We start from the raw sequence: 57,671 nt of genomic DNA on the forward strand, positions 1-57,671 counted from the left end.
CCAGGCGCTTTGTCTTCTCGATGTTGTGAGAGACAAAGGAGCAGTAGCGGCACCGGCTGGGACAAAAGGGCATGGAGAGATAGAGGCTGTACGACTTCTCCCCCGATAGGGAGAGGATGCGCCGCTGGTTCTCGGCGATGCAGGCCGCCAGCGCACTTTTCTCCGGGGTGACCAGATATTGTTCTTCAAAATATTTCCGGGCCTCCTCCGGGCTCTTCCCCTCATCGAGAAGGCGGCGGAAGAGCTTAACCGGCCGGATGCCGGTGAGTACGCCCCATTGGGGGAAAACGCCGGTCAGCGCGGACAGCGCCCGGTAGAGGAGCACGCCGAAGGCGTACTCACAGTCATGGTCGTAGTCGCGGACGCCGTTGGGGACTTTGTCTTGCGCCTGCTCTTCCCGCCCGCGATACCGGGCGCGGACGGTGAGGGTTGTTCCCCCCTCCCCCCGCCGGAGAGACGTCAGAATATATGCCTCGTAATCACCGCTGTCCTCCGGTGTCCCCCGGAACACCGAGGTCACCGTCTCGCCGGTAAAGAAAAAGCGGCAGAGGCTTTCCAGCTCGTACCGGTAGGAATGTCCATCAAAAATAAGTGTCATAATCCTGTGTTCCTATATAAACGTTGTGAAGCCGTTCCTCTTCCAAGGTGCTCTCGGGGCCGTGTCCCGGCAGTACCCGGTAGTCCCCTTCCAGCGCCGCCAGCTTCTTAAGAGATGCCTTGATCTCGTCGTAGCTGCCGCCGTAGAGGTCGGTCCGGCCGCAGTCGCCCTGGAACAGGGTGTCCCCGGTAAAGAGGGTGTCCCCACACCGGTAGGTCACCGAGCCCTTGGAGTGGCCGGGCGTGGCGATGACGTCAAAGCGGAGTTTCCCCACCTCAATCACATCCCCGTCGACAAGAAAGCGGTCCACTTGGGCCTCCCCCGGCTTCCAGCGCTGGTTGAGGACCGCGCTTAAGTCAAGGTCCTCGATCATCTTCGCGTCCGCCTTGGCGATACAGAGCTTCGCGCCGTATTTGCGCTGGATGTCCGGCACCGCGCCGGTGTGGTCATAGTGGCCGTGGGTGAGCAGGATGGCTTCCACCTGCACCCCCAGCTTTTCCAGTGCCTGCAATAGCCTCCCGGCCTCGTCCCCCGGATCCACCACCGCGGCCCGTTTCTCTTCGTCATAGACGATATAGCAGTTTTCCTGCAAATATCCCACCGGGATTCTTACAATTTCCATGGGGTTCTCCTTTCTTTCGCCTTAAAATGGGCTGACGGCTTACATCAGCTCGTCGGTGTCCAGCACGATGGTCACCGGCCCGTCGTTTTCGATGGAGAGGAGCATGTCCGCGCCAAACTCCCCCGTCTGGACGTCCCGGACGCCCACCGCCCCCATCCGCGCGACAAAATAATCGTAGAGGCGCTGGGCGTGCCCCGGGTCCCCGGCCCTGACAAAGGAGGGGCGGCGGCCCTTCTTGCAATCGGCATAGAGGGTGAAGTTGGAAACCACGATCATGCCGCCGCCGATGTCGAGCAGGCTGCGGTTCATCTTGCCCCCGTCGTCCTCAAAGATGCGCAGGTTGGCGATTTTCTCGCACAGGTAATCGGCCTGTCGCTCCCCGTCTTCGCCGCACACGCCCACGAGCGCCATGAGTCCCTGGCCGATGGACGCCCGCTCTTCCCCGCCGATACGCACCCCGGCGCTTCTCACACGCTGTAATACGACTCTCATAAATGTCTCCTTTTACTGATAGGTTCTCTCAATGGATACCACGCCTTCGATTCGTTTGAGGGTGGCAATGATGCTGTTTAACTGTTCCACGCTCTTGGTACCGATGGTGACCTGGATCATGATGTGGTCGTCCTTCATCTCCCGCGCGTTGAGGGAGTGCAGCGGCACTTTCAGGTTTGTCAGCCCCACGCTGACGTCCACCAGCATGCCGTCCCGGTCCTCGGCGTAGATCTCGATGGTGGATTTAAAGGTGCCGCCGTCGGGCAGGCCCGCCCAGGTGGTCTTGACCCAGCGGTCCTGCTGGGTCTCGTCCTTCATGGCCGACTGGACGTTGATGCAGTCCCGCTTGTGGATGGAGACGCCGTAGCCGCGGGTGACAAATCCCACGATGTCGTCGCCGGGCAGCGGATTGCAGCACTTGGCAAACTTGACAAGACAGCTATCGAGTCCCTCCACGATAACCCCGCTCTGAGGCCTGCGCTCCCGTTTGGGCTTCATTGTCGGTTCAATCTTGGGCTGCTCCGGCACCCGGTATTTCTTCTGGAAGTCGTCCTTGATGCGGGGCATAATGCGGGAGAGGGAGATGCCGCCGTAACCGATGGCCGCGCAGAAGTCGTCGATGGAATTTAAGTGCTGCCGTTTGGCGATTTCCAACAAAAATTCCTTCATCTCCGCGTCGGGGAGGGAGATCAGGTTGCGTCTAAACTCCCGTTCCAGCTCGGCCCTGCCCTCTTCGATGTTCTCGTCCCGCTTTTCCCGCTTAAACCACTGTCGGATTTTGTTGCGGGCCTCGCTGGTCTTGACCATTTTGAGCCAGTCCCTGTTGGGGCCGTGGCCCTGGGCGTTGGAGGTGACGATCTCCACGATCATGCCGGTGCGCACCTGAAAGTCCAACGACACCTGGCGCCCGTCCACCTTGGCTCCGATCATCCGGTTGCCCACCGCGCTGTGGATGGCGTAGGCAAAGTCGATGACGGTGGAACCGGCGGGCAGGCTGATGACGTCGCCCTTGGGGGTAAAGACAAACACTTCCTCCGGGGCCAGGTCGTTTTTGATGGAGCGGACGATGTCCTCCACGTCGTCGGACTCCTTCTGCACCTCCAAAAGCTGGCGCACCCAGGCCAGACGCTCGTCCAGCTTGTCCGATCCGCTGACCCCGGCTTTATATTTCCAGTGGGCCGCGATGCCGAATTCCGCCGTGTGGTGCATATCCCAGGTGCGGATTTGCACCTCGAAGGGGATGGCCTCCTTGCCCACCACGGTGGTGTGCAGGGACTGGTACATGTTGGGTTTGGGAGTGGAGATATAGTCCTTGAACCGGTTGGGAATGGGGCGGAACATGTCGTGGATGATGCCGAGAATATTGTAGCATTCGATCACCGTGTCCACGATGATGCGGATGGCGTAGACGTCAAAGATCTCCTCAAACGAGCGCCCCTGCATGTACACCTTGCGGTAGATGCCGTAGATGCTCTTAACCCGCCCTTCCACATAGGGGTTGTGAAAATCACTGGAAAGGCGCTCGATAATCCGCTCCTTGATGGCGTTTAAAAACTGCTGGCGGTCGTCGTTGCGCATCATGAGGGCCTGCTCGATGCTCTCGTAGCCGATGGGGTCCAGATACTTTAAGGAGATGTCCTCCAGCTCCTCCTTGATGGCCCGGATGCCCAGGCGATGGGCCAGCGGCGCATAGACTTCCATGGTTTCTAAGGACTTGTCCCGCCGCTTCTGTTCGGGCAGGGCTTGGATGGTGCGCATGTTGTGGAGCCGGTCGGCCAGCTTGATGATGATGACCCGCACGTCCTGGGCCACCGCCAAAAGCATTTTGCGCACGTTTTCCGCCTGCTGCTGCTCCCTCGACGAGAAGGGAATCCGTCCCAATTTGGTCACCCCGTCGACGAGCAGCGCCACCTCGGAGCCAAACTGCTTTTCGATCACCGAGAGCTCCACGTCGGTGTCCTCCACCACGTCGTGTAAAAGCGCCGCGCACAGGGTGTCGGTGTCCATCCCTAAATCGATAAGCTCAATGGCCACGGCGATGGGATGGGAAATATAGGGCTCCCCCGATTTCCGGCACTGACCTTCGTGCGCCTCCACGGCGGTAGCATAGGCCTGGGTGATCTTTTCCAGATCATAGGACTTGGTGCTCTCACCCAGCTTCTTTTTTAAGTCTTCGACAGTATAAATCTTCGTTTTCATTCCCATCACCTCCCTGTGTTCTGCCGCAGCCGTTGTAAAATCCGGCTGTCGTCCAGATTAACTTTTGTCGGGTTCTTGACCGCACCCGTCAGTATTTTTCCGTTTTTCGCCACTTGGGCGGCCAGTCCCATTTCACACAGCACATCCAGCGCCACCCGCATCTTGGCGTAGTCCATTTTGTCCCCCACCGCGCGAACAAACAAAAGGTCCTCGCCGTAGGCGACAAACCTTTTTTCCCGCAGAAAGCGGTAAACGTAGGCAATTTCTTCCCGGGTGGGGGCGAGCTTCGCCCGCTCCTCTGCGGTCAGTTCCTTCCCACGCCGGTAGTCGTCATAGAGGGTGCGGGTCGCGAAGAGCCTCTCCTCCCGCACGCCGCTCGGGCGGATGTCCCGGATTTTGACCGAAAGCTGTTCTACGCCCCGATAGGAGCTTATTTCACAGCTGACCGCCACGTCCACCATATCCCCCGCCGCATATTCGAGCCGATCGGGGCTCATGCCGAAGTAGAGGGCGTAAAACGCCTCCTCGCCCTTCGTAAGCCGGATTTTACAGTGCTTGCCCTCGGACAGAGGATAAACCTTGTCCACCTTGACCCCCTGTACGCCGAAGAGGGGCGAAGGGTTGCCGGCGCCGTAGGGCTCCAGCACTTCCAGGGCTTTAATCTTCTGCACCGTCAATTCAGAAGGGGTGAGCAGGTGGTCGATCTGTATGCTCAGCGGCGGCATTTGAGGGAAATTCTCATCACAGTAGGAGACAAAGTCCCGCTCAAAAAGGGGGATGTCGTCGGTGTAGAGAGAAAACCCCGCCGCCAGGTCGTGCCCGCCGAAGCGGGTCAGATGGGCGCTGGTCTGCCCAAGCGCCTGGGCCATCGGAAAGCCCTCCACCGAGCGGCCGGATCCCCGGGCCACATCTCCCTCGGTGCTGATGAGAAAACAGGGTTTGCCGTAGCGCTCCACCACCTTGGACGCCACGATACCAATGATGCCGTGGTGCCACTCCTCCGACTCAAGCATGATGACCTTCTGATAGCGCTTTTGCGGGTCGCGCTCCAACTGCGTCCGGACTTGAACGGTGATCTCATTGCCCAAGGCTTGACGTTTCCGGTTGAGTTCGCTCATCTCCTCTGCCAGCCGCGCGGCCTCCTCCTCATCTTCACTCAACAATAGTTCCAGCGCCTTGGCCGTCTCCCCCAGCCGCCCGGCTGCGTTGATTCTCGGCACAATGCCAAAGGCCACCGATTCGCTGGTCAACTTTTCTCTATCGAGGCCCGCGCTCGACAAAAGGGCGCTCACCCCCATATTTTCGGTTGTTTTCAGTATTTTTAAACCCTCTTTTACAAGAAGTCTGTTTTCTCCGTCCAGGCTCACCACATCGCCCACCGTGCCGATGGCCACAATATCGCCGTAGTGCTCCATCATGCCCCAGCCGTCGTCCCCATCCAGAGCGCACAGGAGCTTAAAGGCTACGCCCACGCCCGCCAGATTCTTGTAGGGACTGCCGCAATCGGCCCGGTGGGGGTCCACCACGGCGCAGGCGTTGGGAAGGACCTCGGGGGGCTGGTGGTGGTCGGTGACCACCACGTCGATGCCAAGGGTCCCGGCGTAGGCGATTTCCTCCAAGGCGGAGATGCCGTTGTCCACCGTGACGATTAAGGACGCGCCCCGCTCCTTGATGCGGTCGACGGCCCCTTTGTTGAGGCCGTATCCTTCTCCATCCCGGTCGGGGATATAGCGGAAGACGTCCGCGCCCACATTTTCCAGATAGGTGTAAACCAGATAGGTGGCCGTCATGCCGTCGCAGTCATAGTCTCCATAGACGGCGATGACCTCGCCCTCCTCTACCGCGCGCTGAATCCGCTCCACCGCCTTGTCCATATCTTTAAGCAGAAACGGGTCGAAAAAGGTCGGGCTGCCCTCTAAAAACCCCCGGATTTCCTCCTGTGTCCCGTACCCTCGGCCCAGGAGCACGTCGCAGACGAGCTCGTCCACACCCAATGCTTCCCCCATCTGCCGGGCTCGGTTGGGATCGCTGCGGGCCACCTTCCATCGTTTTAATTCCAATCTATGTCCCTCCACAGCGCCCTTCTCGCGCGCTTCATTTCCCCCGCATACAAAACCTCTCGCGGTTGCGTTTATCTCTCTTTCAAAAGGCATAAGGATAGATATTAATTTTACCACAACATGTCAGAAACTTCAACAAAAGGGAGGCGGCATTCCCAGCCGCGCTCCCTCTTTTTAGAATAACACCGCGTCATAAAGCGACAAAAGCTCATCATCCACCGTGTCCCGTCCCAGCTTTTCCAGCTCCTGCATCCTCCGGGTCCTGTCTTTTTCCGGCGCGGGCTGACTAAAGCAAAGCTGGGCGTGGGAATCGTTTCGGATGATCTGGCGCATGGCGCCGCACATGATCTCGTTTTGCCTCTCCAGCTCATTTTTGGGGGCATAGGGAGTAAAACCAATGCAGAGCATCCGGTCCACCCCGTCAAATTTGAGGGGATAGGTGGGATAACCCACACGGTAGGTCGGGTCCCCATACCTGCTTTTTCCAAAGGCCGGGCAGAGCGCTTGCACCACCCGTCTGACATCCTGCTCCTGTTCCAGAAAGCACGCCCATTTTTCTTTCTCAATTTCCCTCTCCCCTTCCAGGGAGGAAAAGGCGGTCATATACTCCCGGGCCCGGTCTTCTGTCACAATGCTCACCGCCGTGGGACATTCCGCCAGGGTATGAATTCCCTGGCGGAAAATCAGATGCAGCAGTCTTCTTTTCCACCCGAAACGGAAAAGAAAGGGGAAAGCGCTCTCTTCCCCCATATATTTTTGCCGCAAAACCATGAGCGCCTGCTCTTCGGGGCATCCGCTGGCAAAGAGCAGCGCAGGCGCCACGAGCCCTTGGGAGGCGCTGACATGGGAAATGTCAATGCCGTTTTGTTTCATCTGGCTGAGCGCGCAGTAAATCGTCAAATCACCGATGCCGCATCCCGACAATGCAACACCTATTTTCATGAGGCAGTCCCTTCTCCGCGCAGGGTAAAAATGTCATGCGCCATCCGGCCTCCGTGCGTGGGACAGACAGCCGGACCAAATCCGCCGGAACTTCCCGCTTCCGGCTCCTATGCTATTGTACGAAAAACAAGGGCCGTCCCGTTCCTGCGCCGGCCCACTTTCCCACACATTTCTTCCGCAAAAAAGACAGCCGCAACAGCGGCTGTCTTTTCTATACAAAGGGGGCGTACCTGCCCATGATCTCCTGGGCCACCCGGATGCCGTCCACCGCGGCGCTCATGATGCCGCCCGCGTAGCCGGCGCCCTCTCCACAGGGATAGAGGCCGCTGACGCTGATGGATTCCAGCTGATCCCCCCGGGTTATCCGCACCGGGGAGGAGGTACGGGTCTCCACGCCGGTGAGCACCGCGTCGGAAGCGGCAAAGCCCCGCAGGCGGCGGTCCATCTGCAAAAGCCCCTCCCGCATCAGGGAGGTGACGGCCGGCGGAAGCAATTCGTCGAGGGAAGCGGGCGTGACGCCCAGGGCGTAGGAGGGCTCCACCCGGCCGAAGTCGGCGCCGGGCTTGTGTTCCAGAAAACGGCCCACCGTCTGCACCGGCGCCCGGTAATTCCCGCCGCCCAGCCGGAAAGCCGCTTTCTCCAAGCGCTCCTGGAATGCGATAGGGTCTTGGGGGCGGTACCCGAAGTCTTCTCGGTCCACCGAGACCACCAGGGCGGCGTTGGCGTTTTCCCGGTCACGGGCAAACTCGCTCATGCCGTTAGTAACCACCGTGTCCCGCTGGGAGGCGGCGGGGACCACCGTGCCCCCCGGACACATGCAAAAGGTGTAGACGCCCCGATCCCCTTTGCGGTAGGAAAGCTGGTATTCCCCCACCCCCACCATGGGACTCCCCGCGTAGTCGCCGAAGAGAGCCTTGTCGATCTCACTTTGCAGGTGCTCAATGCGCACGCCTACCGAAAACGCCTTGGGTTCAAAAAACACTCCGGCCTCCATGAGGGAAAAGAAGGTGTCTCGGGCGCTGTGGCCGATGGCCAGTACCGCCGCCTGGGCCTGTACCGGCTGGTTATCAATGAGGAGCGCATGCAGTCTGCCGCCCCGGCAGTCGATGCCGGTGAGGCTCTTTTCAAAGTGAATTTCCCCGCCGAGGGAGATGATCTCCTGACGAATCTGTTTGACCACGTCCCGCAGCTTGTCCGTGCCAATGTGGGGCTTTGCCTTTTTACTAATTTCCGCCGGCGCGCCGTGGCTCACTAGCTCTTCCAGCACAAAATGACACCGGGAGTCCGAGATGCGGGTGGTGAGCTTGCCGTCGGAAAAAGTGCCGGCGCCCCCCTCCCCGAACTGTACGTTGGTGTTTTCGCTCAGTTCGCCCGTCTTCCAAAAGCGTTCCACCGCTTCCACCCGGCGCTCCACCTCACAGCCCCGCTCGTAGATGACCGGCCGGTAGCCGTGGCGTGCCAGGAGGAGGGCGGCAAACATGCCCGCCGGCCCAAAGCCGATGATGACTGGGCGCTCCCGCAGCTTTCTATTGCCAAAGCGCACCTCCAGCCGCTCGCGAGGCTTATAGACCACCTGGCTGTTCCCCGCCCGGGCCGCGACCCTCTCTTCCAAGCCGGCGTCCCCGAGCTCCACTCCCACCGAGCAAACCAGCGTCATATGTTCCCGGCGCCGGGCGTCCAGGGAAGTCTTCATCACATAGGTTTCCCGCACCTGTCGCCGGGATACCGGCAGCAAAGACAAGGCCTTCTCCACCGCCGCGCCGGTGTCCTCCCCCGCGGGAATTCGCACGGAAGAAATGACAATGGGCATCTCTTCCCCTCCTTTCCAAGATAAAAACAGCTTGCCGTCTGAGGCGGCAAGCTGTTTTGGTTTGATCGTTTAGCCCTTGGCCGTCACAATGACCACCACCGAGTAATCGCCGTTGGCCCACACCAACTGCTTGCCCGGAATCACAATCTTGACCGGGACCTTGAACTGGCCCGCCGCGATTTCGCTGCCCGAGAGGTCCACCTCGGCCACAATGTCCGTCGCCGCCAGATTTTCCATGATGGAGGCGTCTCCCACAATCTTCACCTTGGTGATGGACTTGGTGCTCACCTTCACATCGAAGTTGGCCGGCGCGTTGACTACGTTGATGTTTTTGACCGTGAACTCCCTGGACGTCAGGTTCTCATTGGTGAAGTCCGCCGTCACCGTGTTGATGTTCTCAATATTGATAAAGCCGGACGGCAGCTGCACGTCATAGGAGAAGGTGCTGCTCACATCCAATTGGCTAAAGTCCACATAACCCAGATGGATTTCGCTCATGTTGTCCACCGTGTCGGTGGGGCCGGCCACCTGAATCGTTTCGTTCGATAAGGTATAGGCCAGCGAATCTATGGGGAATCCGTCGGGCATGTTGAGGAAGTCCAGCTTCACCGGCAGTTCCTTCTTCTTGAGGATGGGAATGGTCACTTCCACCGTGCCGTCGTCCACACTCATGGCGATGGAGGAGTTTTCGATCGGGTTTCCTTCCTTGTCCACCAGGGTTACTTTTCCCTGGATAACTTTGGATTCCCGCAGCGTTTCATCCAGCTCCGCCTTCACCACACATTTGGCCACCTTGGACACGTCGTTTTCCGGGCCGGTGATGGTAATTTCCGACGGATTGGCGTAGGGCTGCTCCATCATATACCCATCGGGCACCGTAACGCCGGACATGTCCACATCCAGCTTGATGGTCTTGTTGGAGAGCCGGTCAAACCGCACCCGGACCGTCTCAGGCTTATTGGAAATGATCTCGAACTCCTTGCTGGCGTCCTTTTTGGCCACCTGGATTTTGAGGTCGTAGCTGCCCGGTCCAGTAACGCCGGCCAAGGAGGCGGTGGCGACGATGTCGTCCGCCGTCAGGCTACCCACCACGTACCGCTTGCCGGTGACCCAGACGTCCACCGTGTTATCGCTGCCGGACACCACATCCAAGCCCAGCTTTCCAATGGAAGTGGACTGGATGTCGATATTCACCGGTACCTGGGTAATTTTCCCGTTCTTTTCGGGGCTGACGGTGAAGGCCACCACAAACCAGGTGACGATGGCCACCACAAACGCGAATACCCAGACGAATTTTATGTTATCAAAGAGCCTTCCCAGGCTGAATTTTTTCAGTTTCATTATTTTTTCACCCTCCAAAACGCCAGCTTTCTCTCACCGTTGGCACCGTTTTGGTCCGGCAACAGCTCTTTTTCCAGCAGCTGGCTGAGCGTGTGGGCGTCAAAGCCACGCTGGAGGTTGCCGTTCATGGCCACCGAAATGACCCCGGTCTCCTCCGAAACCACGATAACCACCGCGTCGGAGTTTTCACTCATGCCGATGGCGGCCCGGTGGCGGGTTCCCAGCTGCTTGCTGATTTCATTGGTGGTGGAAAGGGGCAGGAAACAGCCCGCGGCATAGAGCTTTCCTCCCCGGATGATCATGGCGCCGTCATGCAGCGGCGAATTGGGAAAAAAGATATTGCCGATGAGCTCGGCGCTCGGGTCGGAGTTGATGACCGTGCCGGTTTTGATGATTTCGCCCAGCTTAGTCTGCCGCTCGATAACCATGAGCGCGCCGATTTTTTGGCGCGACAACGACGCCGACGCATTACAGATCATGGAAATCGCGGTCCGCCATTTCCAGACCGATTCTTCCTCGTCCATATTGCCGGCGCCGAATACGTTAAAATTGGAGAGCTTGGTGCGGCCCATCTGCTCCAGGGCCCGCCTGAGCTCGGGCTGAAACACCACCAACAGTGCGATCATACCGTATTCAAAGACATACCGGAGCACAAAGCTCACCGTTTTAAGACCCACCTGCTCGGCCAGTAAATAGGAAACCGCCAGCAGCACAATGCCCTTGACCAGCTGCTCGGCTCTCGTTTCCCGCACCAACTTTACCGCCTTGGAAATCAGGTACGCGACAATAACAATATCCAAAATGTCGACGATGGTCACCGTCTTCAAAATACTGATGACTGAACTCCAAAATAATCCCATAGCAATACTTCCCTTTATTTTAACGTCGCGGCCATGGGCCGCGTCAGATCATAGCACAAGCTGTAAACGGGAGAATGCCGCTCTCCCCTTCCGCCCCACCGGCAGGTAAAAACTTGCATTTGTATCATTCTAACACATTTGGTTTTTAAACGAAAGTACCCCGTCAGGTTTTTACATAAATTTCATGCAATTATCTTTCCCGCTTTTGCAGGACTTTTTTCACAGCGCCGAGCAGCGCCCCAATGTCGCCCGCGGTGGTGAAAGCGGAAAGGCTGGCCCGGATGGTCCCAATTTCCACCGTACCCAGCTTCTGGTGGGCCAGCGGCGCACAGTGGTAGCCCCCGCGCAGCGCGATGCCCTGCTGATCGAGCAGTTCCACCGCGGTGGAACTGTCAAGGCCCCTCAGGTTAAAGCAAAGAACCGGCACATAGTGCTCGTTGTCCGGGCGCTTTGTGTAGAGGATGACATCCTCCATCTGGCTGAGTCCATCATAGAGCATCCGGGTCAGCTGCATCTCCCGCTTGTGGATTTTTTCCACCGACTCCTTTTGCAGAAAGCGGATGCCCGCCCCCAGTCCGATGATGCCGGCTGTGTTGACAGTCCCGCTTTCAAACCGGTCCGGCATAAAGTCCGGCTGGTTATAGTCTAGGGAATTGCTGCCCGTTCCTCCCGCCATGAGGGGATTTAGCTCATCGCCCCGGTCGGTGATGAGCGCGCCGGTGCCCGACGGACCATAGAGGCATTTGTGTCCGGCCATACACAGAAAGTCGATCTGGCATCGCTGGATGTCGATGGGCAGCACCCCTGCCGTCTGGGCAGCGTCTACTAAAAATAAAATGCCGTAGCGCTTTGCCAAAGCCCCAATTTTTTCAATGGGCAGGCGTACGCCGCAGACGTTGGACGCATGGGTACAGGCAATGAGCCGGGTTCTGGAAGTGATTTTGGAGGCAAAGTTTTCCACCGTCTGGTCGTCATCCCCCTCCGCCACATCGGCAACGCTGTAAGTGATGAGCCCTTCCACCGCCAGCTGATGCACGGGACGCAGCACCGAGTTATGTTCAAAGGTGGAAATAACCACATGGTCCCCTCGCCGCAGGATTCCCTTGATGGCCGTATTGAGCGCCTGGGTGCAGTTTTGTGTGAAGACCACGTTGGTCACATCATAGGCATTAAAAAAATCGGCCAGCGCCTCACGGCAGTCGTAGACCTTTTCTGCCGTGTTGACGCTCATCTTGTGGCCGCTCCTCCCGGGGTTGGCTCCATAGGTGGTGAAAGCGGACTGGACCGCCCGGGCCACCGAGGGAGGCTTGGGAAAGGTGGTTGCCGCGTTATCTAAATATACCATATTAGTCAGCCCTTTCGTACAAACCGACGATGAGAATCCGGTTTGTCCTGAGTAATTCCATCGCCCTTTCCACGTCCCCGTTTAGGACTTTGAGCCCATAGGCACATCCTCCGTTTTGGTTATAGTTTTGTATTCTCTCTATATCACAGCGGATACCGTTTTTTTGCAGCAGCCGCTGGCCTTTCATCGCCAAGGTAACCGAGCTGAGCATGATCACCGGTTTTCCCATGGAAAAAGACCTCCCGGTAAAACAAATTGCCGCGGCGTGTCCTATCTTTCCGGCCCGCAGACTTTTCCCGCGTAGGCAGACAACACCGCGGCTTTTACATCATATGCGCGTCCGAGGGAAGGGTGTGTCCCATTTTCCACCGCCGAAGCGCCCACGCTGCCTGTTCATTTCCGATCGTCGGAGTTTGTAGGCCCCCCTCTTCCGCTTTCTGCATTGCGCCTCATACAAAAAAGAGCCGGCTGATTTCTCAGCCGGCTCTTTTTTGTTCATCAGTCGCGGGGAATAAGCAGGCAAACCGCGTGGGCCGCCATCCCCTCTCCCGCCCCGGTAAAACCGAGGCCCTCTTCGGTGGTGGCTTTGACGGAAACACGCCCTTCCTCCACCCCGCACAGGGCGGACAGACGCGCTCTCATGGCCGGGATAAAGGGGGCGAGCTTGGGGGCCTGGGCCACGATGGTGGCGTCCACATTGCCCAGACGATAGCCCTGTTTTTGTACCATGGCCATCACTTCCTCCAGGAGCCGGCAGCTGTCGGCTCCCCGGTAGCGTTCCTCGGTGTCGGGGAAATGCTGCCCAATGTCCCCCAGCGCCAGGGCGCCGAGCAGCGCGTCCATGACGGCGTGGGTCAGGACATCCGCGTCCGAATGTCCCAAAAGCCCCCGGCTGCTTGGCACCTCCACCCCGCCGAGAATGAGGGGACGGCCCTCTATGAACCGGTGTACATCGTAGCCGTGGCCAATTTTCATCATGGCGTCCTCCCTTTCTCCTCTTCCCGACACAATGGCCTGGGCTACCTGCAAATCTTCCGGAGTGGTGATTTTGATGTTTTCATAGCTTCCTTGGGCTAAATACACCCGTTCCCCCATCCGCTCGACGAGCTGGCAGTCGTCGGTAAAGGATCGCCCCTCCCGTGCCGCCTGGGCCAAGGCGCTCTGATAAAGCCCTGCGGAAAACACCTGGGGGGTCTGGGTGAGCCACAGGGTGTCCCTGTCGGGAGTGTAGGCGATGCTTCCGTCTTCGGCGGCCACCTTGATGGTATCCTTGACCTTCACCGCCGCGGTGCATCCGCCTTTCTCCGCCGCCAAAGTGAGACAGCGGGTGATGGTGTCCCCGTCCACTAGTGGGCGGGCCCCATCGTGAATGCAGTAATACGCCGCCGTCGGATCGGCCGCCCGGACGCCGTTTTGCACCGACGCCTGCCGGGTCGCCCCGCCCGCCGTCACAGCGGCCAGCTTTTGTATGTGATACTCCCGTGCCAGAGCCCGGGTCTTTTCGACATCGCTTTCCCGCACCACGGCCACAATTTCCGCAATACCCGGGTGCCGCTCAAAGGCCAGCATACTTCTCACGAGCACCGGAATTCCGCCTACGGATACCCACTGCTTGTCGATCCCCTCCATGCGGCTGGCAGAGCCTGCCGCCACTACAATTGCCGTCACTTTTTCTCCCATTTGCTCCCCAACCTCTGTCTTTATATTAACTCCAATATAGCATAACTGAGGAAAAATGAAAAGCGCCCCGGGAAAAGGCGCTTTCTTAGATCGCGTAGATGGCTCTTAGGGGACGAGCTGGAAGAGATCCTCGCCGTCGGGGACTTCATCGCCCCGCTCGATAATGCCGGCCCAGGTGTTACCGGCGCGGATATTGCCGATCAGCAGCATACCGACGAGCCGTTTTTCCCTGACGACGGCCCTCTGATAGCTGCCGTTCTTCTCTCTCGTCAGCACGTGTCCGTCCTCCATCGGGTCCATTTCCCCGATGGAGAGGGCCATCCTTCCAAAATAATGAAGGCCGTTGCGGCTGGGGGCCGCATTTTGATAGAAAGCGCTTCCCCCCGCCATATTGATTCCCGCTATTTTACCTTGTTCCACAGCGCAAAGCCAGGTACCGGTGAGTCCCGTCACATCCCCCGCTGCGAAGATATGGGGGTCGGAGGTGCACAAACGCGCGTCCACCCTGACGCCCCGGTCGATCTCCACCGCGCCCTCAGCGAAGGCGCAGTTGGGGCGCACACCGGCGGCCACCACAACCAGATCGCAGGGGATTTCCCTGCCGTCGCCAAGGGCGATGCCCACAGCGTTTTTCTCCTCGTCCATGAGGCACTTCTCTACCCGGGCCCCCAGGATAAAGGAGGCACCATGATCTTCAAACGCCTTTTGGAAAAGGGAGGCCCCATAGGCGTCGAGCTGCAAGGGGATGATACGTCCGGCCATTTCCACTACCGTTACCTGCCGCTTTTGGTGCAAAAGCGCCTCTGCGGCATCCATTCCCACCAGCCCTGAGCCGATAATCACCACCTGGGAGCCCTCTGCGGTCTGGGACAAAATTCGGTCCGCATCCGCCATATCCCGGAAGCCGCAAACCCGCCCCGCCTGGCGCAGATTCTCCACCGGCGGGATGGCGGGGTAAGCGCCGGACGCAATCAGCAGCTGATCATAACACTCCTGTGTCCCATCCGAGAGGAGGATCCTCCTCTCGGATGGCCGAATTTCCATCACTTTTGTATCCTTACGCCAGCGGATATCGTTATTTTCAAAGAATCCGGGCTCAACAAAGTTGATCTGCGCCGCCGTTTTTTCTCCCGAAAGATACTGCACCAGACGGTTGCGGGCGTGGACCTGCTCTTCTGGACAGATAACAAGAATTTCGTCCTTTTCCTTTTGGCCACGAATGGTTTTGGCTGCCGTCAGCCCCGCCGGCCCCGCGCCGATAATAATATGTTTCATCCTCTTTCCTCCTCGCCCTATTAGGCAAATCCTGCTACTTTCATGGTACGCTTTTTTCCTAAAAATATACGAAAGGGCCTTGGAAGAAAACGCTCGTTCCTCATAATGGATGTGAGATTGTCTCGGTCGTGAAAAGGCCGGCGGCTCTCTAGCGGTGCCTCATTCTAGGGATGGATGGTATCAAACATGGGCGGGAATCAGGCGGCTTTGTGCTGGCGGCCTTCGTGATCGAGAGTGTAGGGCTGCGGATAGATGAGATCGCTTACTTTGACAAACGTATAGCCCTCGCCCGAGAGCTTCTGCAAAATCTGCGGCAGGGCCGTAGGGGTATCGGGAGCGCCGCTGTGGAAAAGGACGATGGAACCGTTTCGCACCTTCCCCGTCACCCGTTCCACGATTTTGTCGGCGCCCGGCTTCTTCCAGTCGATGGAATCCACATCCCATTGGATACATTCGAGGCCCTTATTACGCACCGCCCGGACTGCTTCGCTATTGTAGGACCCCGATGGTACGCGGAACAGGGTGGGACGGACACCGGCCACCCGCTCAATTTTGGAGCAGGAATTGTCGATCTCCTGTGACCTTTTCTCTTCGGAAATTTTGGCCATGTCCGCGTGGGTGTCCGAGTGGCTCATGACTTCATGCCCGCTTTGCACCAGCTTTTTCACCGATTCTGGATAGGCGTCGCACCACTGGCCCACCACAAAAAAGGTGCATTGGGCGTTATATTTCTTGAGAATTCCTAAAAGGGTATCAATGTCCTTGTCGTCCCAGGCGCAGTTGAAGGTGAGGGCCACCTTTTTGTCCAGCGTGTCCACGCTGTAAATGGGGATATCCTTGTTCGTCTGGGCCACTCCCACCACCCGGGAGGCTCCATAGGCAATACAGATGGCTATGGCGATTCCCAACAAAATTACACATCCTGTGAGCATCATCTTTTTCTTCGTCACTACCGTAAAATTCAAAGCACTCGCATCCTTTCCATGGTGGCAACTTCATGCTGTTTTTAATATATGAAGGCGGCACTTAGAAAAAGACGGCGGTGGGCAAAGCTAGATGATCCGCATTGCTTTCCATCCAGAATTTATCCGTGTTCTTTTCCTACTCTTGCATTTTTTTACAAAAAGGTGCATAGTAAGAGCTGAGAAAAAAGAAGTTTTGAGGGTGAAGTATGTTTTCCAATCGAGATCTCCGCAAATTAATTATTCCGCTAATGATCGAGCAGATTCTGGCAGTTACCATCGGAATGGCGGATACCGTCATGGTGGCAAGCGTGGGAGAGGCCGCCGTTTCCGGCATTTCGCTGGTCGATTCCATCAATATCCTGCTCATCAATGTCTTCTCGGCACTCGCCACCGGCGGGGCTGTGGTTACCTCCCAGTATTTGGGCCGCCGGGACGAAAAAAATGCCCGCACCGCGGGCAAACAACTCATCTACACGGTGGGCGCACTCTCCATTGTCATTATGATTCTCTGTCTGGCCGCCCATACTCCCATTCTGCGCATGGCCTTCGGCCACATTGATTCCGACGTTATGAATAACGCCCAAACCTATTTCTTTCTTTCCGCCCTGTCATACCCCTTTATCGCCATCTATAACGCGGGGGCGGCGCTCTTCCGCTCCATGGGCAATTCCCGAGTCTCCATGTTCGCCTCTCTCATCATGAATGTAGTCAACATCTCCGGCAACGCTATCCTGATCTTTCAATTTCACATGGGTGTGGCGGGCGCCGGTATCGCGTCATTAGTCTCCCGTATCCTCGCCTGCCTCTTTATCATGATCTTGCTCCACCGCCCCCTCCTCCCCATCCATGTGGAAGAGCTGTGGAGGTTTGACCTTAAACCTAAGATGATTAAAAACATTTTGCAAATCGGCGTTCCCAACGGCTTGGAAAACGGCATGTTCCAGATCGGCAAGATTCTGGTGCAGAGCCTCATCGCCACCTTCGGCACCGCCGCCATCGCGGCCAATGCCGTGGCCAGCACGGTGGCTAACGTGGCCATTCTGCCCGGCGCGGCCATCGGGCTCGCCATGATCACTGTGGTGGGCCAGTGCGTGGGCGCCGGGGACTACGATCAAGCACAAAAATACACCGTCAAGTTGACCAAGCTCGCCTATCTGTGCATGGCAGTGCTCAATCTGGCCTGCCTACTGCTGACGCCTTTTCTGGTTGGCTTCTTCCATCTCTCCGACGAGGCCACCCGCAGCGGTATCCAAATTCTCATGTACCACAGTCTCTGTGCTATCTTCCTCTGGACCGCCTCCTTCACCCTGCCCAACGGGCTGCGGGCGGCGGGGGATGTCAAGTACACTATGACCATGTCCATCATCTCCATGTGGGTCTTCCGCATCGCCTTCAGCTACTTACTGGCAGATTTCTTCCACATGGGCGTCCTGGGTGTTTGGATCGCCATGACCATCGACTGGGCCTTCCGGGTCATCGTCTTTGTGGGTCGCTTTGTCCGAGGAAAATGGAAAAACATCAAGATGCTGCAAAATTAAAGAAGGGCCGCTTAAAAGCGGCCCTTCTTTTTTGCTCCTTTAATCGAGATGCTTAAATCCCCGGCCCAGCACGTCGCCCGCCTCGCAGCCGACGATGAAAGCGCCCTCGTCCACCTGCATGGTGATCTTCCTCACCTTATAAAACTGGGACTTGCTCACCACACAGAAGATGATATTCTTCTGGGAGTGACGGTAACCGCCCTCCCCCTTGAGGACCGTGACGCCCCGGCCCAGATCCTCCATAATCCGCTGTTCGATGGCGCTGCTCTTGTCGGAGATGATGAAGAGTAAGCGGTTGGTGTTCATGCCGTAAATCATCCGGTCCATCACAAGGCCGGAGAGATAGATACAGATGCCCGCAAAGATGGCGGAATCGATGTTTCCAAAGACGAAGATGGAGGCCACCACAATGACGAGGTTCGCCCCGGTGAGGAGCTTGCCCATGGAAAACTGGGGAAACCGCTTTTGAATCAGAGCCCCAATGATGGCGGTGCCGCCGGTGGTGGAGTTTCCCATATAGACAAGAGCATTGCCGATGCCCATGAGTACGCCGCCGAAAAGGCTCGCCAATAGCGGCGCCAAAGCGGAGGTGGAGGGATACTGGGGCATCCAGATGACCAAAAGGTCGGTGCAGACGCTGAGCATGACGGTGGAAATGGTAGTGCGGATGGTAAACTGCCGGGAGATGTGCCGCCAGGCCAGGATGAGCAGCGGGATATTGATGGCGAAGGTCATCACGCCGATGGGAAGGCCCCAGACAAAGTTAATCATGGTGGCAAGGCCCGTCACGCCGCCCGGCGCGATGTGGTAGGGCTTGGTAAAGATGTGGACCCCCATGGCGTAACAATAGGAGCCGAGCAGATTGATGATGAAAAAGCGGGCGAATTCCTGCCATTTTCTTTTCGTTAAATCCATTGGGCAATCCTCCTCATCGTTTTCTTCAGTATACCTGGTGTGCTCCCAATTCACAAACTATTTTTTCACCAAATTGTCCGGTTGATTTTGGTAAGATTGTCCCAAGGCCTTCCTCGACGGCAAGGGGAATTGCCTTCTTTGACGGAAAGTGGGGCAAACACCTTGACAAGTAAAGCGTTTTGGCCTATTATTTTAGCAATAATAGAAAAGCGACGACGGGGAAGGCTGACTGACAGACGCTTGCAGAGAGCTGCCGGGTGGTGAAAGGCAGCAGCTTCACAGATGAGCGATCACCCCTGAGCTGCGGGCTGAACCCCTTCCATCGAGGTCAAGTAGGCTGCGCCGGTCCCTGACCGTTATGTCAGGCTGCATTATTGTTTTGATGCGGTAGAGTGGGCATCCCTATGATCGGGGATGTCAATAAGAGTGGTACCACGGAAGTTTCGCGCCTTCGTCTCTTGGAGACGAAGGCGTTTTGTCATTGTATCCGGGCCGCCGGATGCCGCCGTCCGAGCGGCGGGAAGCCGGGAGAGAAGACAAGAACGAAAGGAGTGTAGGCTCTGTGAAGAAGATCGAGATATTTGATTCCACCCTCCGGGACGGGGCCCAGGGAGAAGGCATTTCCTTTTCGGTGGAGGACAAACTGAATATCGCCCGGGCGCTGGACCAATTGGGCGTCGACTACATCGAGGCCGGTAACCCCGGCTCCAATCCCAAGGACATGGAGTTTTTTGAGCGGTCCAAGCGCCAGGGGTTCCGCTACGCGCGCCTGGTGGCCTTCGGCTCCACCCGGCGGTGCGGCATAAAGGTGGAGGAGGACAAAAACGTCCGCGCGCTTGTAAGCGCCGGGACCTCCACCGTGGCTATCTTCGGCAAGTGCTGGGATATGCATGTCACCGACATCCTCAAGACCTCACTGGAAGAAAACATTGGGATGATCGAGGAGACCCTCTCCTATTTTAAAGCCCACGGCAAGGAGGTCATCTTCGACGCCGAGCACTTCTTCGACGGCTACAAGCACAACCCCGCCTACGCCATGCAGGCGCTGGAGGCCGCCGTCCGGGCGGGGGCGGACTGCCTCACCCTCTGCGACACCAACGGCGGCTGCTTCCCCGTCGAAATCTATGAGATCACCCAGACCGTCTGCGCCCGCTTTCCCCAAAAGGTGGGCATCCACTGCCACAACGACATGGGCTGCGCGGTGGCGGGCTCCCTGATGGCGGTCAAAGCGGGGGCCTCCCACGTGCAGGGGACCTACATCGGCTTTGGGGAGCGGTGCGGCAACACCAATCTTTCCAGCCTCATCCCCTCCCTCCAGCTCAAGGTCGGATACCGGTGCATCCCCGAGGAAAATGTCCGCCTGCTCACCAAAACCGCCAACTACATCGCCGAAATCGCCAACCTCACCGTAGACCACGGCATGCCCTATGTGGGCAAAAGCGCCTTCGCCCACAAGGGGGGGATGCACGTGGACGGCGTCAACAAAAATTCCGCCTCCTTCGAGCATATTGCCCCCGAAAGGGTGGGCAACAAGCGCAACATTCTCCTTTCCGAGGTGGCGGGACGGGGGGCCGTCATCAAAAAGCTGAGCCACCTCGACCGCACCATCACCAAGGATTCCCCGGCGGCCCAGGAGATCGTGGACCTGCTCAAAACCATGGAGTACGAGGGCTATGAGTTTGAATCCGCCTCCGCCTCCTTGGAGCTTCTAGTCCTCAAGCGGAGAGGCAAATTCACCCCCTTTTTCCACATCGAACACTTCAAGATCATCGGAGAGCGGGAGCAGGAAATGAGCGCCCCCTCCTCGGCCATGGTGAAGATCAAGGTGGGGGACCGGTATGAGATCACCGCCGACGAGGGGAACGGCCCGGTCCACGCCCTGGATAAGGCCATGAGAAAGGCGCTGGAGGTCTTCTACCCCGCCCTCTCCCACATGCGCCTAATTGACTACAAGGTCCGGGTCATGGAGACCCACCAGGCCACTGCCGCCAAGGTCCGGGTCCTCATCGAGTCCACTGACGGCCAGAATGTGTGGAGCACGGTGGGCGTCTCCACCGACGTCATCAACGCCAGCGCCACTGCCTTAACCGACTCCATCGAATATAAGCTCTACCGGGACGCAAACCCCGACCGGTAAACCCATCCACCCAGCGGTTGGCCTGTGCGCCCGCCGTGGATTTCCATACAGAAAGGAAGGAAAACTATGCCAATGACAATGACCCAGAAAATCCTGGCCGCCCATGCCGGCAAGGACCATGTCCAGCCGGGCGAGCTCATCAGCGCCCAGCTCGATATGGTTCTCGGCAACGACATCACCTCCCCGGTGGCCATCAACGAATTTGAAAAGCACGGCTTTTCCGAGGTCTTCGACCAGCATAAAATTTCCCTGGTCATGGACCATTTTACTCCCAACAAGGACATCAAAGCGGCGACCCTCGCAAAACAGTGCCGGGAATTTGCGGCGAAGATGGGCATTGTCAACTACTTTGATGTAGGCGACATGGGCATCGAGCACGCCCTTTTGCCCGAAAAGGGCCTGGTGGCTCCCGGCGAGCTCATCATCGGCGCCGACTCCCACACCTGCACCTACGGCGCCCTGGGCGCCTTCTCCACCGGTGTGGGCTCCACCGACATGGCCGCCGGTATGGCCCAGGGCGTGGCCTGGTTTAAGGTCCCCTCGGCCATCAAATTCAATCTGACCGGCTCCCTCGCCGGGTGGGCCAGCGGCAAGGACGTCATCCTGCACATCATCGGCATGATCGGCGTGGACGGGGCCCTCTACCGCTCCATGGAATTTTCCGGGCCGGGGCTTGCCTCCCTGTCCATGGACGACCGACTCTGCATGGCCAACATGGCCATCGAGGCGGGGGCCAAAAACGGCATCTTCGCCGTGGATGAAGTGACATATCAGTATGTAAACGGCCGGGTCAACCGCGATTACACCGTCTATGAGGCCGACCCGGACGCCGCATACGAAAAGGTCTACGACATTGATCTCAGCGCCATCGAACCCACCGTGGCCTTCCCCCACCTACCCGAAAACACCAAGACCGTGTCGGAGATTTCTTCGCCGGTTCCCATCGACCAGGTGGTCATCGGCTCGTGCACCAACGGCCGTCTCAGCGATCTCGTCACCGCGGCCAAGGTGCTGCAAGGACACAAGGTCCATCAAAACGTGCGGGCCATCATCATTCCCGCCACCCAGCAGATTTATCTGGACGCCCTGCGCATGGGCCTCATCGAGACCTTTATTGAATCGGGCTGTGTGGTCTCCACCCCCACCTGCGGGCCCTGCCTCGGCGGCCACATGGGAATTCTGGCCAAGGGAGAGCGGGCGGTGGCCACCACCAACCGCAACTTTGTCGGGCGGATGGGCCACCCGGAATCGGAAGTTTACTTAGCGAGCCCCGCCGTGGCGGCGGCCAGCGCCCTGGCCGGCTGCATCGCGGCCCCCGATGGGCAGTATTGCGGAAAAGGAGGAAATGCACAATGAACGCACAGGGAAAAGTTTGGAAATACGGCGACAATGTAGACACGGACGTGATTATACCGGCCCGGCACCTCAATTCGGCCGACCATCAGGAGCTTGCCTCCCACTGTATGGAGGACATCGACGCTTCCTTCGCGCAGAATGTCCGACCCGGGGACATCATGGTGGCGGGCTATAACTTCGGCTGCGGCTCCTCTAGGGAGCACGCCCCCATCGCCATCAAGGCAAGCGGCGTCTCCTGTGTCATTGCCCGCTCCTTTGCCCGCATTTTCTACCGCAATTCCATCAACATCGGCCTGGCCATCCTGGAATGTGCGGAGGCCTGCGACCATATTGAGGCGGGCGACGAGGTCCGCGTGGATTTCGACACCGGCGTCATCGAGAATCTGACGAAATCGGAGCGCTATACCGCCCAGCCCTTCCCCCCATTTATTCAGGGCATCATCCGTCTGGGCGGGCTGCTCCCCTTCCTCAAAGACCAGTCTTCCGAAGGAGGGGCCAACGCATGAATAAACAGATCGCACTCATCCGGGGCGACGGCATCGGCCCGGAAATTGTGGCCGAGGCCGTCAAGGTCCTCGACCGTGTGGCCGAGCGGTTCGGCCACACCTTCTCCTACACCGAGGTGCTGGCCGGCGGCTGCGCCATCGACGCCACCGGGCATCCCCTCCCCCAGGACTCCATCGAGAAATGCAAGATGAGCGACAGCGTCCTCCTGGGCGCGGTGGGCGGCCCAAAATGGGACCAACTCGACGGCAGCCTCCGCCCGGAAAAGGCGCTCCTCGGCATCCGCAGCGCTTTGGGGCTCTTTTCCAACATCCGTCCCGCCCGGCTCTTCGCCCCCCTCGCCCACGCCTGCCCGCTGCGCCCGGACATCGTGGCCGGCGGACTCGATCTGGTCATTGTGCGGGAGCTCATCGGCGGGGTCTACTTCGGCGAGCGGGACACGGTGCTGAAAAATGGCGAAAAGTACGCCTACGACACCATGGGCTATGCGGAACATGAAATCGAGCGCATCGGCCGGGTAGCCTTCGAGATGGCCAGAAAGCGCCGCAAAAAGGTGACCAGCGTGGACAAGGCCAACGTGCTCGATTCCTCCCGTCTCTGGCGGGAAGTCATGCACCGGCTGCGGGAAGAATATCCCGACGTGGAATACAGCGACATGCTGGTGGATAACACCGCCATGCAGCTGGTGCGCAATCCCGGCCAGTTCGACGTCATCGTCACCGAAAACATGTTCGGCGACATCCTCTCCGACGAAGCCAGCATGATCACCGGCTCCATCGGGATGATTCCTTCGTCCAGCTTGGGGGAAGGGACCCGGGGCATGTACGAGCCCATCCACGGCTCCGCCCCCGACATCGTCGGGAAGGACATCGCCAACCCTGTGGCCACCATCCTATCGGCGGCCATGATGCTGCGCTACTCCTTCAATCTGCCCGAGGAGAGCGACGCTGTGGAAAGCGCCGTCTCCCAAGTCCTGGAAGAAGGCTACCGGACGGCGGACATCATGAGCGAGGGTTGCACCCTCCTCTCCTGCTCCGAGATGGGGGAACGCATCGCGGCGCTTGTATAACATAACCAAAAGAGCCGCCGGAACATTCCGGCGGCTCTTTTTGATTGGTTTAAGTGGAAAACTGACATGCAGGACACGCGCCCTTTCGGCGCTTGGATCACGCGCGTCAACAGTATCGGCGCACGCCTCCTTCTGGGAGCGGCAGGGGCCTAGCGGCGAACAGCTCCGATATTTTCCCGCGCCATCCCGCAAACGCCTTTAGCGGGCAAATCCAGGCGTCTTTTCCCGGGCAAAGAGCGCCAGCAGGAAGGGCCAGAACGCGAAGCAGAACATGGGCACCATGACGGCCCCCGAGAGCTGAGCGATCAGAATGGCGGGCTGGACATTGCCCAACAGGATGCCGCCAAAGACATACTGGGAGACGACCATGCCAGCCCGGGTGAGCCCCGAGCCCAGGAGCATTTGCTGGGCCACCAGCATCAAGGCGTGCAAGCCGGTGACGATGCCCGCGGAAAAGACGGCCTCCCGCTGGGTCATCCCCTTCATGAAAAAGACGCCGGCCAGGATGGTAAGGGCCAGGTCGAGGAGGGTGAGAAGGACGTCGTAGACGATGAGCGTCCCCGAAAACGCCCAGTTTTGCATGAGCAGGATGAGAAACTTGGATGCGGCGGCAAGGAGTATCCCGGTGCCAAACGAGAGGGCCGGTATCCTCCAAAGTTTGCTAGCTCTGATCTTCATATGTAATTTTCCCCCATTTGCCGCCATCCAAATGCGGCGGCTCCTTTTACCGCCTCCTCTATCTGGATGCGGTTTTTCCTTATTATACCTCTCTTTTCTTTTTCTGCAAAGTCCCGCCCGGGCAAAAAAACCGCAAAGCGCCGCCAAAAGTTCGTGTTGAAAGTCCCTCAAACGCATAAAAATGCGGGAGCTGTCCATGCTAACCTTGTTACAAATCTCTTGAAAAAGCGGGTCCTCTGGCGGGCCTACATCGACTAAACGAGGAGATGACTGCATGGAAAAAAAGCGCAGCTGGTTGCGTCCGGTATTTACCATCGTCGTATTTTCCCTGCTCGGCGCCTTTCTTATCTATCTGATCTATGACATGCTGTTTGTACCAAAGATTGCGTTTTCTGAGCCCAACGTGCTGGAAAATTACGCTTATGATACCCCCTATTATGTGGGGAACGTGGTGAACAAAGAGGGATTTTTATCGCCCACGGTGGAAAAGGTCCGCTTTTACAGCGGCACCAGACTTTTAACTTCCCAGGACATCTCGCTCTATCTCTACAAAGACGCCACCGAACCCACCCTTACCAGCGACCCGGCCGTCTTCGGCGGCCAGCTTATCAGCGCTGAGTCAGAGAAGCTTCCCTCCACCCCCTTCCAGCTGATCTATCTCATTCACGTGACGCCGGACAATGAGTGGGCTCTGCGCTCGGTCCATATGCAGATTACCTTTTCCTATTTCGGCATCATCCAGAAGGACCAGCATTACACCATCTCTCTTCTCTCCTAAGTCTCGGCCATCCAAACGAAAAAAGGGAAAGTCCCCCTGGGACTTTCCCTTTTCTTTTTTCTTAACGCTTGGCTGAGACTTTTAAGCGGTTGATGGCCCGGCTGAGTTTTGCTTCCGCCAAACTCAGTTCCCTGGCGCTCAGCTTTTCTTTGAGCCTTTGTTCGGCCAGTTCCCGGGCCTTCTTGGCCCGCTCCTCGTCGATTTCGTCGGCCCATTCGCAGGTGGTGCAGATGATCTGGGTTTCTTTCCCGTCGGTGCTGACAAAGCCGCCGCTGACGGCCGCCGAGCGGAAGGCGCCGTCCCGCTTGACCCGCAGCTCCCCCACGGCAATGGGCGCCATATAGCTGATGTGGCCCGCCAGGATGCCCACGTCGCCGCTGACGGTGCGCACCACGATTTCCTCGCTGTCGCCGTCAAATTTGAGCCCGTCGGGCGTCACGATCTGAAGGTGGAAGGCTGCCATCCCTTATTCCCCCTTCTTCGCTTTCTCCACCGCTTCATCGATGGTTCCCACAAACAGGAAAGCGGATTCGGGAAGGTCGTCGTGCTTGCCCTCCAAAATTTCTTTGAAGCCGCGGACCGTCTCCTTGACGGGGACATATTTGCCCTGCATGCCGGTGAACTGCTCGGCCACCGAAAAGGGCTGGGAGAGGAAGCGCTGGATTTTTCTCGCGCGGGATACGGTGAGCTTATCCTCCTCAGACAGCTCGTCCATGCCCAGGATGGCGATGATGTCCTGCAGCTCCTGGTAGCGCTGCAAGGTGGACTGGACCGCGCGGGCCACCGCGTAGTGCTCCTTGCCCACCACGTCGGGGGAAAGGATGCGGGAGTTCGATTCCAGCGGGTCCACCGCTGGATAGATGCCTAAGGACGCGATGTTCCTCGAAAGCACCGTGGTGGCGTCCAGATGGGCGAAGGTGGTGGCTGGGGCCGGGTCGGTCAGGTCGTCGGCCGGCACATAAACCGCCTGAACCGAGGTGATGGACCCGTTCTTGGTGGAGGTGATCCTCTCCTGCAAAGCGCCCATCTCGGTGGCCAGGGTGGGCTGGTAGCCCACGGCGGAGGGCATCCGTCCCAAGAGGGCGGAAACCTCGCTCCCCGCCTGGGTGAAGCGGAAAATATTGTCGATAAAGAGGAGCACGTCCTGCTTTTGCACGTCTCTGAAGTATTCGGCCATGGTCAGCCCCGACAGGGCCACCCGCATTCTGGCCCCCGGCGGCTCGTTCATCTGTCCGTAGACCAGCGCCGTCTTGTTGATGACGCCGGACTCCTTCATCTCCAGATAGAGGTCGTTGCCCTCGCGGGTGCGCTCCCCCACGCCGGAGAAGACGGAGATACCGCCGTGCTCCTTGGCGATGTTGTTAATGAGCTCCATGATGAGCACCGTCTTGCCGACGCCGGCGCCCCCGAATAGCCCGATCTTGCCGCCCTTGAGGTAGGGGGCGATCAAATCCACCACCTTGATGCCGGTTTCCAGCATCTCACTGGCGGTCTGCTGTTCCTCAAAAGCCGGCGCCTTGCGGTGGATGGGCCACCGCTCTTTGGTCTGGGGGGCGGGCTCATTGTCCACCGGCTCCCCCAGGAGGTTAAAAATTCTGCCCAGGGTCTCGTTGCCCACGGGGATGGTGATGGGGCCGCCGGTATCCAGTGCCTTGGTGCCCCGTACCAAGCCGTCGGTGGAGCTCATGGCGATGCAGCGCACCACATCGTCGCCGATGTGCTGGGCCACCTCCGCCGTCAGCGTCTTCCCTCCCAGCTCGATTTCGATGGCGTTTAGGAGATTGGGCAGCTGGTGCGGCGCAAACTTGATGTCGAGCACCGGGCCGATCACCTGCACCACGGTTCCGATTGTTCTTTCACTCATGGGGGTTTTCTCCTTCATCACTAAAACTTACTTGAGGGCTTCGGCGCCGGCCACAATCTCGGTCAGCTCCTGGGTGATGGCGCCCTGTCTCGCCCGGTTGTATCTCAGCCCCAAATCGTCGAGCATCTGCTGGGCGTTGTCGTTGGCCGTCTCCATGGCCATCCGGCGGGCGCCTTGCTCGCAGGCGAAGGACTCGCACACGCCGCCATAGACGATACCGCCCAGATACTGCGGGATGATCATGTCGAAAGCGCCGGACACCGAGGGCTCATAGACCACGGTTCCCACGCCGTTTTTCGCATCGCTCCCCACCTCAAAATGCAGCGGGAGGGCTTTGAGCACCGCCGGCTCATGGGTGAGGACGGTGACAAAGTTGGTATAGATGACAAAGACCTCGTCGATCTCCCGACGGTCGTACATCTTGGCCAGCAGCCGACCAATGGCGAAAGAATCGCTGAGATGGATGTCCTCGGCCGCGGTCTTTTCATAGGGCACCAGCTCCACCTTCCGGTGGGCATAGTAGTCGGCCACCTTGCGCCCGATGGGCAAGACCTTCACGTCTTTGCCCTCCATATGGGCGTTGGCCACTCTCAACAAATTAGTGTTATAGCCGCCCGCCAGACCCCTGTCCCCGCCGATGATGACGTAACAGGAGGATTTGACCGGGCGGGGGCGCACATATGCGGACTCAAAATCCCGGGTTCCCGTGGCCATGCGGGCCATGGTGTCGTAGAGAATGTGGAAAAACGGCTTTGCCTGTTCCATCCTCTCCCGGGCTCTTTTCAGTTTGGAGGACGCCACCAGCTCCATGGCCTTGGTGATCTGCATGGTGCCTTCAATACTCTTCATACGGCGTTTGATGTCCTTCATGCCGGCTCCTGCCATCAGCGCGCCTCCTTTCCTCTTTTCTTATTTGGCGGCGAGAAAGCGCTCGGTAAACTCCTTGATGGCCGCGATGAGCGCGTCCTCGGTCTCCCGGTTGAGCTCTCCCGTGCGGGAGATTTCCAGTATGATCTGGGGGCAGTTGACGTCGATATAGTCAAAGAGCTCATATTGGAACTGCTCAATGTCCCCCACCGCGATATCCTTTAAGAAGTTGTGGATGACCGCGTAGATGATCACGACCTGGTGCTCCACCTTGATGGGCTGGTTTCTTCCCTGCTTGAGCACCTCCACAATCCGCTCGCCCTTGGCGAGCCTCGCTTTGGTATCGGCGTCCAGGTCGGAGCCAAACTGGGAGAAGGCCTGCAGCTCCCGGTACTGGGAGTAGTCGAGCTTCAGCGTTCCCGAGACCTTCTTCATGGCCTTGATCTGGGCGTTGCCGCCGACTCGGGACACCGAGATGCCCGGGTTGACGGCCGGGCGCACACCGGCGTGGAACAATTCCGACTCCAAGAAGATCTGGCCGTCGGTGATGGAGATGACGTTGGTGGGAATATAGGCGGAGACGTCGCCCGCCTGGGTTTCAATGAGGGGCAAGGCGGTCAAAGAACCGCCGCCGTACGCTTGGGAGAGCTTGGCCGCCCGCTCGAGAAGCCTCGAATGGAGGTAGAAGACGTCGCCGGGGTAGGCCTCCCGCCCGGGGGGGCGTTTGAGGAGGAGGGACAGGGCACGGTAAGCCACCGCGTGCTTGGACAGATCGTCGTAGACGCACAGCACGTCCTTGCCCTTGTACATGAAGTATTCGCCCATGGCGCATCCGGCATAGGGCGCGATATATTGCAGCGGCGCCAGCTCGCTGGCCGACGCGGAGACGACGATGGTGTATTCCATGGCGCCGTTGGAGGTCAGGGTGTCCACCAGCTGGGCCACCGTGGACTGCTTTTGTCCAATGGCCACATAGATGCAGATGACATCCTTGCCCTTCTGGTTGATGATGGTGTCCAGCGCGATGGTGGTTTTGCCGGTCTGGCGGTCGCCGATGATAAGCTCCCGCTGGCCCCGGCCGATGGGAATCATGGAGTCGATGGACTTGATGCCCGTTTGCAGCGGTACCTTGACCGGCTCCCGCTCGATGATGCCGGGGGCCGGGGACTCGATGGGACGGGTGCCCGCCGAGCGGATGGGACCACGACCGTCAATGGCCTGCCCCAGCGCGTTGACGACCCGGCCCAAAAGGCCTTCGCCTACCGGCACCGAGACGATCTGGCCGGTCCTCTTGACCGTGTCGCCCTCTTTTATATTTTCGTCGCTGCCGAGCATAACGGCGCCGACCGTATCCTCTTCCAAGTTGAGAGCCATGGCATATACGCCGCCGGGAAACTCGATGAGTTCTCCAGCCATGCAATTTTCCAGCCCGTGCACCCTGGCAATGCCGTCGCCGACCATGACAACCGTACCCACATCTTCCATGTGGGTCTTGCCGTCGTAGTCCTTGATCTGCTGTTTGATTAAACTGGTGATTTCGTCCGGGCGAAGCTGCATGATAACACCTGCCTTTCTATGCGATCACCGCCGAAATTTTCCTGCGGATGTCCTCCAGCTTGGATTTGACGCTGGCGTCGATCTGCTCGTTTTGAAACCGGAGCACCATGCCGCCCAAAAGCGCCGGGTCCACCTGGGTGTGGAGCACGATCTCCGCCCCTGTGGTCATCTTCAGCTTCCTGCGAAGGCGCTCCTTGAGTGTGTCGGAGAGCGCCACCGCCGTGACGGCGGTAAATTCCATCCGGTTGTGATCGCTGTTATAAATATCGTTGTAAGAAGCAAAAATCGCGTGGAAATGTTTGATTCGCCGCTTTTCCGTCAAGACCTTGAGAAAGTTCTCGGTGTAGGGATGCACCTTACCCCGGAAAATCCGGTCGATCAGGTCCATCTTTTCGCTGCGGTTAAGCTCCGGCGACTGCATCAGGATGAGGAAATCCCCGTCTTCCAAAAACGCTTCGTCCAGCACCCGCAACTCCTCTAGAATCTCTTCCTCGCACTGCGCGGCTTTCGCGGTTTCATACAGGGATGATGCATAGGTCTTTGCCACTACTTCTGCCATGATTCATCACCCACATTGTCAATAAACTGTTCCATTAGCTTCTCGTGATCTTCTTCGGACATCTCCTTTTCGATCACTTTGGAAGCAATTTGCAGGGCAATATCGGAAATTTCGTTCTTCGCTTCGTTGATTGCTTTCTTTTTCTCTCTTTCAGCATCCCGCTGCGCCCGCTCGATGAGATCGCCCGCCTGCTTCTTGGCCGCGTCCACAATGGCGTCGGCCTTCTTCTCCGCCTTTTGGCTGGCGTCCTTGACGATCTCGCCGGCTTCCAGCTTGGCCTGCCGCATCTGAGCGGTATACGTCTCCTTGATCTCGGCCGCCTCGTCCCGGTCCTTCTGCGCGTCGTCGATCAGGCTATCCGCCGCCGCCTTGCGCTGCTCCAAAATCTTGTTGACCGGTTTGAAGAGGAATTTCTTGACCAGCAAATAGAGGATAAACAGGTTGATCCAGGTGTTGATCATCTGCCAGACGCCCAAAGAGATAAAGCTTTCGTGTTCCATACTTGCCCTCCCTTCCTCATATAATGGGTGCGGCCTAATCCGCCGCAAACCAAAGAAAATGACCGGATTACAGCAGTCCGATCAGGGGGTTGGCAAACATCAGAATGAGGCCTACGACCAGGCCGTAAATACCAGTGGACTCTGCGATGGCGCAACCGAGAAGCATGGTTCTGGTGACAGCGCCTTGACACTCGGGCTGACGGCCGATGGCCTCGCAGGCCTTACCGACGGCGTAGCCTTCACCAATACCAGGGCCGATACCGGCAATCAGCGCAAGACCGGCGCCAATGGCGGATGCCGCTAAGATAATCGCTCTTTCCATTTGTGTTTCCTCCTATATTCGTCTAGAATAAATATTTTGAATGCGCGGCCTTTGGCGGCCGCGTCCCATTTCAAACAAAGCCTAGTCGTCGATGGCCGACGAAACATATGCCATGGTCAGCATGCAGAAGATGAACGCCTGTAGGGCGCTGGTGAACAGATCGAAATAGATGGACAAAAACGCGGGCAGGCCGATCTGCATAAACGGAATCTGGATGCCGCCTAGAATGACGCTGCTCAGGTACGCTAAAGCGCTATATAACAGGGACGTGATGACGGTGCCCGCCGCGATGTTGCCGAAATGACGGAAGCCCAAGGACAGCGGCGTCGCAAATTCGCTGATGATATTAAGCGGCGTCATGACAAAGATGGGCTCGGTGAAGCCCTTAAAGAACTGCTTGATGCCATGATATTTGATCTTGCTGTACTGAATCATCACGAAGGTAACGATGGCCCAGCCCAGCGTGGTGTTGATGTCGGAGGTAATGGGCTTCATGCCGAGCAGGCTCGACAAGCTCCCGAACAGGGAAAAGGCAAACAGAGCGCCGATATAGGGAGCGTAGGTTTTCACATGAGCCTTCCCCATGCTTTCCGTCACCAGGTCGTTGACCGCCTGGACCGCCCATTCCGCGATGGCCTGGCGCTTGGTGATCTCCTTTAGCTTTAAATGCCGGGTCAGGAAAACGCAAAGGAGCGTGATGCCCAGAATCAGAATCCAGGAGTTGACCATGGTTTCGGTGACGGGAAGTCCTCCAAAGATGGGGATACGGAAAAAGATTCTAGCTCCTTCCACCCTCTCGCCTCCTTTCCACAAAGTTCATGAGATAAATGGCAATGACCGGGAACAGTAAAGGGATGATGACGCCCAGCGGGTCCAGATGGGACGAGCTGAGGCCGATGTATACGACGACGCCTGTCAGAAGCAGCCGGGCCGCATAACTCAGCCGGATGGAGAGCTTGGCCGACTTTTCGCTCTTTTGTACCGCCCGGGTACAAGCGAGCCCCAGCAGTACAAAATTAAGGATGGCAAAGCAGCTGGAAAAGAGCACTCCCCAAAGCATCCGGTGGCTCATGCGCCCCAGGATGAGCATGATGACGAGCAGCACTCCATCCAACAGGATAACGCCTAAAGAGATTCTTTTAATTTCATCCACCACGATTTTGTCCACATTCACCCATCCTTATGGCGTTCATCCCGTTTGACCTGGCGCATAATAAAGCGGTAGAGGCATACGATGCCCGCCACCGTTCCCAACAGGATGCCGACAATCACCGTCCAATTGGGCCAGCCATAGAGCTGCCGCAGCCGGTAAGTAATCCAGGCGAGCACCAAAATGGGAAGCAGCAGTAGCAAGGTCAATTCAAGATAATAAACAAGTCCTCGAATCACAGAAGTCTTTTGCGGTGACCCATTATCCTTTGGCATAAAAAGGCCTCCTCTTTCATTCTGATCGCCATAGGGCCTTTCCCTATTTTTATCCAAAAATAGGGCTTTCAATCATTTCATCAGGTTTTGATACCCGTTTGGCCCAATCAACTATACATTATACTATTATTTTTTTGAATTTCAATGCATTAAAATTAGAAAACATACAAAATTTCTTGTACTAGTTGCACAGCTTCTGTTGTTAAAATTATAACATCTGTTTGTCCATTCTCACTTTTGAGCTAGTCAATATATCTAATTTTATCGGCAATTTTTTCTAAATACCTGAGAAAGAAAAGGGCTAATAACTTTTCGTAATTTATGCATATTTTCTCATTTTCTTAAATGAGCCTGTCAGGTCCTGAACGCACGCACTCCAGCCATCATTCGGCCGACTGGGTGTACAACGCAATAAGGTCTTCTTCTCTGACGAAATCCGTATCAATATCGGTACTTTTCTGCTCTATCTTCCAGTTTATGAGTGACCATAATCAGCCGCATCGGCACACCGATAAGAGCACCCACCCATTCTATCTCTATCTATGCTTAGTGATCCCACCGTATGGGGATCACAAGCTGGATAATATTTCAGCCGTTTAGACGCCGCGAATCTGGTACTGTCGTTGCGAAATTCTTAGAAAAGACGTCTCATTGTCTTCCCGCTCTATTCCGCACGCACGAATCGCTGCCACTTTGCAAAAGGGCCACCTATCGATTCCGCAAAAACAAAAAGACCAACAAACGGCCTCACTTAGCCATTTGTTGGTCTTTTCTTGGTGGAGACGATCGGGATCGAACCGACTACCTCTTGAATGCCATTCAAGCGCTCTCCCAGGTGAGCTACGCCCCCAAGCGACAGATAATATTATACACAATGCAAAAAGAAAATGCAAGAGCTTTTTACAAAAAAATTTGCTTTTTTGTAAAAAAAGAGACCCAGCCGAATGGCCGGGTCTCTTCATTTAGTAATACTTACTTTTTCCGTCTCAGTATAACCACAGCACCAGCGGATACTGCCAGAATTGCCAACGCTATGGGTAACGCACTGTTATCGCCGGAGTTCGGGTTCTTCTTCCCGGAGTTACTGGAATCAGAGCCACTTCCGGAGGGCCATTTCCAATCAGAATTGTTGCCGCCGGGAATGTTGGGTTTGCCTCCGCCATCTTTGGTGATGGTCACTTTGATGGGAATGGTCACGTCGACCTGCTCTCCGTCTACGCTCAGATAGCCGATGGCATCATAGGTTCCCACCTTGTTAAAGTCCACATTGTCGTAGTTCCACCCGGATACGGTCATATCGACTTTGCGGCCATCGGAGTAGTTGGCCACTACCTTCTTTTGCAGTTTTGCAAATACATCTTCCGGTTTGCTGCCTACCTTGGCGGACACTTTGAGTTGGGCCGGGGTCAGGGATTCCAGAACCGCCTCGCCGGACTCATTGACAATGATGTTGGCGTATGCCTTCACATCAGTTCCTTCAAGGGTGCCGACGGCCTTGTATGTGCCTTCTTTATTGAGATTGACGCCGCTCAGGTCCCACGCCACATCGACGCTAATCTGCACGCCGTCCTCTTGCTCTGCCAATACCTTGGCGGGCAGGCGGTACAGTACGTCGTCAGCAGCCGTTCCAATCTTAACGATGATATCGTCAATTTTACTAACAATAGACTTGATGGGAGAACCGGTAGTCAGATAGACATTGTTAAACTTCGCGGTACCGCTATAGACCATCACGCCCACGCGGCCTTCACGGACAGAACCAGTATCCACCTTTCCTTCGGTCAAAACCTTGTCGTCAAAGGTGACGGTATAAGTATCGCCCTTGGCCTCCACCTTATAATGGTGCCAGCTTCCCAGTTTCGGCTGGACCCCGGCATCGGCAAATTTTATATTCATCACGTCCCTAGCGCCGCCGCCACCTTTGGGGAACTCGAAGATACGGAAGTTTTTCTGAGCCATGTCAAAATTGAGGACATAGCCGCCCGCCGTGTTAATTATAGTATCTGTCGCGCGGAAAATGAGGCCAAGTGCCTGGCCGTCTTCCAGCATGACATCGCCTTCATAGACAAAGTCGCCGCTGACATACTGCTCGGCTACGGCAAAGTTATCGCCACTGCCAACAACCCGGTAGCCGTCTTCCACCACTTCCCAATTTCCGGCTGATGTCGTCCAGCCGGAAAGGTTGGTGTTAAATTCCTTTTTCACGACAGAAACTGTAACCTCTTTTTCCAGACCGCCGGAGTTGGTCACCGCTTTGATGGTGTAGTCTCCCTCGGCGGAAGCACGAAGCTTTAGGTAAGTGTCCGTCTGCTCCACGATGGTGAGACCTTCGCCACAAGTCCAAGTCACGCTCTTGTCTTTTGCGCCGTTGGGAAGGACATTGGCCGTCACCTTGAACTCCTCGTTAACGCCCACGGTTGCGGGAGCCGAGAGAAGGAGACTGGTCGGGTTGCCGTCCGGCGTTGTAATGTCATCCCGGTACATGGACTTCATGTCCCAGATCTTCAGGGAGTCGATGGTCAGATTGCCATCGGTGAAAAATTCCATACCCGCGTTATCGAGGGCAGTGTAGTAGATGGTATCGATGGCCGCCTCGCCGTCATTGCCAAAGACGTCGATGATGGACCAGTCCACAATGATGCGCAATTTGATCTTTCCATCCGCTGTCTGATAAAGCTCATAAGAGCAGTTTTCGTTCTTGCTGGGGCCGCCCGACTTGCTCTTATCCACATACAGTCGGTTGCCGTTGACATCATATTTGACGGTGATCTGATTGTTACCGCCCTTTCTCAAGTTAAAACCGAACTGGGTGGCGTCTCCCGGATCGATGGTGGCTTCAATGTCATATTTCTGCCCAGCCAGTCCCTCCAGGATATTGCCGTTATTCGCGCCCACGGTCAAATCGTTGGTCTCGAAAATCGGGGTTTCGGAACGATATTCGTTGATCTCTTCCGGCGCGTAGGATGTCAGGCGATACTGGCCGTTGATCATCTTGAGCCCCGTCACCAGCGGCAGCGACTGGGCACCTGTCCAATCTTTACCGTTCATGGCGCTTTCCTGCATCCAGCTGACCAGCAGCGTTCTGCCCTTGGGATCGTTAAAATACTTCTGGGTGGCGTACATATCCGGGCCGCCGTTGTAGGTGATTTGCCCGGTGAGAGATTTAAACTGATACTTTCCGTTCTCTTTGACCAAGTCGCCGACTATGTACCATTTTCCAGATCCGTTATAGACCCACTTAGTTTCGTTGGTCCCCTCCACCTTGAGCGGATAGAGGCCCGGGCACTCGGAGTTGATGCGGTTGTTGGTGCCGGAGTAGTATAAGTCGCTTTCCAGCGTCCAATTGATCAGATTGGAGGAAGAATAGAGTCTCGCATCGCCGCCGGCCACAATCATCAGCCAGACGCCGCCCGCGTCATAGGAGGAATCTTCCTGCCACCAGACCTGGGGATCGCGGAAGCCATTGTTAATACCAGCGCCCGAAAGCACCGGATTGTGATCATATTTGATCCAGCTTCTGCCGTTGTCGGTGGAATAAGCCAAGGACTGCTTTTCAACACCGTAGGTGGTGTCGCCGCCGTCATGTGTGAAGATCGCCACCATCCGCTCATCCGGAGGCGTGCTCTCGTCAAAAAGTCCGCAGGTGTTGTTGCGGTCGATGACGCCGCAGCCGGAGAAGATAGCGCCCAACTCGTCGGGCGTCATGGTAACCGGCATCTCGGTCCAGGAAATTAAGTCCTTGGAAACCGCATGGCCCCAGCTCATATTGCCCCAGGCAGTGCCATAGGGATTGTGCTGGAAGTACATGTTGTATTCCCCGGTGCTGGCGTTATACATCAGACCATTGGGGTCGTTGATCCAGTTATATTCCGGGCTAAAGTGGAACTGGGGACGGTAGTCCTCCTGGAACGCCACCGATGGATCGGAAGCTTTCTTGACCTTGATGGTGGTGACGCTGGCGACGCCCGTCGCTTCATCCAACACTTTGATCAAAACATCATTGTAGCCGGATTCCAGTGCAATCGGGTCGCTCAGCTGGCCGTTTACCGCTTCTTTGTCATTGATAAAGAGCTTATGCGCCCCATCCGTGGTGGCCTTCACCTGGAAGGACTCCTGGGTATAGGGGACTTCCGCCGTATAGAGGAATATTTGATCATTGAATGTTTCGTTGAGGGTCAGCCCTTTGACCTCCAAACCGATCAGCTTGGGGGTAACCGCGGGAGTGTAGTTGATGTTTTGGAAGGTAGCGTTGGCACCGCAAGTCATGACGCCCACATAGCCGCCCTCAAATTCCGTATCTTGTTTAGTTCCTACATATTGGCCGTCCAGATAGAAATTGAAGACGCCGTTTTCCAAAACCTCAACGCGCAGGTGGAAACTGTCTTTCTTCATCTCTTCTTCGTCCAGGTTCTTGGAGATGTTCCAATTTTCACCGCCAGTATTCTTAAACAGCTTGGCAATTTTTGAATTTTTGTCCACATTGACACAATACCAATAGGACTTGGGGTTGTCCGGGTTTTTGACGCCGAAGACAAGACCCGCCGCCACATTGACCTGGGAGAAAGTCATATCGCCTTCCACCACGAAGGTCTGGGAGGCCGGTACATTGAGCGAGGACATGTAGAAGGTATCGCCCAGGCCCAAATTGGCGGCGTACATACCGTTCTCGGTCTCGGTCCAGCTGCCGCCGGACGCTTTCCAATCGCCTTCGATGTTGGTCACGAAATTTCCTTCCGGAGGAGGCGTGACACTGCCGGAATCATCCATAAATTTGATGTTGGAAAACTCCACGTCTTTGTTATACGCTACAAAGCCCACATAGCCGCCCTTAAAGTTGGGGGCAGATGTGGTAATAACGGGGGTATCCATATCGTTGACATAGAAATAGATATTCTTTTCCGCGTCCACCGTCAGTTTAATCTTTAATTTGGTCGGATCAACGGTATCCGGGTTGGGGATATCAAGGATCGCGTTGAGAGCATCCGCTCCCCTCTCACAGAAAACGCGGGCTTTTTTGTCATTGACCATGGCGCCGTACCATCCGCTTGCCGCGGACTCCATTTCCTGTTGGGGAGCCCCGAACAGGATACCAGCATCCGCATTGGCGCCGTTTAGATACTTCATGTCCGCTTCCAGCGTAAAGGCCGTGGCCTGGGTCGTGGATGCGACATAATTGTTCCCGATGTTGGCGTTTTTGACCGTTAGCACCCCATTTTCATAGGTATGCTGTCCGCCCCAGCCCGCCAGCTCCGCCGTTTCGGCCGCGCTGACCGTCATGAAGCCCGCTGGAATTACGCTCATCAAAGCAAACACCAACGCGAACACTAAACAAAGGCTACGTTTGACTCTTTTCAACATCTACTCCTCCTCTAGTTCTTCTTCCATTTTTTTTATTTACTGTAAAAGTAAATAATTCATTAACATTATAACACTCTCAGTAAATATAAGCAATGATTCTCAACAAAACGCAACTTGTTTATCTATATCCGCCAATCCTCTTCCAACTTATCTGTAAGATATTCCTTTGATATTTTCCAAATCTCCCATATTTCCGCAGACGCATCCCATATTTTACGTCTAGTTGTCCTACAACTATCCCTCGCGCCACCACTACCCTTGTAGGAACAAAAAAGCCGCCCCGTGTATGCACACGGGGCGGCTTTGGGATACGTCTTAAATATCAGCGAGCATATCGCCCAAGTCGGACATGACGTCCATGGTCTTCGCAAAGACGGGCAGCAGTGCCTCATACGTTTGTACGTGCTCCGGGATGGGTTGGGTGGTGCTTTCCAGCACGTGGACCTTGTCGATGCGGTCGAAATCCTTCCACATCCCCACGCCATAGGCCGCGCAAGCCGCTGCTCCCAGCGCCGCCGCTTGTTGGTCGATGGTGGATTTGAGAATCCGCACGTTGTAGATGTCGGCATAAATCTGGCGCCAAACCGCGCTCTTGCTGCCCCCGCCAACCAGCAGCATCTCGTCGCTGATGGGGGTCAGCTCCCGCAGGCGGTCCAGATAGGTGCGCATCACCATGGAAATGCCCTCCATGGAGGCGCGGATGAGGTCGCTTTGGGTATGGCTTAAGTCCAACCCAATAAAAGCGCCGCGGATGTGGTTGCTCTTATCGATGGGGACGCCGCCTCCTAAACTGGGGTTAAAGATGAGCTTATTGGCCCCCACCGGCGATTGAGCTGCCAAGGCGTCCATCAGGGCATAGACATTCTTGTCTTCCCTTTTGGCCTCCTCCATCACATTGATGGCCAGTTGGTCCCGCACCCACTTAAAGCTGGTGCCGCCGGACTTGATGCACAGCGCCGAGGTGAAGAGATCGGGGGCCACATGGGCGAAAACATAGGTCCTGGCGCTATAGTCGATCAGCGGCTCCTTGGAGGTGACCGCAATCCAATCGGAAGAACCTAGCGCGTTATACACCCGGCCGTCCTTGAACGCTTTGGCTCCCATGGCCATGCAGGAGTTGTCCACGCCGCCGGAAACTACCTGCACATGATCGCCCAGGCCCAATTCCTTGGCCACATCGGGCAGGATGGTGCCGATGACCTGGGTGGAGGCAGTGAGCTCCGGGAACATTTCCCGTTTGAGCCCCATGGCGTCCAGTAACTCGTCGGAGAACTTCCAGCCCCGGATGTCGTAGCAGCCGCTGCCAGAAGCGTAGGAGTAATCGGTGAGAATCTTGCCGGTCAGGCGGTAGTTGATGTAATCCTTGGTGCCGATGATCTTGTCGATCTTCGCAAACATTTCCGGCTCATTTTCCTTGTACCAAAGGATTTTGAAGGCGGGATACATGGCGGGGTCCACGCCGTTGCCGGTCAGTTCATACCATTTTCTCTCGTCGTAGGCTGTAAAGAATCGGCGCGCCTGCTTGACCGCCCGGGTGTCCGACCAGATGGGGGTGCTTTCCCGCAGCAGATTGCCGTGGGCATCCATGGGGACTGAACCCAGACTGTGGCCGGAGATGCCGCAGCAGACAATATCCTTGGGGTCGGTTTTGCCTTGGGAAAGAAGCTTTTTGGTGCTCTCCACAATCGCGTTCCACCAGTCGGCGGGACGCTGTTCATGCCACCCGCCCTTGCTGTACATGGTGGGGTAATCCACAAACGCATCGGCCAGGCAATTTCCTTCGGCGTCGTAAAGGGAGGCTTTGTTGCCTCCGGTTCCCAGGTCCCAGGCGATGATCTTTTCCGTCATTGCGTTCACTCCTTTGTTGTTGGGTCGGCCATCCATATTCCACTGCCGCTATGATCGCTTTCCAGTCGTCGGTGCCAAAGGAAAGGCCTAGCTTCCGCCGGGGGATTCCCACCGGCGCAAGCTAGGACGCGCTCCCCTTTTGTGCGCCGCTTAAGTTTCGTTTATTCCGCGATGATCAGAGTCCCCTCTTTTTCACGCTTGAGCGCCTCGTCCAAGATAGCGATGGTGGAACGGGTGCCGTTGCGGATGGCGCCCGCCGCCATGACGGCCAGCGACATATCCAAAGTGCGGATGCCGCCGGAAGCCTTGACCTGCACCTTCGGGGAGACGGAGGCCCGCATCAGCTTGATGGCCTCGACGGTGGCGCCGGAGCCCGCATAACCGGTGGAGGTTTTGACAAAGTCCATGCCCGCGCGCTCGGCGATCTGGCAAGCCTTTTTGATCTGTTCCGGGGTCAGATAATGGATTTCCAGAATCACCTTGATTAACCCGCCCAGGTCGTGCGCCGCTTTGGCGATGGCGGTCAGCTCTTCTTCCACGTAGTCATATTCGCCGGAGAGGAAACGGCCAATATTCATAACCACGTCCACCTCTTTGGCGCCCTTGCGGATGGCATCCTGGGTCTCGAAAACCTTGGTTTCGGTGGTGCAGACGCCATGGGGGAAGCTGGCCACGGTGGTCACCAACACGCCGGAGCCGTCCAGCTCTTTGACCACGATGGGCAGATCGGAGGGGCGGACACAGACGGAAACACAGTTGTATTTCTTGGCGATATCGCAGCCCTCCACCAGCTCTTTGACCGTGATGTCCGGCCGCAGCAGGGAGTGGTCGATGGTCTGCGCCACGTCGTAAGCGGTAATTTTGTCTCCTACTTTGTAAGTCTTGATGGTTTCCATGAAAAAGACCTCCTTCTATGTATGTGTGTCAAACAACGGTTTTGGATGGTTTTATTATATCTGGATGCAGGTACACCTGCAATCTTTTCCCTCATTTTTGTCAGTTCTTATAACTATCCTAGTCCAAAACAATGATTTTGGCCAATAAAGGATCAACATCAATCAGTCCAGCCATCCTTCAACCCCTTTTATACGGACCCACGGACTGAAATCTTGTCATGTCAGCAAAATCAACCGTATATTTCCGATTGTTTTCCTGCGTTTGTTTCCTATTTTCCACTTCCTACAACTCTTTTACCTGGCAAAGCACTTTGAAATTTATTGTTTTTGCAGTATTTTATCAGCATCATACGTCAAACCGATCAATAAGTCAATATAATAATTCAAAATAGTTTATATTATCGTGATTTGTTCTGACTGTTTAGGTGAATTGTGCTCTATATGATTTATTATGATTTTTATCTTTTCTTTTCCCGGCGTTTTCCTTGCTTTTGCCCATCATTTCTGTTAGAATAAAATGAAAGAGGAAACGGTTTCCATTCGGGAATCCGGTAAAGAAAGAGGGATGAGGGTTGTTTTCTGTTGACCGTGAAAAGATCATCTACGATTATTTAAAGGAACATCAAACCGCTACCACAGCGGTTCTCAGCCAGATTACGGGCGCTTCCCTAGCCACCGTCCGGCGCGATCTCAATCAGATGCACGCCGCGGGCAAAATCCGCAAGAAATACGGCGGCGCTCAGTACCTCCCCTCCGCCAAGGAGCAAATTTCCTCCGGGGACGCCGAGGCGCTCAAGGAGCGGTATGCCGACAAGGACGCCATCGCCAAGGTGGCCGCCAGCCTCATCCACGACCGCAATATTATCTTTTTGGGCGCGGGGAAAACCTGCGCGCTCATCGCCCGCTACATCAGGGACCGCCAGGATTTGACCGTCGTCACCACCAACATCGACGCGGTCATCGAGCTTTCCAGCGCCAAGGGGGTCAAAATGCTCCTATTGGGGGGCGACGTCAACGTGGAGGACCGCTTTATCGAGACCATCGGCGAGTATACCAACGACATGCTCCGCAAATTCTATTTTGACAAAGTCTTCATCAACATCGACGGCGTGGACCTGGTGGCGGGCTACTCCATCGTCAACCGGATGCACCTGCCTCTCTACAGCCACCTTTTGGACAATTCCAAGCAGTTTTTCCTCACCGTGGACAAGAGCAAATTTAACCGCCGCACCTTCGTCCACCTGTGCGATATGGACCGCATCCGCAATGTGATCATCAACGGCTCTACCGATCCGCGGTACATCCAGTACTATGAGCAAAGCGGCGTCAACGTTTTTTTGGCCGAATGACAGGAGGATTTCTATGTTTCATCAGCTTGTCGCCATCGAACCTATCAACTTGGACCCCGCTTCTACGCGGGCGCTTTCCCGGCTGGCGGAAAAAGTTGTCCTCTACGACGACCTGCCCCGGGATAACGCAGAAATCATCCAGCGCATCGGACAGGCGGACGGGGTCCTCCTGTCCTATACCAGCGCCATCGACGCCGAGGTGATCGAGGCCTGCCCCTCCATCCGCTACATCGGCATGTGCTGCAGCCTCTATTCCCCCGAAAGCGCCAACGTGGACATCCGCGCCGCCCAGGCGCGGGGCATCACCGTGCTGGGGGTGCGGGACTACGGCGACGAAGGGGTGGCCGAATATGTGGTCAGCGAACTTGTCCGCCTCCTCCATGGCTTCGGCAGCCGCCAGTGGAAAAGCGAGCCCACTGAGCTCACCGGCGTCAAGGTGGGAATCTTGGGGCTGGGCACCAGCGGCAGCATCGTGGGCCGGGCCATCCGCTACTTTGGCGCGGATCTCTTTTATTACAGCCGCACCCGCAAGCCGGACATGGAGGCGGAAGGCTTCCATTACCGGACGCTGGAGGAACTGCTGGGAGAGGTGGACATATTGTGCACCTGTCTCAATAAAAACGTCATTCTCCTCCATGAGCGGGAGTTCTCCCTCTTTGGAAACGGTAAAATTCTCGTCAACACCTCCATCGGGCCTTCCTTTGACCTGCCCGCCCTGCGTGGGTGGCTCGCAAATCCGGAAAATTACTTTCTCTGCGACACGCTCCTAGCCCTGGGCGATCCCTCCCTGCGGAAATTGCCCAATGTCTCCTGCGTGGGTAAATCCAGCGGCGCGTCGATTCAGACCACCCGCCGCCTGGGAAGGAAAGTCATCCAAAATATCGAGTCTTTTTTTGGTGCGTCCGGACAGTGATTTTGTGGTATGATGGAAAAAAGCCCGCCCCGCCGGCGGAGAAGGAAGGATGCAGTATGAACAAGCATTTCGCCTTTGTGCTCATGGGGCCCCACTATGACCCCGAGCAGCACCAAGCGACCTTTGTTACCCCCAAAAGAAATACCTATATCGTCACAGTCAAGGATTTCGAGGAAGCCCGCCGCACAGTGAAACATCTCGTCGATGAGATGGAGGTGGGCGCCATTGAGCTCTGCGGGGCCTTTGGACCGGACAAATGCAGGGAGCTCATGGAGCTGACGGAGCATCAGGTGGCCATTGGCTACGTCACCCACTTCCCGGAACAGGACGACATCTTTGCCGCATTCTTCGGCAAATAGCACGCTTTTTCGAGGAACGGCCAGCCCTTCCCGGGCCGGCCGTTTTTTCCTGCCCGGCGCTTGGAAAATCTGGGCGGTAACTTTGTCCCCGCACCACTCATAGCGGCGCGGGGAATCCCATATAGATAAAAACAGCGGGACTCCGGGGGAGTCCATCGGAAATGGAATGGAAAGGTGGTACTCCTCACGTATGGAGCAATTGACTAACATGCTGACCGCGCTCAATGACCACATCAATGACTTTGTCTGGGGACCTTTTATGCTCATCCTCCTGCTGGGAACCGGCATCTATCTGACGGTGCGCACCAAGTTCTTTCAGCTCTCCAAGTTCGGGCGGATGCTCAAATGCACCCTGGGCAGCCTATTTTCCGGGAAGAAGAAAGCGGGCAAGATCTCTCCCTTCCAGGCCATGTCCACGGCCCTCGCAGGCACCATCGGCGTGGGCAACATCGTGGGCATCGCCACCGCCATCACCATGGGCGGACCCGGCGCCGTGTTCTGGATGTGGGTCAGCGCCTTTTTCGGCATGATGACCAAGTACGCCGAAGTGGCGCTGGCGGTGCGCTTTCGCGGTACCTATGAAAACGGACAGCATTACGGCGGACCCATGCTTTACATAGAAAAAGGACTCCACATGAAGTGGCTGGCCTATATCTTCTCCGTCCTGTGCGCCCTGGCCTCCTTCGGCATCGGCAACATGACTCAGTCCAACGCCATTTCCGGGGCCTTGAGCTCCTCCTTCCAGATTCCTCCCTGGATTTCCGGCATCGTGGTGGCGGTCGTCATCGCGGCGGTTATCCTGGGCGGCGTCAAGCGCATCACCAAGGTGACCTCTACCCTGGTGCCCATCATGTCCATCTTCTATATCGTGGGGGCGCTGATCGTCCTCATCATCAACCACGCCCAGATTCCCGCAGCCTTCGCCCTCATCTTCCAGGGCGCCTTCCGTCCCGAGGCGGCGGCCGGCGGCGTCATCGGCTTTACCGTCGCCCAGGCCATGCGCTTCGGCTTTGCCCGCGGCGTCTTCACCAATGAGGCGGGACTTGGCAGCGCCCCCATCGCCCACGCGGTGGCCGACACCGACAACCCCGTGGAGCAGGGCCTCTGGGGCATGTTTGAGGTCTTTGTGGACACCATCGTCGTGTGCACCATGACCGCCCTGGTCCTCCTCTCCTCCGGGCTGTGGAACTCCGGCGTCCCCGACACCGCCATGGCGGCCGCCGCCTTCGCCCAGGCCTTTGGGACCTACGGAGGCTACTTTATCGCCATCGCCACCACCCTCTTTGCCATCTCCACCCTGCTGGGCTGGAGCATGTACGGGGAGCACAGCGTTAAATACCTGTGCAAAAACCGTCCCCTCCCCGTCCTGGTCTACCGCAGCCTCTTCATCTTCCTCATCGTGGTGGGCGCCACCATCAAAATCGAGCTGGCCTGGGACATCTCCGACACCCTCAACGGCCTCATGGCCATCCCCAACCTGATCGGTCTGGTGGGACTCAGCGGCTTGGTCATCAAGATGACCAAGGACTATGTAAGGGACCCGGCCAGCGTGCTCATGCGGGACGCGGAGGTAAACGCCCCGCTACAAAAAAGCGGCCGGCGTTAGTTCATAGTAAGACCCTTAATCTGGACGGGCGACGGTAATGTCCTCCAACCGGCAAGCGCGCAGTAGAATAAAAAGGGACGGCAGCCAAAAAGCTGCCGTCCCTTTTTCTCATTCGCCCAACAGGAATCCCATCTTGGCTCCGCTGGGAGTTTCCCCGGCGGCATAGACGCTCTCCGATTCCACCCCGGGCTGAGCGGGATTTTCCCGGTCTTGGCCGCCCTCCTTGGGATAGCAGAGCAGTCCCGCGACGATAAGCAGCAGCCCCAGCAGAATAAAGGCCATTCTTTGATCCAGCTTCCACTCTATTTTCACAGCGTCCTCCCCCTCTCTTCAAAAAAGCATATGCAAAGAAGCGGCGGGGTATGAAGGGAGTCCGGGAGAAAGGCCGGGACAGCGCAGCTGCGCTCCGGCCGCTTGCAGCCCTTGCGCTCCCCTCTTCGCGCAGCTGCATAGCCTCTTTGGGAAAAGAAATCCCCTCAGAAACGTGGAAACTCCGCTTCCTTTCGGAAGCGGAGTTTCGCACGAGTTTGAGAGTTTTATGAAAATAAAGTAGCACGCAGTTGTGAAAGCGAAGTCTTTATTTGTTGTCGCCGTAGTAGGCTTTCTTGTAGACTTCCTCGATCTCCTTGACCAGCGGATATCTGGGGTTGGCGGTGGTGCACTGGTCCTCGAAGGCGCGGTAGGACAGTTTCTCTACGCCCGCCATGAAGATCTTTTCGTCGACGCCGCACTCCTTGATGCTGCTGGGCACGTTGAGCTCTTTGATCAGGTCTTTGATGGCTTTGACCAGGCTCTGGACACCCTCTTCAGTGGTGGAGCAGGGCAGGCCCAGGAATTTGGCGACTCTCGCATATTTCTTATCGGCGACAAACTTGCCGTATTTCGGCCAGGTGGCGAACTTGGTGGGTTTACCGGCGTTGTATTCTACCACATAGGGCAGGATGACGGCGTTGGCGCGTCCATGGGGGATGTGATACTCACCGCCCAGTTTATGAGCCATGGAATGGTTGAGGCCCAGGAAGGCGTTGGTGAACGCCAGGCCCGCGATGCAGGAGGCGTTGTGCATTTTTTCTCTGGCCTCGAAGTCGGTGGCGCCGTTCTTATAGGCTCTGGGCAGGTACTGGAAGACCATTTCAATGGCCTGCAGTGCCAAACCGTCGGTGTAATCGGATGCGAGGACGGAGACATAGGCTTCCAGCGCATGGGTCAGAACGTCCAGGCCAGTGTCCGCGGTGGCGGATTTGGGCAGGCTCATGACGAACTGCGGGTCGATGATGGCCACATCCGGGGTCAGCTCGTAGTCAGCCAGCGGGTATTTGATGTTGCCGTTCTTCTTGTCGGTGATGACGGAGAAGGAGGTAACCTCAGAACCGGTGCCGGAAGTGGTCGGGATGCACACCAGCTGTGCCTTTTCGCCCAGTTTCGGGAAGTGGTAGGTTCTCTTTCTGATATCCAGGAATTTGAGCCGCAGACCGCCGAAATCGGTGTCGGGATGCTCGTAGAACAGCCACATGCCTTTGGCAGCGTCCATGGCGGAGCCACCGCCCAGGGCAATGATGACGTCGGGTTTAAAGTTGTTCATGGCAGCGACGCCGCGCATGATGGTCTCCACAGAAGGATCGGGCTCAACCTCGGAGAAGATCTCCGCATGGCAATACTCGCTTCTCTTGCGGAGGTAGTACAGGATTTTATCCACATTGCCCAGCTTCACCATCATCGGGTCGGTGACGATGAACGCGCGGGAGATGTCAGGCATTTTCTCCAGATACTGGATGGAATCGTTCTCAAAGTAGATCTTGGGCGGGATTTTGAACCACTGCATATTGACTCTCCTCTTGGCAATGCGTTTTTTGTTGATCAGGTTGACAGAGGAAACGTTGGAAGTGGTGGAGTTTCTGCCGAAGGATCCGCAGCCCAGGGTCAGGGACGGGGTGTTGGTGTTATAGATATCGCCGATGGCGCCCTGAGAGGACGGGGAGTTGGCGATAACACGGCCAACCTTCATCTCTTCGCCGTATTTGTGGCACAGCTCGGTATCATTGGAATGGATGACGGCAGAGTGGCCCAGACCGCCGAATTCCAGCATCTTCTTGGCCATGGCGAAGCCCTCTTCGCTGTTTTTCACAACGAAATAAGCGAGGACCGGGGAAAGTTTCTCTCTGGAGAGCGGATAGTCGGGACCCACATCCTCCAGCCGCGCCAGCAGGATCTTGGTGCCTTCCGGAACCTTGACTCCCGCCTGCTCCGCGATCCAGGAGGCGGGTTTGCCGACGACGATGGGGTTAACAGCGCCCTTTTCGGAGTTGATGACAAAGTCGCTGACCTTTTTGATCTCGTCGCCTTTGAGGAAGTAGCAGTTATAGTAAGTCATGATCTTTTCGAACTCGGGGGCAATGGCCTCGTCCACGATGGCGGCCTGCTCAGAGGCGCAGATCATGCCGTTGTCGAAGGTCTTGGAAAGGATGAGGTCGTTGCAGGCGCGGGCAACGTCCACGGATTTTTCAATGTAGCAGGGCACGTTGCCGGGGCCGACGCCCAGGGCGGGCTTACCTGCGGAGTAAGCGCTCTTGACCATGCCGGAACCGCCGGTGGCCAGGATCATGGAGACGCCAGGATGATTCATCAGAGCGCTGGTGGCCTCAATGGAGGGGAACTCAATCCACTGGATGCAGTTTTCAGGGGCGCCGTGGGCGATTGCCGCATCGCGGAGCACCTTGGCCGCCGCTACCGAGCACTGCTGCGCGGAGGGATGGAAGCCGAAGATGATGGGGTTGCGGGTCTTGGCGCAGATCAGAGATTTGAACATGGTGGTGGAGGTGGGGTTGGTAACCGGGGTGACGCCGGCGACTACGCCGACAGGCTCGGCGACTTCCACATAGCCTTCCATCTCGTTCTCGTCCACGATGCCGACGGTCTTCTGGTACTTGATGGAGTGCCAGATGTACTCGGTGGCGAAGATGTTTTTGATGACCTTGTCCTCAAAAACGCCGCGGCCGGTCTCGTCGACAGCCAATTTTGCCAGCTCCTGGTGATGATCGAGTCCCGCCAGAGCCATGGCGTGGACCGCCTCATCCACCTGATCCTGCTCCATATGCATGTACTGCTCAAGAGCAACGTTTGCCTTCGCAACCAGTTCGTCAATCATTTTATTGACGTCAACCTGCTGCTTTTCCTGTGCTACTTTTTTTTCAGCCATGTTGTTATCCTCCCAAATTTTTATTTTGAAAAACTGTCTCAAAACTTGCTTTGTTAATTTAATAACAATCTCTACGGCTCTATTATATGAGATCGTTATATTTTTGTCAATATATTTTTTCGTTTTTTTTCACAAAAATCCGCCCGATTTTTCCCACACATCTCCCTTAAAAGTTGTGCAAAGTTCCAAACGGCGGATTTCCTGTGAATGCTATTCATGATTGGCTTCTAAACGATATTGCTCTCGACTAAAACGGCGGCCAGAATCAGGTCAAACAGGGTACAGCAGATCAGAAAGCCGACTCTCGCCTTCTTGCTGCGGATATTCTTGGACGTCAAGCCGAGGAACAGCGTGGCCAGCGCCAGACCCAGCAGGTCAATGACAACGGCGGTCTCGCTGTGGTTCAGGGGCACATAGGGGTGGATCCAGCGGGACAGCGGTCCGCCGATGATATGGGCAAAGGGAAGGATACAAAGGGGCAGGACGGTGAAAGCGTACTGATTTCTGTGAGATTTGAGGTACACTACACAAATGGCCAGCACTATGAGGATCACCGACCAACATTCCACCAGCATGCATGCTCCTCCCTTCCTTTTTCTCTGCTGATTTTATTTGAAGCAATCTTCAAAAATCTTCTCAGCCTGGGAAGCGTCCCCGGCTACCACCAGCGCATAGTAATTGCCTTCACTGAGAATCACACAATTTTCCAACTTCGGCATCTCCTCGGGCACATAGTCCACAAAGCCGTCTTTTTGCTGCTGGACCCGGGCGTCGATGGCTGCCTTGAGGGCCTTGGCGTCGCCGCCGTCTCCCAGCTTAAATACGGCGATTTCCTCTGGGGTAGCGCCGGAAGAGCTGACAAACAGGGTGTATTCGTCAAGAGCGCTGGTATCCAGTTTCTCGTACTGTTTGGTGACCCGGTCGCCCTCCAGCTGCATCAGCTCGTCCTCAAAAGTAATGCCGTCTTTGAACTTCTGGGCGATCTCGGAAGTGGCGGGCTGTTTGGCGCTTGCCTTCTCCCCGCATCCGGTAAACACAACCATCACCAGCATGGCCGCGGCCATTAAAAGTGCAACTGTTCTTTTCATCTGCTTATTCCTCCGTTACCACATGAGTTTTTAGGTAGTCAAACCATTTTTGATAATAATCGGCGCCAAAATGCATGCCGTCCTTGGGACTGGCCTCGTCGGGCAGGGCCCCCGCGTCGTTTTTGAAGCTCTCGGCCACATTGACGTAATAGACCTGCTTGTCCTTGGTCAGCGCCCGGATAGCCGCATTGTATTCATCGATCTTGGCATTGGTAATTTCCGGCTTCTTCTTTTCAAAATTGGCCGTCACCGGAAGTATGGACTGAATATAGACCGAAATACCAGGGTACGCCGATTTTATTTCGTCAATCAGCTTTCCATAATAACTGATGAACTTGTCCTTGTCAATCCAGCCCAAACCGTTGGCTCCCAACATCACATAGACCTTCTTAGGCTGGTAGCTTTTCAGCGCCTCGATGACCGTTACTTCGTTGCCGGCGGCGTCCTTGGCCGCCTTCTTGGTGAAGATGGTCTCCGGGTTGAGGCCCTTATTGGCCAAGACCGTGGCGTTGTCCATCATCTGATAGAGCTCGATGCCCTCGCTGATGGAGTCCCCAATAAAGAGTGCGTCGTCAAAATACTCCGATTTCACCCGGCCGCTCTGGGGAACGGGTTCCCCAAACACCACCTGGGAAGCGGGCACGCCGCCTGTGGTCTCGCTTTCGCTGGAGCTGGCATCCTGACTGGAAGAAGCGCTGCTGGAGGTCGACTCGCTGGTGCCTGGCGCCGGAGAATTGCTTTCAATAACCGCGGGCAAACTGCTGCTGGAGGAAGACGAATGCTCTGGCTTTTTGCCCTTTTCCTGTTGATGCTGCCATACCAGCGCGATGCCTGTCGCTAAAAGCAGTGCCAAAAGCAAAAATACTAAAATTGGCACTGCATCTGAAAAACCTTTTTTTCTTCTATTTACATAAACTGGCCGTCTGTTTGCCATACCATCATTTCCACCCTTTTGTATCAAGTCAAATAGCGGCTGTGCCGTCATTTTCATGGAGCCGTCCCCTCTGTGCTCCATCCTCATTGCCGCCAAGAATAACAGCGAAAAAATTCTATCAATTGGGAGCAATCCATAAAACCGATTGCACATGAAAAAACAGGCCGGATGAGGCTAGTATTTGTATTATACTATAAATGCCAAAGTATTTCATTAGTTTTCCAAAAACAAATTTTTAAAATTCCGGTATCATTGACGTTTTTCCATCGATTTCGTCTTTGTTCTATCCCAGTTTTTTATTTTACAATACTCCTTTTTCCGTTTCTCCCCCGATAAAGTCTTGACGCAAGTGTCAGGAGCTATTATAATAGTAAAGCAATCTTTGCTACTGTGGCTCAGCAGGTAGAGCAGCTGATTCGTAATCAGCAGGTCACCGGTTCGAATCCGGTCAGTAGCTCCAAACCCACAGAATCCGAGCCCATTACGACAGGTCTACCTGTTGGTGATAGGTTCGGATTTTTGCTATAATTTCATTGTTAACAAGGGGCAAGCCATTTGGTTTGTCCCTTAATCAATTTGCATGATCAAAGTATAAAGCACTGGATATGTTCTATGGTATGTTGTATAATTATGGAGTAAGAAAAGTATCGTTTTATGAAGTTAAAGGAAATTTCATAAAACATTACGGCTATTTTGTTTATTAAAATATGTTCAGACTAGGAGCAACGCCATGCCGGTCATATATGAGCCTAAAGGAAGAGCAAATGAATACAGCCCATACGCTTGCAACCTTTATTTAGGCTGCACACATGGTTGCAAATATTGCTATGCGCCGCATGCGCTGCAGCGTACTGCGGAAAATTATTTTTACTCACCTTCGCCGCGAAAAAACGTCTTGAAAATCCTTGAAAAAGATTTACAGAAAAAGGCGTATGATCTGCAGATACTGCTATCTTTTATCGGTGACGTATACTGCGAAACCACTGACAATAATCAAACAACGAGAAATGCACTTATCCTGCTTAATTCTTACCATACGCCGGTCGCGGTGCTTTCAAAGGGCGGAAACCGGATGCTTAAGGATATTGATGTGTTTCAGTCTTTTGGCAAGAGAATTTGCGTGGGGTCGACGCTGACTTTTTTTGATGATGAAAAAAGCTTAGCATGGGAACCTGGAGCAGCGTCTCCGGATGAACGGATCCAAACATTAAAAGTTTTGCACGAAAGCGGCATTCGCACGTTTGCAAGCTTTGAACCGGTAATTGAACCAAGCGAAAGTCTTCGGCTGATTGAAAAAACGCTGCAAGATGACAGCGTGGATCATTATAAGATCGGAAAACTTAATAATTACAGAGGCTTAGACAAGGGCATCGACTGGCAGGAATTTTTAAAAAATGTGTTGGCATTACTGCGCCCTGCAAAGAAGCAAATTTACATCAAAGAATGTTTAAGAGCCCTTGCACCGGACGTCCCGCTTTTCGAAAGTGAGACAGACTCCAAACGGTATATTGCCAGAACATAGCTACTCGCAAAACAGCAGATTTTGTGTGGTAATACAAATGTAGAAAAATGAATATGACCGAACAAGCAGTGGCAGCGCGTGATGGATCTGTTTGTCGATGCGATATGACGGTAAGATCGTTTTGCTCTTTTACTACAAAGCGGGTACGAAAATTTTTTTGGGGATGACATAGACTGTTTAGATTTAGATATTTTACGTGCACCACAAGATAGAGTCAGGACGCAATTCGCGTTTGGGCTCTTTTTTGTTAACTCATCGTACTCGTGTCAGGACCGGGTATCTATTTCATCAACCCACCGGCAAGATGCCGGTCCCAAACGCGCTCCCCGTCTTGTGCAGAGAGCTTTTTCTTTTCCACGCGAACAATAACGCCCTTCTCCCTCCTCTAGGGAACGGGGCGCTATCTCCCACAATTTTGCTTGGTAGAAAAGGGAGAAAGGCAAGTGGATATCTGCGGACGAAGTACAAAGACGGACAGTGACGGTCCAGCGACAGGCGCCCCTTGTCTTTTTCCGGCATAGGGTTCCTTCAGCTTCATCATTCGCCTGAATCGTCGCCGTGCAGAGGTGTTCTGTGCGGCTTTGTTCGGCTGCGGCTTCCTCCCTACCCAAAAGTAAAGGAGGAATTATCATGGAAAAGAAAGAGAATACCTTTGCGCAGTATCTGCAGCTATTGGAAAACAGGCAATACCGGCAGCTCCGCGTCGCCCTCTCGGATGAAAACGAGGTGGACATCGCAGACTTTATCGAATCCCTCCCTCAGGAGAAGGCCGCCATGGTCTTTCGGACCCTGCCCAAGGAACTGGCCGCCGACGTTTTTTCAAATTTACCCGCTGAGACCCAACAGGTCATTGTGGGTTCCATTACCGACCGGGAACTCGGCGAAATCGTGGAGGAGCTCTTCGTGGACGACGCGGTGGACATGCTAGAGGAATTGCCCGCCAATGTGGTCAAGCGGGTCCTCAAAAGCGCTCGGCCCGAAACCAGGCAGCTCATCAACCAGTTTTTACAGTATCCGGAAAATTCGGTGGGCAGCATCATGACCGCTGAGTTTATCGACCTCAAAAAATCCATGTCCGCCCTCGACGCTATCGAGCGCATCCGCCGCATCGGCGAGGAGTGCGAATCCATCTACACCTGTTATGTGACCGATGCCAGACGAGTGCTGGAGGGTGTGGTCACCCTGCGGGAGCTGCTCTTGGCCCCCGACAACGCCCGGGTGGAAGACCTGATGGAGGGCGATGTCATCACCGCACTCACCACCGAGGACCAGGAGGAAGCGGTCCAACAGCTGATGAAGTACGACTTCATCTCCCTGCCCGTCACCGATCACGAGCACCGGCTGGTGGGCATCGTCACCGTAGACGACGTGATGGACGTCATGGAGGAGGAAGCCACCGAGGACTTCGAAAAGATGGCCGCCATGGCCCCCTCGGAAAAGCCCTACCTCAAAACCGGGGTCTTCACTCTAGCCAAAAACCGCATCTTGTGGCTATTGGTTCTTATGGTTTCCGGCATGATTACCGGCGGCATCCTGGGCCGGTTTGAGTCGGCCTTCGCTGTCATGCCGCTGCTCGTTACCTTCATCCCCATGCTCACCGACACCGGCGGCAACGCCGGCAGTCAGAGCTCCACCCTCATCATCCGCGGCATGGCGGTGGGCGACATCGGACTCAGAGATTTTCTCCAGGTATTCTGGAAGGAACTGCGGGTGAGCATCCTGGTGGGTGCGGTCCTCAGTATCGTCAACTATGTCCGCCTGGTGATCACCTACCCTGGAAACAACCTTATTGCCCTCACGGTGGCGTTGGCCCTCTTCGTCACCGTCATCGTGGCCAAGACGGTGGGCGGTATCCTCCCCATGATCGCCAAACGCCTCCACGCCGACCCCGCCATCATGGCCGCTCCCCTCATCACCACCATCGTGGACGCCGTATCCCTGGTCATCTATTTCTCCATTGCCCAGGCCCTGTTGCGGCTGTAACCCTATTTTTTTATTACTTCGCATAAAAAAATGATACGCAGGGGTATCCGTGCTTTGCACTCCTCCCCTTATGCGTGAATAAATAGTTCCGCTTCGCTCCGCTATTTTTTTAATAAGCCGAACCTTAACCAAGAGGCGCGATGCTCATCACATCGCGCCTCTTGGTTTACCCTAGACTGGGCCCTCCCCCACTCCGCGGGACATGCCCATTTCCATAAATTTAATTATTACATCCTATCTCTGCTCTCCCGGCTTCTAGTTTTCAGCTCCGCCCCCGGACCGGCGGGTGATGTGACTTTTGAGACAGCGGAAAGTCTCTTCGCTGATGTCGTGCTCCATCCGGCAGGCGTCCCGGGCCGCTATCTCTTGGGTTACCCCCAGACGTACCAACCACTCGGTCAGCAAACGGTGGCGCTCGTCGATGCGCTGGGCGATGGCCAGCCCCGTCTCAGTCAGCTCGATTCCTCCCTCCCCGTCAATGGTGAGGTAGCCGTTTTCCTTGAGCAAATTCACCGCCCGGCTGACACTGGGCTTGGAATATGCCAGATGGTGCACAATGTCGATGGAGCGCACCATTCCCTTCTCCCTTTTGAGCACCAAAATGGCCTCCAGATAATTTTCCGCCGATTCTTGTATCTTCATGGTTCTTGACCTCTTTGTTCCGATTTTCTCCCCCAAAGGGCAAAAAATTAGATATTTTTATCATCTTACCATAGGTCCCAGCCGGAAGCAAGATGCCGCTTCCCCTCTACTTTCCCACGAACCTGAGAAAAAAGTCCTTCGAACCTCTTGACAAATGCGGTTAGCATCGGTAAACTAACACTTGTAAAGAGGTTAGTCAAAGCTAACCTCAACTTTTGGACCGATAGTTAGCCGTATCTAACTCAAAGGAAAGGTGATACTGATTATGCCGTTAACAATGGCCTCTTCGGGGGAAAGAAACGTCGTCAAAAAAATTGGCGGCAAGGATGAAACCCGCCGCTTTCTGGAAAGCTTGGGCTTTGTGGAGGGGGGACATGTAACCGTCATTGCGGACATGGGAGGTAATCTCATCGTCAACGTCAAGGACACCCGGATAGCACTCAGCAAAAGCATGGCCAACCGCATTATGATTTAGCTAAAATATACGCACATACGTAAAGGGAATGAACGTAAGAAAGAGGGATCGCAATGAAGACACTCAGGCAGACAAAGTGCGGAGAGACCGTCACCGTCCGCAAGCTAGCGGGTGAGGGCCCACTCAAACGTAGGATCATGGATATGGGGATCACCAAGGGAACTCCGCTCTATGTGCGCAAGGTGGCACCCTTGGGCGACCCGGTGGAAATCACCGTCCGGGGGTATGAACTCTCCATCCGCAAAGGAGACGCGGAAAATATTGTGGTCGAATAGGCATACAGCGGGAGAATCTCCCGCTGATTTAAGGCCATATGGTTAGCTATCGCTAACCGTTAGGAAACAATGGAGTGCGCGGATATCCGCATCGAGGAGGTACAACATGTCAATTAAAATCGCGCTGGCAGGCAATCCCAACTGCGGGAAAACCACCATGTTTAACGATTTGACCGGTTCCAACCAATTTGTGGGGAACTGGCCGGGCGTTACCGTAGAAAAGAAAGAGGGCAGGCTCAAAGGACACAAGGATGTAATTATCACCGATCTTCCCGGCATCTACTCCCTCTCCCCCTACACCTTGGAAGAGGTGGTCACCCGCAATTACATCATCCACGAAAAGCCGGACGTCATCATCGACCTGGTGGACGGATCCAACATCGAGCGCAATTTGTATCTGACCACCCAGCTCACTGAGATGGGTATCCCTGTGGTCATCGCCCTCAACATGATGGACATCGTGGAGAAAAACGGCGATCAGATCGACACGCGAAAGCTCTCCCAGGCCCTGGGATGTGAGATCATCGAAACCTCCGCCATCAAGGGAAGGGGTTCCAAGGAGGCGGCGGAGCGTGCAATACAAATCGCCAGGGAAAAATCGAAGACGCCCCACCAGCACACCTTCGCCGAACCGGTGGAGCAGGCCCTTGCCTCCATCGAAGAGCTGATCGCGGACAGAGTACCGGCTGAGAGTATCCGTTGGTTTGCCGTCAAACTCTTTGAGCGGGACGAAAAGGTCTTGGCGGAACTCTCCCTCCCCGCTGCTCTCAAATCCCAGGCAGAGGACATCATTACCCAGTGTGAATCGCAGCTCGACGACGACAGCGAGAGCATCATCACCAACGAGCGCTATGAATATATCGCGGGTCTCATCAGCCGCTGCGTCCGTAAAAAGAAAACCGGGCTCACCACCTCCGACAAAATCGACAAAATCGTCACCAACCGCTGGCTGGCGCTCCCCATCTTCGCCGTGGTGATGATTTTGGTCTACTATATTTCCGTTAGCACCATCGGCGACATCGTCACCAACTTTACAAACGACACCCTTTTCGGTGAATGGATCGCCGTCCCGCTGGAAAGCTGGCTCACCGCCATCGGCACCCAGGCTTGGCTGATCGGCCTCATCACGGAAGGCATCGTCGGCGGCGTGGGCGCGGTACTGGGATTCGTTCCCCAGATGCTGGTCCTCTTCCTCTTCCTGTGCCTCTTAGAAGACTGCGGCTATATGGCCCGCGTGGCCTTTATCATGGATCGGATTTTCCGCCGGTTCGGCCTCTCCGGCAAGTCCTTTATCCCTATGCTCATCGGTTCGGGCTGCGGCGTGCCGGGCATCATGGCCTCCCGCACCATTGAGCAGGACCGCGACCGGAAAATGACCATCATGACCACCACCTTCATCCCCTGCGGCGCCAAGATGCCCATCGTGGCCCTGATCGCGGGCGCCCTTTTCGGCGGCGCTTGGTGGGTGGCTCCCTCCGCCTACTTCATCGGCGTTGCCGCTGTGATTGTCTCCGGCATTATCCTCAAAAAGACCAAACGTTTCGCCGGCGAGCCCGCCCCCTTCGTCATGGAACTGCCCGCTTACCACATTCCCACCGTAGGCAACGTCCTTCGCGGCACTTGGGAGCGGGGCTGGTCCTTCATCAAAAAGGCCGGGACCGTCATCCTGTTGGCTAGTATTTTCGTCTGGTTTACTAAGAGCTTCGGCATGGTGGGGGGCTCCTTTGGCATGGTGGAGGATATGGATCACTCCATCCTGGCCGCCATTGGCTCGCTTATCGCTCCTATCTTCGCCCCTCTGGGCTTCGGCAACTGGCAATCCTCCGTGGCCACCGTTCTGGGCTTGGTCGCCAAGGAAGAGGTGGTCAGCGTGTTCGGCGTCCTCTACGGCGTCGCAGGCGACGCTCTGGAAATGGTGGAGCAGGGCGCCTTTGGAGGCCTTGGGTCCATTGCAGGCCATTTTACCGCCCTGTCTGCTTACTCCTTCCTCATCTTTAACCTGCTGTGCGCCCCCTGCTTCGCGGCCATCGGCGCCATCAAGCGGGAGATGAACAACGCCGGCTGGACCTGGTTCGCCATCGGCTACCAGACCGTCTTTGCCTACACCGTGGCCCTGATCGTCTACCAGCTGGGGCTCTTCATTAGCGGCGGAGGCTTCACCCTATGGACTTTCGTGGCCCTCCTCCTGCTGGCCGGCTATCTGTACCTGTTTTTCCGCAAGGGATACCAGGGCAAACAGTCCCTTCCGGTGCGTTCTGTCAAGGCCGCCAGCAAAGCCTAATCTTCCCAACAGAAAGGGGTATTCTTTATGGCAACTTTTATCATCGGCAGCATTATCCTGCTTCTCATTGTACTGGCGGCCTACACCGTTTACCGCACCCGTAAAAAGGGCGGTTGCGCGGGAGGTTGCGCCGGATGCAGCGGCTGCTGCCACCAGCACCCCGATGTAGATTCCCTCCATTCAAAATAAATGACTCCCAACCTTTCCCCTATTCCCAACTAACTTCCTTTGGAAAAGCCAGGCCTTCTTGAGAATGCCTGGCTTTTTTCCGTATAAAACGTGAATCTTACGCTTTCCTCCCTTGTCAGTGCGGGTCATATCCTGTAAAATAAAGAAGAAACCACGCGCTATACGGGAAGGAGGTGCACCGCTGTTGGAAGAAATCCTCATCGGGCAACAAAAATGCCGTGCCAACGCGTCAAGTGAAATCGTGCAGATTTCCAGCAAATTCTTGCGGATGATTGGTTATTCCTTGGGAGAATTGCAGGCGTACTTCGCCGGAAGCTATTACCCCCTGATCATCCCGGAGGACCGGGACCGGGTGCGGCAAACCCTCGATTCCCTCACATTGGAGGATCCCGAATACGCGGTGGACTACCGCGTACGGGCGCGGGACGGCCAGATCCTATGGATTCACGAGCAGGGCCGTCTTGTCCGGGAAGATGGAAGCGACTACTTCTATTGTGAA

The 57,671-nt window shown here is 55.9% G+C and carries 52 protein-coding genes, 2 tRNA genes and 1 other annotated feature (2 of these 55 only partly in view); of the genes, 18 read left to right on the forward strand and 36 right to left on the reverse strand.

The features are described 5' to 3' along the window. The 14 genes from hemZ to H8709_RS03175 all read right to left on the reverse strand — a co-directional run. On the reverse strand, positions 1-598 hold the start of the coding sequence (hemZ, locus tag H8709_RS03110; protein WP_262396900.1) for a coproporphyrinogen dehydrogenase HemZ. The gene continues 893 nt to the left of window position 1, outside the view; only the first 598 of its 1,491 coding nucleotides appear in the window; it begins with the start codon at positions 596-598; its stop codon lies off the left edge, out of view. Beyond that, positions 582-1,220: an MBL fold metallo-hydrolase gene (locus H8709_RS03115; protein ID WP_262396901.1), complete on the reverse strand. Its 639-nt coding sequence runs from the start codon at positions 1,218-1,220 to the stop codon at positions 582-584. The genes hemZ and H8709_RS03115 overlap by 17 nt, the downstream gene beginning before the upstream one ends. 39 nt (positions 1,221-1,259) lie before the next feature. Continuing rightward, entirely contained in the window at positions 1,260-1,712 is a 453-nt protein-coding gene (gene dtd, locus H8709_RS03120; protein WP_262396902.1) for a D-aminoacyl-tRNA deacylase, read from the reverse strand. Positions 1,713-1,724: 12 nt separating this feature from the next. Beyond that, complete coding sequence (locus tag H8709_RS03125; protein ID WP_262396903.1) at positions 1,725-3,911, reverse strand: RelA/SpoT family protein; 2,187 nt, start codon at positions 3,909-3,911, stop codon at positions 1,725-1,727. A gap of 5 nt (positions 3,912-3,916) precedes the next feature. Further along, positions 3,917-5,971: a single-stranded-DNA-specific exonuclease RecJ gene (gene recJ, locus H8709_RS03130; protein ID WP_262396904.1), complete on the reverse strand. Its 2,055-nt coding sequence runs from the start codon at positions 5,969-5,971 to the stop codon at positions 3,917-3,919. A 174-nt stretch (positions 5,972-6,145) separates the two neighbouring features. Then, positions 6,146-6,913, reverse strand: a complete 768-nt coding sequence (locus tag H8709_RS03135) for a hypothetical protein (RefSeq protein WP_262396905.1) — start codon at positions 6,911-6,913, stop codon at positions 6,146-6,148. Between the two features lie 211 nt (positions 6,914-7,124). Beyond that, entirely contained in the window at positions 7,125-8,723 is a 1,599-nt protein-coding gene (locus H8709_RS03140) for an NAD(P)/FAD-dependent oxidoreductase (protein ID WP_262396906.1), read from the reverse strand. Between the two features lie 69 nt (positions 8,724-8,792). Further along, positions 8,793-10,064: a CdaR family protein gene (locus H8709_RS03145; RefSeq protein WP_262396907.1), complete on the reverse strand. Its 1,272-nt coding sequence runs from the start codon at positions 10,062-10,064 to the stop codon at positions 8,793-8,795. After that, on the reverse strand, positions 10,064-10,924 hold the full coding sequence (cdaA, locus tag H8709_RS03150) for a diadenylate cyclase CdaA (RefSeq protein ID WP_262396908.1): 861 nt from the start codon (positions 10,922-10,924) through the stop codon (positions 10,064-10,066). Before cdaA ends, H8709_RS03145 begins: the two co-directional genes overlap by 1 nt. 190 nt (positions 10,925-11,114) lie before the next feature. Next, on the reverse strand, positions 11,115-12,269 hold the full coding sequence (locus H8709_RS03155) for an aminotransferase class V-fold PLP-dependent enzyme (protein WP_262396909.1): 1,155 nt from the start codon (positions 12,267-12,269) through the stop codon (positions 11,115-11,117). A gap of 1 nt (position 12,270) precedes the next feature. Next, positions 12,271-12,498 carry a DUF3343 domain-containing protein gene (locus tag H8709_RS03160; RefSeq protein ID WP_262396910.1) on the reverse strand — a complete coding sequence of 76 codons (228 nt, stop codon included), beginning with the start codon at positions 12,496-12,498 and terminating at the stop codon, positions 12,271-12,273. Positions 12,499-12,767: 269 nt separating this feature from the next. Continuing rightward, entirely contained in the window at positions 12,768-13,949 is a 1,182-nt protein-coding gene (gene ispD / locus H8709_RS03165; RefSeq protein WP_262396911.1) for a 2-C-methyl-D-erythritol 4-phosphate cytidylyltransferase, read from the reverse strand. Between the two features lie 105 nt (positions 13,950-14,054). Then, positions 14,055-15,224, reverse strand: coding sequence for an NAD(P)/FAD-dependent oxidoreductase (locus H8709_RS03170; RefSeq protein WP_262396912.1), 1,170 nt, complete (start codon positions 15,222-15,224; stop codon positions 14,055-14,057). Positions 15,225-15,421: 197 nt separating this feature from the next. Further along, positions 15,422-16,189, reverse strand: a complete 768-nt coding sequence (locus tag H8709_RS03175) for a polysaccharide deacetylase family protein (RefSeq protein ID WP_262396913.1) — start codon at positions 16,187-16,189, stop codon at positions 15,422-15,424. A gap of 206 nt (positions 16,190-16,395) precedes the next feature. Here H8709_RS03175 and H8709_RS03180 point away from each other — a divergent pair, with 206 nt between their 5' ends. Next, a complete protein-coding gene (locus H8709_RS03180) occupies positions 16,396-17,727 on the forward strand; it encodes an MATE family efflux transporter (protein WP_262396914.1) in 1,332 nt (443 codons plus the stop codon). Positions 17,728-17,766: 39 nt separating this feature from the next. Here H8709_RS03180 and H8709_RS03185 read toward each other — a convergent pair whose 3' ends face one another. Next, positions 17,767-18,642: a YitT family protein gene (locus H8709_RS03185; RefSeq protein WP_262396915.1), complete on the reverse strand. Its 876-nt coding sequence runs from the start codon at positions 18,640-18,642 to the stop codon at positions 17,767-17,769. A gap of 203 nt (positions 18,643-18,845) precedes the next feature. Further along, positions 18,846-19,104 (forward strand) — a binding site (T-box leader). 100 nt (positions 19,105-19,204) lie between these two features. Here H8709_RS03185 and cimA point away from each other — a divergent pair. The 4 genes from cimA (at position 19,205) to leuB (ending at position 23,708) form a co-directional block, all read left to right on the forward strand. Next, the gene (cimA, locus tag H8709_RS03190; protein WP_262396916.1) at positions 19,205-20,779 is read left to right on the forward strand and encodes a citramalate synthase; all 1,575 of its coding nucleotides are present in this window, start codon (positions 19,205-19,207) and stop codon (positions 20,777-20,779) included. Positions 20,780-20,845: 66 nt separating this feature from the next. Then, positions 20,846-22,135 carry a 3-isopropylmalate dehydratase large subunit gene (gene leuC, locus H8709_RS03195; protein ID WP_262396917.1) on the forward strand — a complete coding sequence of 430 codons (1,290 nt, stop codon included), beginning with the start codon at positions 20,846-20,848 and terminating at the stop codon, positions 22,133-22,135. After that, positions 22,132-22,641, forward strand: a complete 510-nt coding sequence (leuD, locus tag H8709_RS03200) for a 3-isopropylmalate dehydratase small subunit (RefSeq protein WP_262396918.1) — start codon at positions 22,132-22,134, stop codon at positions 22,639-22,641. The genes leuC and leuD overlap by 4 nt, the downstream gene beginning before the upstream one ends. After that, a complete protein-coding gene (gene leuB / locus H8709_RS03205; protein ID WP_262396919.1) occupies positions 22,638-23,708 on the forward strand; it encodes a 3-isopropylmalate dehydrogenase in 1,071 nt (356 codons plus the stop codon). Before leuD ends, leuB begins: the two co-directional genes overlap by 4 nt. A gap of 198 nt (positions 23,709-23,906) precedes the next feature. Here leuB and H8709_RS03210 read toward each other — a convergent pair whose 3' ends face one another. Further along, a complete protein-coding gene (locus H8709_RS03210) occupies positions 23,907-24,386 on the reverse strand; it encodes a hypothetical protein (RefSeq protein WP_262396920.1) in 480 nt (159 codons plus the stop codon). A gap of 274 nt (positions 24,387-24,660) precedes the next feature. On the opposite strand from H8709_RS03210, the gene H8709_RS03215 reads away from it, so the two are divergent. Continuing rightward, positions 24,661-25,164: a hypothetical protein gene (locus tag H8709_RS03215; protein WP_262396921.1), complete on the forward strand. Its 504-nt coding sequence runs from the start codon at positions 24,661-24,663 to the stop codon at positions 25,162-25,164. 61 nt (positions 25,165-25,225) lie between these two features. Here the strand turns inward: H8709_RS03215 and atpC are convergent, their stop codons facing one another. From atpC to deoC, 14 genes are all read right to left on the reverse strand, one after another. Then, on the reverse strand, positions 25,226-25,627 hold the full coding sequence (gene atpC, locus H8709_RS03220; protein WP_262396922.1) for an ATP synthase F1 subunit epsilon: 402 nt from the start codon (positions 25,625-25,627) through the stop codon (positions 25,226-25,228). A gap of 3 nt (positions 25,628-25,630) precedes the next feature. Next, positions 25,631-27,028, reverse strand: a complete 1,398-nt coding sequence (gene atpD, locus H8709_RS03225) for a F0F1 ATP synthase subunit beta (RefSeq protein ID WP_262396923.1) — start codon at positions 27,026-27,028, stop codon at positions 25,631-25,633. Positions 27,029-27,055: 27 nt separating this feature from the next. After that, positions 27,056-27,913 (reverse strand): ATP synthase F1 subunit gamma, encoded by an 858-nt coding sequence (atpG, locus tag H8709_RS03230; RefSeq protein WP_262396924.1) that lies wholly within the window; start codon positions 27,911-27,913, stop codon positions 27,056-27,058. Positions 27,914-27,937: 24 nt separating this feature from the next. Further along, complete coding sequence (gene atpA, locus H8709_RS03235; protein WP_262396925.1) at positions 27,938-29,452, reverse strand: F0F1 ATP synthase subunit alpha; 1,515 nt, start codon at positions 29,450-29,452, stop codon at positions 27,938-27,940. Positions 29,453-29,468: 16 nt separating this feature from the next. Beyond that, positions 29,469-30,011 (reverse strand): ATP synthase F1 subunit delta, encoded by a 543-nt coding sequence (atpH, locus tag H8709_RS03240; RefSeq protein ID WP_262396926.1) that lies wholly within the window; start codon positions 30,009-30,011, stop codon positions 29,469-29,471. Continuing rightward, on the reverse strand, positions 29,999-30,511 hold the full coding sequence (gene atpF, locus H8709_RS03245; RefSeq protein WP_262396927.1) for a F0F1 ATP synthase subunit B: 513 nt from the start codon (positions 30,509-30,511) through the stop codon (positions 29,999-30,001). Before atpF ends, atpH begins: the two co-directional genes overlap by 13 nt. A 67-nt stretch (positions 30,512-30,578) precedes the next feature. Next, positions 30,579-30,833 carry an ATP synthase F0 subunit C gene (gene atpE / locus H8709_RS03250; protein WP_262396928.1) on the reverse strand — a complete coding sequence of 85 codons (255 nt, stop codon included), beginning with the start codon at positions 30,831-30,833 and terminating at the stop codon, positions 30,579-30,581. A gap of 81 nt (positions 30,834-30,914) precedes the next feature. Beyond that, positions 30,915-31,625 carry a F0F1 ATP synthase subunit A gene (locus H8709_RS03255; protein ID WP_262396929.1) on the reverse strand — a complete coding sequence of 237 codons (711 nt, stop codon included), beginning with the start codon at positions 31,623-31,625 and terminating at the stop codon, positions 30,915-30,917. Further along, the gene (locus H8709_RS03260) at positions 31,612-32,001 is read right to left on the reverse strand and encodes an ATP synthase subunit I (protein ID WP_262396930.1); all 390 of its coding nucleotides are present in this window, start codon (positions 31,999-32,001) and stop codon (positions 31,612-31,614) included. Before H8709_RS03260 ends, H8709_RS03255 begins: the two co-directional genes overlap by 14 nt. A gap of 2 nt (positions 32,002-32,003) precedes the next feature. Beyond that, positions 32,004-32,258 carry a hypothetical protein gene (locus H8709_RS03265; RefSeq protein ID WP_262396931.1) on the reverse strand — a complete coding sequence of 85 codons (255 nt, stop codon included), beginning with the start codon at positions 32,256-32,258 and terminating at the stop codon, positions 32,004-32,006. 774 nt (positions 32,259-33,032) lie between these two features. Beyond that, positions 33,033-33,108, reverse strand: a tRNA-Ala gene (locus H8709_RS03270). A gap of 122 nt (positions 33,109-33,230) precedes the next feature. Beyond that, positions 33,231-37,613 carry a GH32 C-terminal domain-containing protein gene (locus H8709_RS03275; RefSeq protein WP_262396932.1) on the reverse strand — a complete coding sequence of 1,461 codons (4,383 nt, stop codon included), beginning with the start codon at positions 37,611-37,613 and terminating at the stop codon, positions 33,231-33,233. 318 nt (positions 37,614-37,931) lie between these two features. Beyond that, positions 37,932-39,464 carry a xylulokinase gene (locus H8709_RS03280; protein WP_262396933.1) on the reverse strand — a complete coding sequence of 511 codons (1,533 nt, stop codon included), beginning with the start codon at positions 39,462-39,464 and terminating at the stop codon, positions 37,932-37,934. Positions 39,465-39,625: 161 nt separating this feature from the next. Beyond that, positions 39,626-40,360, reverse strand: a complete 735-nt coding sequence (gene deoC, locus H8709_RS03285; RefSeq protein WP_262396934.1) for a deoxyribose-phosphate aldolase — start codon at positions 40,358-40,360, stop codon at positions 39,626-39,628. Between the two features lie 572 nt (positions 40,361-40,932). Between deoC and H8709_RS03290 the strand changes: the two genes are divergently transcribed. The 4 genes from H8709_RS03290 to H8709_RS03305 all read left to right on the forward strand — a co-directional run bounded on the left by H8709_RS03290 (position 40,933) and on the right by H8709_RS03305 (position 44,587). Continuing rightward, a complete protein-coding gene (locus H8709_RS03290) occupies positions 40,933-41,709 on the forward strand; it encodes a DeoR/GlpR family DNA-binding transcription regulator (RefSeq protein ID WP_262396935.1) in 777 nt (258 codons plus the stop codon). 13 nt (positions 41,710-41,722) lie between these two features. Beyond that, a complete protein-coding gene (locus H8709_RS03295) occupies positions 41,723-42,622 on the forward strand; it encodes an NAD(P)-dependent oxidoreductase (protein ID WP_262396936.1) in 900 nt (299 codons plus the stop codon). 56 nt (positions 42,623-42,678) lie between these two features. Then, positions 42,679-42,981, forward strand: coding sequence for a DUF6506 family protein (locus H8709_RS03300; protein ID WP_262396937.1), 303 nt, complete (start codon positions 42,679-42,681; stop codon positions 42,979-42,981). Positions 42,982-43,180: 199 nt separating this feature from the next. Further along, the gene (locus H8709_RS03305; protein ID WP_449354262.1) at positions 43,181-44,587 is read left to right on the forward strand and encodes an alanine/glycine:cation symporter family protein; all 1,407 of its coding nucleotides are present in this window, start codon (positions 43,181-43,183) and stop codon (positions 44,585-44,587) included. Positions 44,588-44,695: 108 nt separating this feature from the next. Here the strand turns inward: H8709_RS03305 and H8709_RS03310 are convergent, their stop codons facing one another. The 5 genes from H8709_RS03310 to H8709_RS03330 all read right to left on the reverse strand — a co-directional run bounded on the left by H8709_RS03310 (position 44,696) and on the right by H8709_RS03330 (position 49,748). Continuing rightward, entirely contained in the window at positions 44,696-44,899 is a 204-nt protein-coding gene (locus tag H8709_RS03310; protein ID WP_262396939.1) for a hypothetical protein, read from the reverse strand. Positions 44,900-45,164: 265 nt separating this feature from the next. Beyond that, positions 45,165-47,783, reverse strand: coding sequence for a bifunctional acetaldehyde-CoA/alcohol dehydrogenase (adhE, locus tag H8709_RS03315; RefSeq protein WP_262396940.1), 2,619 nt, complete (start codon positions 47,781-47,783; stop codon positions 45,165-45,167). Between the two features lie 227 nt (positions 47,784-48,010). Then, a complete protein-coding gene (locus H8709_RS03320; RefSeq protein WP_262396941.1) occupies positions 48,011-48,358 on the reverse strand; it encodes a hypothetical protein in 348 nt (115 codons plus the stop codon). A gap of 33 nt (positions 48,359-48,391) precedes the next feature. Beyond that, positions 48,392-48,871 carry a DUF4358 domain-containing protein gene (locus tag H8709_RS03325; RefSeq protein WP_262396942.1) on the reverse strand — a complete coding sequence of 160 codons (480 nt, stop codon included), beginning with the start codon at positions 48,869-48,871 and terminating at the stop codon, positions 48,392-48,394. A gap of 4 nt (positions 48,872-48,875) precedes the next feature. Next, positions 48,876-49,748 (reverse strand): GDSL-type esterase/lipase family protein, encoded by an 873-nt coding sequence (locus H8709_RS03330; protein ID WP_262396943.1) that lies wholly within the window; start codon positions 49,746-49,748, stop codon positions 48,876-48,878. A 441-nt stretch (positions 49,749-50,189) separates the two neighbouring features. On the opposite strand from H8709_RS03330, the gene H8709_RS03335 reads away from it, so the two are divergent. The 3 genes from H8709_RS03335 to mgtE all read left to right on the forward strand — a co-directional run bounded on the left by H8709_RS03335 (position 50,190) and on the right by mgtE (position 53,310). Next, positions 50,190-50,265, forward strand: a tRNA-Thr gene (locus H8709_RS03335). Positions 50,266-50,535: 270 nt separating this feature from the next. Then, entirely contained in the window at positions 50,536-51,327 is a 792-nt protein-coding gene (locus H8709_RS03340; protein WP_262396944.1) for a radical SAM protein, read from the forward strand. Between the two features lie 630 nt (positions 51,328-51,957). Further along, positions 51,958-53,310, forward strand: coding sequence for a magnesium transporter (mgtE, locus tag H8709_RS03345; RefSeq protein ID WP_262396945.1), 1,353 nt, complete (start codon positions 51,958-51,960; stop codon positions 53,308-53,310). Between the two features lie 255 nt (positions 53,311-53,565). Here the strand turns inward: mgtE and H8709_RS03350 are convergent, their stop codons facing one another. After that, entirely contained in the window at positions 53,566-53,952 is a 387-nt protein-coding gene (locus tag H8709_RS03350) for a metal-dependent transcriptional regulator (protein ID WP_262396946.1), read from the reverse strand. 265 nt (positions 53,953-54,217) lie between these two features. Here H8709_RS03350 and H8709_RS03355 point away from each other — a divergent pair, with 265 nt between their 5' ends. The 5 genes from H8709_RS03355 to H8709_RS03375 form a co-directional block, all read left to right on the forward strand. After that, complete coding sequence (locus tag H8709_RS03355; protein WP_262396947.1) at positions 54,218-54,427, forward strand: FeoA family protein; 210 nt, start codon at positions 54,218-54,220, stop codon at positions 54,425-54,427. A gap of 53 nt (positions 54,428-54,480) precedes the next feature. After that, entirely contained in the window at positions 54,481-54,702 is a 222-nt protein-coding gene (locus H8709_RS03360; RefSeq protein WP_262396948.1) for a FeoA family protein, read from the forward strand. Positions 54,703-54,808: 106 nt separating this feature from the next. Continuing rightward, positions 54,809-56,983 (forward strand): ferrous iron transport protein B, encoded by a 2,175-nt coding sequence (gene feoB / locus H8709_RS03365; RefSeq protein WP_262396949.1) that lies wholly within the window; start codon positions 54,809-54,811, stop codon positions 56,981-56,983. Positions 56,984-57,010: 27 nt separating this feature from the next. Then, positions 57,011-57,172: a FeoB-associated Cys-rich membrane protein gene (locus H8709_RS03370; protein WP_262396950.1), complete on the forward strand. Its 162-nt coding sequence runs from the start codon at positions 57,011-57,013 to the stop codon at positions 57,170-57,172. Between the two features lie 184 nt (positions 57,173-57,356). Continuing rightward, positions 57,357-57,671, forward strand: partial view of a diguanylate cyclase domain-containing protein gene (locus tag H8709_RS03375; protein WP_262396951.1) — the start only. 2,598 nt of this gene lie beyond the right edge of the window; the window shows 315 of its 2,913 coding nt (coding positions 1-315); the start codon lies at positions 57,357-57,359; the stop codon falls past the right edge of the window.

This window comes from Zongyangia hominis (assembly GCF_014385095.1).
Classification (GTDB): domain Bacteria; phylum Bacillota; class Clostridia; order Oscillospirales; family Ruminococcaceae; genus Zongyangia; species Zongyangia hominis.

What these genes read in the sequence shown, in the direction of transcription:
- H8709_RS03115 (WP_262396901.1), bottom strand. Translation starts at nt 1,220, where the DNA reads ATGGAAATTGTAAGAATCCCGGTGGGATATTTGCAGGAAAACTGCTAT.
- dtd (WP_262396902.1), bottom strand. Translation starts at nt 1,712, where the DNA reads ATGAGAGTCGTATTACAGCGTGTGAGAAGCGCCGGGGTGCGTATCGGC.
- H8709_RS03125 (WP_262396903.1), bottom strand. Translation starts at nt 3,911, where the DNA reads ATGAAAACGAAGATTTATACTGTCGAAGACTTAAAAAAGAAGCTGGGT.
- H8709_RS03135 (WP_262396905.1), bottom strand. Translation starts at nt 6,913, where the DNA reads ATGAAAATAGGTGTTGCATTGTCGGGATGCGGCATCGGTGATTTGACG.
- H8709_RS03140 (WP_262396906.1), bottom strand. Translation starts at nt 8,723, where the DNA reads ATGCCCATTGTCATTTCTTCCGTGCGAATTCCCGCGGGGGAGGACACC.
- H8709_RS03145 (WP_262396907.1), bottom strand. Translation starts at nt 10,064, where the DNA reads ATGAAACTGAAAAAATTCAGCCTGGGAAGGCTCTTTGATAACATAAAA.
- cdaA (WP_262396908.1), bottom strand. Translation starts at nt 10,924, where the DNA reads ATGGGATTATTTTGGAGTTCAGTCATCAGTATTTTGAAGACGGTGACC.
- H8709_RS03155 (WP_262396909.1), bottom strand. Translation starts at nt 12,269, where the DNA reads ATGGTATATTTAGATAACGCGGCAACCACCTTTCCCAAGCCTCCCTCG.
- H8709_RS03160 (WP_262396910.1), bottom strand. Translation starts at nt 12,498, where the DNA reads ATGGGAAAACCGGTGATCATGCTCAGCTCGGTTACCTTGGCGATGAAA.
- ispD (WP_262396911.1), bottom strand. Translation starts at nt 13,949, where the DNA reads ATGGGAGAAAAAGTGACGGCAATTGTAGTGGCGGCAGGCTCTGCCAGC.
- H8709_RS03170 (WP_262396912.1), bottom strand. Translation starts at nt 15,224, where the DNA reads ATGAAACATATTATTATCGGCGCGGGGCCGGCGGGGCTGACGGCAGCC.
- H8709_RS03180 (WP_262396914.1), top strand. Translation starts at nt 16,396, where the DNA reads ATGTTTTCCAATCGAGATCTCCGCAAATTAATTATTCCGCTAATGATC.
- H8709_RS03185 (WP_262396915.1), bottom strand. Translation starts at nt 18,642, where the DNA reads ATGGATTTAACGAAAAGAAAATGGCAGGAATTCGCCCGCTTTTTCATC.
- leuC (WP_262396917.1), top strand. Translation starts at nt 20,846, where the DNA reads ATGCCAATGACAATGACCCAGAAAATCCTGGCCGCCCATGCCGGCAAG.
- leuD (WP_262396918.1), top strand. Translation starts at nt 22,132, where the DNA reads ATGAACGCACAGGGAAAAGTTTGGAAATACGGCGACAATGTAGACACG.
- leuB (WP_262396919.1), top strand. Translation starts at nt 22,638, where the DNA reads ATGAATAAACAGATCGCACTCATCCGGGGCGACGGCATCGGCCCGGAA.
- H8709_RS03210 (WP_262396920.1), bottom strand. Translation starts at nt 24,386, where the DNA reads ATGAAGATCAGAGCTAGCAAACTTTGGAGGATACCGGCCCTCTCGTTT.
- H8709_RS03215 (WP_262396921.1), top strand. Translation starts at nt 24,661, where the DNA reads ATGGAAAAAAAGCGCAGCTGGTTGCGTCCGGTATTTACCATCGTCGTA.
- atpC (WP_262396922.1), bottom strand. Translation starts at nt 25,627, where the DNA reads ATGGCAGCCTTCCACCTTCAGATCGTGACGCCCGACGGGCTCAAATTT.
- atpD (WP_262396923.1), bottom strand. Translation starts at nt 27,028, where the DNA reads ATGAGTGAAAGAACAATCGGAACCGTGGTGCAGGTGATCGGCCCGGTG.
- atpG (WP_262396924.1), bottom strand. Translation starts at nt 27,913, where the DNA reads ATGGCAGGAGCCGGCATGAAGGACATCAAACGCCGTATGAAGAGTATT.
- atpA (WP_262396925.1), bottom strand. Translation starts at nt 29,452, where the DNA reads ATGCAGCTTCGCCCGGACGAAATCACCAGTTTAATCAAACAGCAGATC.
- atpH (WP_262396926.1), bottom strand. Translation starts at nt 30,011, where the DNA reads ATGGCAGAAGTAGTGGCAAAGACCTATGCATCATCCCTGTATGAAACC.
- atpF (WP_262396927.1), bottom strand. Translation starts at nt 30,511, where the DNA reads ATGGAACACGAAAGCTTTATCTCTTTGGGCGTCTGGCAGATGATCAAC.
- atpE (WP_262396928.1), bottom strand. Translation starts at nt 30,833, where the DNA reads ATGGAAAGAGCGATTATCTTAGCGGCATCCGCCATTGGCGCCGGTCTT.
- H8709_RS03265 (WP_262396931.1), bottom strand. Translation starts at nt 32,258, where the DNA reads ATGCCAAAGGATAATGGGTCACCGCAAAAGACTTCTGTGATTCGAGGA.
- H8709_RS03280 (WP_262396933.1), bottom strand. Translation starts at nt 39,464, where the DNA reads ATGACGGAAAAGATCATCGCCTGGGACCTGGGAACCGGAGGCAACAAA.
- deoC (WP_262396934.1), bottom strand. Translation starts at nt 40,360, where the DNA reads ATGGAAACCATCAAGACTTACAAAGTAGGAGACAAAATTACCGCTTAC.
- H8709_RS03295 (WP_262396936.1), top strand. Translation starts at nt 41,723, where the DNA reads ATGTTTCATCAGCTTGTCGCCATCGAACCTATCAACTTGGACCCCGCT.
- H8709_RS03300 (WP_262396937.1), top strand. Translation starts at nt 42,679, where the DNA reads ATGAACAAGCATTTCGCCTTTGTGCTCATGGGGCCCCACTATGACCCC.
- adhE (WP_262396940.1), bottom strand. Translation starts at nt 47,783, where the DNA reads ATGGCTGAAAAAAAAGTAGCACAGGAAAAGCAGCAGGTTGACGTCAAT.
- H8709_RS03320 (WP_262396941.1), bottom strand. Translation starts at nt 48,358, where the DNA reads ATGCTGGTGGAATGTTGGTCGGTGATCCTCATAGTGCTGGCCATTTGT.
- H8709_RS03325 (WP_262396942.1), bottom strand. Translation starts at nt 48,871, where the DNA reads ATGAAAAGAACAGTTGCACTTTTAATGGCCGCGGCCATGCTGGTGATG.
- H8709_RS03340 (WP_262396944.1), top strand. Translation starts at nt 50,536, where the DNA reads ATGCCGGTCATATATGAGCCTAAAGGAAGAGCAAATGAATACAGCCCA.
- mgtE (WP_262396945.1), top strand. Translation starts at nt 51,958, where the DNA reads ATGGAAAAGAAAGAGAATACCTTTGCGCAGTATCTGCAGCTATTGGAA.
- H8709_RS03350 (WP_262396946.1), bottom strand. Translation starts at nt 53,952, where the DNA reads ATGAAGATACAAGAATCGGCGGAAAATTATCTGGAGGCCATTTTGGTG.
- H8709_RS03355 (WP_262396947.1), top strand. Translation starts at nt 54,218, where the DNA reads ATGCCGTTAACAATGGCCTCTTCGGGGGAAAGAAACGTCGTCAAAAAA.
- H8709_RS03360 (WP_262396948.1), top strand. Translation starts at nt 54,481, where the DNA reads ATGAAGACACTCAGGCAGACAAAGTGCGGAGAGACCGTCACCGTCCGC.
- feoB (WP_262396949.1), top strand. Translation starts at nt 54,809, where the DNA reads ATGTCAATTAAAATCGCGCTGGCAGGCAATCCCAACTGCGGGAAAACC.
- H8709_RS03370 (WP_262396950.1), top strand. Translation starts at nt 57,011, where the DNA reads ATGGCAACTTTTATCATCGGCAGCATTATCCTGCTTCTCATTGTACTG.